The organism is Streptomyces sp. NBC_01264 (assembly GCF_026340675.1).
Lineage (GTDB): Bacteria > Actinomycetota > Actinomycetes > Streptomycetales > Streptomycetaceae > Streptomyces.
In genome coordinates, this window is record NZ_JAPEOX010000001.1 from 4104527 (window position 1) to 4161619 (window position 57093).

The following is a 57093-nucleotide window of genomic DNA, read 5'->3' on the forward strand; positions in this document are numbered from 1 at the left end:
CGCACCAAGGAACTGGCCCTGCTGCGCGCCGTCGGCGCCAACCGCGGCCAGGTCAAGCGCTCGGTCCTGGCCGAGGCCCTGGTCGTCGGCGTGATCTCCTCCGCCATCGGCCTGATCGCCGGTGTCGGGCTCGCCGTCGGCATGCGCTCCGCGATGAACGCCTTCGACGTCAAGATCCCGGCCGGTCCGCTGGTCGTCGCCCCCGTCACCGTCCTCGCCGCGATCGTCATCGGCGTCGTCGTCACGATGGTCGCCGCCTGGCTGCCCGCCCGCCGCACCGCCAAGATCTCCCCGGTCGCCGCCATGGGCAGCGCCCACCTGCCGGCGTCCTCGAAGTCCCTGGTGCTGCGCAACAGCATCGGCGGCGCCGTCACCCTGCTCGGTCTGCTCGCCATCCTCGGCGGCGCGATGACCGGCAAGGACGGCAAGATGCTGATCGGCGCCGGCGCCTTCCTCACGATGATCGGCATCATCGTCCTGCTGCCGGCCCTCTCCCGCCCGGTCATCGCGGCGGTCCGCCCGCTGCTGGAGAAGGTCTTCGGCGTCGCCGGCAAGCTGGCCGCGCAGAACGCGGTCCGCAACCCGCGCCGCACCGCCGTCACCGCCGCCTCGCTGGCCATCGGCCTGACCCTGGTCACCGCCCTGTCCGTGCTCGGCATCACGATGGGCAAGGCCATCGACCGGATGACGACGGACAACCTCAGGGCCGACTACACGGTCTCCATGGGCGAGAGTTTCGGCGGCCTGGACGCCTCCGTGATCCCGGCCCTGGAGAAGGCCCCGGGCGTCAAGGCCGTCTCCCCGCAGCAGGCCGGCGACTTCAAGGTCGGCGACGGCGACACCTACCGCTCCGTCTCCGGGGTCAACCCGGCGACCATCGGGCAGCTCCTCAACTTCGACGTGCTCAGCGGGCAGCTGACCAGCCTGGCCAAGGGCGAGGTGGCCGTCGCTGAGAAGACCGCGAAGTCGGACGGCCTGTCGGTCGGCTCCCCCCTGAAGGTCACCTTCCCGGACAACAAGAAGGCGGACCTGAAGGTCGGCGCGGTCTACAAGGACATGGAGGGCATGCTCTCCCCCTACGTGATCGACTCCCGCGTCCTCGACCAGCACAGCGAGAAGCCGTACCTGCGCGAGGTCCTCGTCAAGATGGACGGCGGCCCCTCCGACAAGGCCGAGCAGTCCCTCGTCGACGCCCTCGGCAAGAACCCGGCGATCACCTTCGCCACCCAGCAGGACATCCGCAACCAGATGGGCGGCATGATCAACACCGCCCTGAACATTATGTACGGCCTGCTCGCCATGGCGCTGATCATCTCCGTCCTCGGCGTCGTCAACACCCTGGCGATGTCCGTGTACGAGCGGACGCAGGAGATCGGCATGCTGCGGGCCATCGGCCTGGACCGCGGCCGGGTCAAGAACATGATCCGGCTGGAAGCCATCGTGATCTCGCTCTTCGGCGCGGTCATCGGTGTCGCCCTCGGCACCTTCATCGCCTGGGCCGTCGGCGAGACCATCAAGGGCTCGATCCCGAACTACGCCCTGGTCATCCCCTTCGACCGGGTCGCGATCTTCATGCTGCTGGCCGGCATCGTCGGCGCCCTGGCGGCCATGTGGCCCGCCCGCAGCGCGGCCCGGCTGAACATGCTGACCGCGATCAAGACGGAGTAGCACCGCACCGGTACACAGCACGCAGGGCCCCGCGACATGCCGTCGCGGGGCCCTGCGGCCGTTTCACCGCCCGTACGGGCGTCCGGCGCCGGTACGGGGCTACGCGGGCCACGCCCGGGCGCGCAGCGGCATCCCGGAGGCCGACCGCCGCCCGGTGCGCACCGCGAGCACCTGGTTGACGCCGAGCCGGTTGTGCTCGAAGGCGAGCGCCGAGGCGGCCATGTACAGCTGCCAGACCCGGGCCCGTCCGGGCGAGGTCAGCTGCTGCGCCTCCTCCCAGTGCTCCTCCAGCCGGGCCACCCAGGCCCGCAGGGTGAGCGCGTAGTGCTCGCGCAGCGCCTCCACGTCGCGGACCTCGAAGCCGGCCCGCTCCAGCTCGCCGACGGTGGTGCCCAGCGGGGACAGCTCGCCGTCGGGGAAGACGTAGGCGTCTATGAAGGCGTCGATCCGGTACGCCTCCTCGTCCGGCTCGGGGCGCCGGGCGATCTGGTGGTTCAGCAGCTTCCCGCCCGGCCGCAGCAGGCCGTACAGGGTGTTGGCGTACGTCCGGTAGCGCTCGGCGCCGACGTGTTCGGCCATCCCGATGGAGGAAATGGCGTCGTACGGGCCGTCCTTGACGTCCCGGTAGTCCTGGACCCGGATCTCCACGAGGTCGGCCAGGCCCTCCTCCGCGACCCGCTTGCGGGCGTAGGCGGCCTGTTCGCGCGAGAGGGTGATCCCGGTGACCTTGGCCCCGTACTCCCGGGCCGCGTGCAGCGCCATCGAGCCCCAACCGCAGCCGACGTCCAGGAGCCGGTCCCCCGGGCCCAGGCCGAGCTTGCGGCAGACCAGGTCCAGCTTGTCCCGCTGGGCGTCCTCCAGGCTCCCGCCGGGGCTCCAGTAGGCGCAGGAGTACACCATCGACGGGCCGAGCACCCGCTCGTAGAAGGTGTTGCCCACGTCGTAGTGGTGGCTGATGGCCCGCCGGTCGCTCCCCTTCGTGTGCCGGGGACCGCCGCGGCGGACGGCCTCCTCGGGCGGCGGGGCGGGCTTGGTCCACGGCCGCGCCAGGCCCACGAGGCTCCGTACGGCTGCCCTGGCGCGCGGATCGCGCAGCAGGGCGGCGGGCCCGGTGTCCTTGGCGGCCGGCTCCGCGGCGGGCTCGCGGTCCCGCTCCCAGAGCACGCCGCCGACCCGGTCCAGCAGCTCGAACAGGTCCCCGTCGACGGTGAGCTCCCCGGCCACCCAGGCGCGGGCCAGGCCGAGCTCGCCCGGCTTCCACAGGATCCGGCGCAGGGCGCGCCGACTGTTCAGGACCAGGATGGGACCGCCGAACGGGCCGGCCTCGCTGCCGTCCCAGGCCCGGATCCGGACGGGGAGCGGGGCTCCCATCAGGGTTTCGGCCAAAGCAGCCAGCCGCGGCGCGGCGTCGTTCATGCGGGACCCTCCAACAAGATCCGACCAGCTCGACACGTTCCGACCGAACGGCCTACCCGGATCCGGCGCCGGATATGCCGAAAGGGCCGCCCGCACCACGGATGGCGGGCAGCCCTTTCGGGTCGCACTGGGTCGTACGGGTCATGCTGTCCTGCTGGTCCTGCTGGTCCTGCGGTAGCCGCCGGTCCTGCCGGTCCTGCCGGTCCCCTACGGGGTCAGGAGGCCTTGGCCTTCTCGGCCGGGGCCGTGACGGCTGCCGGAGCCGGCGCCGGCTTGGCGGCCTCGTAGAACTCCTCGCGGGGGCTCTCCAGGGCACCGAGGGAGACGACCTCGCGCTTGAGGAACATGGCGAGGGTCCAGTCGGCGAAGACGCGGATCTTGCGGTTCCAGGTCGGCATGGCCATGCCGTGGTAGCCACGGTGCATGTACCAGGCGAGCCGGCCCTTGAGCTTGATCTTCATCTTGCCCATGACGATCATCGCGACGCCCTTGTGGAGGCCGAGGCCCGCCACCGCACCCTTGTTGGAGTGCGAGTACTCGGCCTGCGGGAAGCCCCGCATGCCCGAGATGACGTTGTCGCCGAGGACCTTGGCCTGGCGCAGCGCGTGCTGGGCGTTCGGCGGGCACCAGGCGTTCTCCACGCCGGCCTTGCGGGCGGCGAGGTCGGGCACCTGGGCGTTGTCGCCGGCGGTCCAGATGTAGTCCGTGCCCTTGACCTGGAGGGTCGGCTCGGCGTCCACGTGGCCGCGGGGGCCCAGCGGCAGGCCGTAGCGGGCCAGCACCGGGTTGGGCTTGACGCCGGCGGTCCACACGAGGGTGTTGGAGTCGACCTCGAGGCCGTTCTTCAGCACCACGTGGCCGTCCACGCAGGAGTCCATGGAGGTGTTCAGGTAGATCTCGATGCCGCGCGACTCGAGGTGCTCCTTACCCCAGGTGCCGAGCTTGGGCCCGACCTCGGGAAGGATCTTGTCGGCCGCGTCGACCAGGATGAAGCGCATGTCCTCGCGCTTGATCGTGGTGTAGTACTTCGCGGCGTCGCGGGCCATGTCCTCGACCTCGCCGATGGTCTCCGCGCCGGCGAAGCCGCCGCCGACGAAGACGAAGGTGAGGGCCTTGCGGCGGACGTCCTCGTCCGTCGTGGACTCGGCCTTGTCGAGCTGCTCGAGTACGTGGTTGCGCAGGCCGATGCCCTCTTCGACGCCCTTCATGCCGATGCCCTGTTCGGCGAGGCCGGGGATCGGGAAGGTGCGGGAGACGGCGCCGAGCGCGATCACCAGGTAGTCGAAGGGCAGCTCGTACGCCTCGCCGACCAGCGGCGTGACGACGGCGACCTTGCGGTCCTGGTCGATGTTCGTGACCCGGCCGGTGAGGACCTCAGCCTTCGGAAGCACGCGTCGCAGCGGTACGACGACGTGCCGAGGCGAGATGCTGCCTGCGGCCACTTCGGGGAGGAAGGGCTGGTAGGTCATGTACGAGCGCGGGTCGACGACCGTGACGGTCGCCTCGCCGTAACGCATCTTCTTCATGATGCGCTTGGCTGCGTACAGGCCTACGTACCCACCTCCTACAACGAGGATCCTGGGACGCTCCGTGGTGCTCATAGAACGAGTATCCAGCACCCCCAGGGGTGACGCTCGTGAGCCCCTTCACAAGGACCTAGGTACCCTCTGCTACACTCCGCGGCCCACGTGACCGAGGTCATGGCGCGAAGCGGGAACCAGGGTGTAACGGGAGTCGTTGAACACCAGTCCCGACCTGGCCTCCAGGCCCTCAAGCGGAGTAGACCACCGGGTTCGTGGATACCTACGGCCAGAGGTGCGTGACGCCCGGCAATCGCACGAACGCGAGCGAAAAGAAGGCCCAGGAGGCTCCGGACTCGCCCAAAAGGCTCCTCTGGAGCCCTCACAGGCACCTTTTCCTTGTGAAGAACTTCACGAAGTTCATGTGGACGACGGGACCAAAGGCCCCCGAACGGCCCCCCGGGAGCCCTTCTTGACCCTCGACCTGGTCGAGGGCCCAGGGTTCGGGGCGTGGAGAACGAGATGCGCAGTATCGGCGAGACCGCCCTCGACAGCGGCCTGAGCGTGAGTGCCCTGCGGTTCTACGACGGGGCCGGGGTACTGGTGCCCGTACGGGTGGACCCGGCGAGCGGGTACCGCTGGTACGGGCCCGAGCAGGTCGAGGAGGCCCGGCTGCTGGCCCGGCTCCGGCGGACCGGCATGCCCCTGGCGGACATCCGGCTCGTGCTGGCCGGCTGGGCCGGCGCGGACACCGATCTGGTCCGCGGCCTGCTCCGGGCGCACCTGCTCCGACTCGAACAGGGCCTGTCCGATGCCCGCACCGAGCTCTCCACGATCCGAGCCCTACTCGAACGCAGGGAGACCCCCATGAGCGCGAGCACCACCCTTCCGACCACCACCCCCACCCCCACGGCCACCCGGCTCACCCTGTCCGGCCCCGAGCTGGCCGCCGCGCTGGACGCGGTCCGGTTCGCCGTCGGCTCCGACCCCGGGCTTCCGGTGCTCGGCGGCATCCTCTTCGACATCGAGGACGGGGCGCTGCGCGTCGTGGCCACCGACCGGTACCGCCTGGCCGTCGCCCGCGCCGGGGCCGCCGGGCACACCGGCCCCCGCCTGCAGCGCCTCGTACCCGCCCCGCTCGCGGACGCCATGCGGGCGCTGCTGAGCGAGGGCGCCCCGGTGCTGCTCACCGTGGACGGCGACCGCGTGGCTCTGGAGACGGAGACGGCCGACCGCCAGGCCGCCGGCCGCTGCCTGGGCCACGAGTTCCCCGACTACCGCCGCCTCGTCACCCTGCCCGCGGGGCGCCGGGTCCTGGTCGACGTACCGGCCGTCCGCAAGGCGCTGGAGGACGGCCCCGTCCGCCCGGCCGAACGCGAGCAGGACGGCGCGACCGGCGATGTCAGCGTGCTCAGGGTGACCGACGGGGGCGCGCTGTCCCTCGGGGACAGTGGCGCCGACGACCCGGCCGACGTCGGCCTGAACCGCGCGTTCCTGCTGGACGCCCTCGCCGCCGGGGCCCGGGACCAGCTGATCCTGGAACTCGGCGCCCCCAAGGCCCCCGTGGTGATCCGCCGCCCCGACGACGAGGAGTCGTTCTCGCTCCTGATGCCGGTCCGGCTGGACGCGTAGGCGGCCGCGGACATGACGGTGCCCCCGGCGGGATTTCGCCGGGGGCACCGTCGTGTGCGTGTCGGGTCTGGCCTCAGGCGATGGACCAGGCGATGCCGTCGAGGATGTCGTGCTCCGAGACCACGACCTCCGAGGCGCCGACGCGCTCCATGATCGCCAGCAGGACCAGCGCTCCCGCGCCGATCACGTCGACCCGTCCCGGGTGCATCACCGGGATGGCCGCGCGTTCGGCGTGCGTCAGCGTCAGCATCCGCTCGCTGATCTCGCGGACCGTCGCGTACGGGATCCGCGAGTGGTGGATCCGCGCCGAGTCGTACGCCTCCAGGCCCAGCGCGATCGCGGCGACCGTGGTCACCGAGCCGGCCAGGCCCACCAGGGTGCGCGCCTCGGCCAGCGGGACCGTCTCGGAGGCCAGGTCCAGGGCGGCCTCGATGTCGGCCCGTATCGCGGCGATCTGCTCCGCGGTCGGCGGGTCGGTGACGACCCCGTCCACCGCCAGGTGACGCTCGGTCATCCGGACGCAGCCCACGTCGACGGAGCGCGCCGCCCCGACGTGCTCGGTGCCGACCACGAACTCCGTGGAGCCGCCGCCGATGTCCACCACCAGGAAGGGCCGCTCCAGGTCGGTGCGGCCGGCCAGCTCACCGGTGGCGCCGGTGAAGGAGAACTCGGCCTCCTGGTCCCCGCTGATCACCTCGGGCTCGACGCCCAGGATGTCCAGCACGCCGCGGACGAACTCGTCGCGGTTCTCGGCGTCCCGGGAGGCCGAGGTCGCCACGAAGCGCACCCGCTCGGCGCCGAGCTCCTTGATGACCGCCGCGTACTCGCGGCAGGCCGCGAAGGTGCGCGCCAGTGCCTCCGGGGCCAGCCGGCCGGTCTTGTCCACGCCCTGGCCGAGCCGGACGACGGTCATCCGGCGGTCCAGGTCGGTCAGCTCGCCGGTGGCGCGGTCGAGGTCCGCGACGAGGAGCCGGATGGAGTTCGTACCGCAGTCGACGGCCGCGACGCGGGTCACGCGCCCGCCTCCGGAGCATCGGCCTCGGGAGCGTCGGCCTTCTTCTCGCCGCACGGGGTGACGCAGGCGCCCTTGGCCCACCACTCGGGCAGCATCGCCAGCGCCTCGTCGCCGAACGGGTTCACGCCCGGGCCCGCGGCCAGGGAGTGGCCGACCAGCACGTGCAGGCACTTCACCCGGTCCGGCATGCCGCCGGCGCTCGGGAAGCCCTGGAGCACCTCGATGGCGTCGCGGCGGGTGATGTAGTCCTCGTGCGCGGCCCGGTAGGCGTCGGCCAGCTCCGGGTCCACGGCGAGGCGGGCCTGCATCTCCTTCATCACGCCGTTGGCCTCCAGCGTGCCGATCGCACCGGCGGCCCGCGGGCAGGTCAAGTAGTACAGCGTCGGGAAGGGGGTGCCGTCGGGGAGCCGCGGGGCGGTCTCCACCACGTCCGGCTGCCCGCAGGGGCAGCGGTGCGCGATGGCGCGGAGCCCGCGCGGGGGGCGGCCGAGCTGCTGTTCGAACGCCTCGATGTCGGCGGCGGTCGGCTCGGTCCGGTCGGTCTGGGGCGGGGGCGTCTGCATGCCTGGAGGAAGTCTTTTCGTTCTCGTGGATGGGTGGGACTCAGTCGCCCGGGCGGTCGGCCTTGTCGACGCCGTCCCAGACGTTGGAGTACCAGGGCCGGTCGGTGGCGGCCTGTCCGCCGCGGCGCTGCTCGCCCGCTGCGGCTCCGGGGTCGGTCATGATGTAGCTGACCTCACCCGGCCGGACGAAGTGCAGGTGCTTGCGCGCCTGCTGCTCGGCGTACGCGTTGTCCTGCCAGCGGGCCTTCTCGTCGCGCAGCCGTTCCAGCCGGTCCCGCGCGGAGACGGCCTCCTTCTCCTGCTTGGCGATCTCCGAGCGCTGGGAGACGTACTGGCGCATCGGATACGCGAGGGCGACGACCAGGGTACAGAGGACGAGCACGAGGAGGGCGGCCCGGCCGGTGAGCCGGCTGCGGCGGACCTGCCGGCGGGACTGCGAGCGGTACACGTGTGCCGCGGTCCGCTCACCGAGCTGCTTGAGCCTGGTCGCGGTCGAGAACGTGGCGAACCGGTCCCGGTTCCCGGCCATTGATCCGCCTCCCCTATATGCGCCCTATATGCGCACGACGCACTACGTCCCCGCACACGGTACGGGACCGAGTGCGGGGACGTAGGGAGGCTTGCGCCCCTAAGGACCGATCAGGGTGTTCAGCCCTTGAAGCGCGGGAACGCGCTGCGGCCCGCGTACACCGCGGCGTCGTCGAGGATCTCCTCGATGCGCAGCAGCTGGTTGTACTTGGCGACGCGGTCCGAGCGGGCCGGGGCGCCGGTCTTGATCTGGCCGCAGTTCACGGCGACCGCGAGGTCGGCGATGGTGACGTCCTCGGTCTCACCGGAGCGGTGCGACATCATGCACTTGAAACCGTTGCGCTGGGCCATCTCGACGGCGTCCAGGGTCTCGGTCAGCGAACCGATCTGGTTCACCTTGACGAGCAGGGCGTTCGCGGAGCCCTCTTCGATGCCGCGGGCGAGACGCTCGGGGTTGGTGACGAAGAGGTCGTCGCCGACGATCTGGACCTTGGAGCCCAGCTTGTCGGTGAGGACCTTCCAGCCCGCCCAGTCGTCTTCGTACAGCGGGTCCTCGATGGACACGAGCGGGAACGCGGAGACGAGCTCCTCGTAGTACTCGGTCATCTCGGCGGCCGAGCGGGACTGGCCCTCGAACTCGTACTTGCCGTCCTTGTAGAACTCGGACGCGGCGACGTCGAGCGCGAGCGCGATGTCCTTGCCCGGGACGTAGCCGGCCTGCTTGATGGCCTCGACGATGAGGTCGAGCGCGGCGCGGTTCGACTCCAGGTTCGGCGCGAAGCCGCCCTCGTCGCCCAGACCGGTGGAGAGGCCCTTGGTGTGCAGGACCTTCTTGAGGGTGTGGTAGACCTCGGCACCCCAGCGAAGGGCCTCGGAGAAGGACTCCGCACCGATCGGGGCGATCATGAATTCCTGGATGTCGACGTTGGAGTCGGCGTGCGACCCACCGTTCAGGATGTTCATCATCGGAACGGGCAGCAGGTGCGCGTTCGGGCCGCCGAGGTAGCGGAAGAGCGGGAGGTCCGAGGCCTCGGACGCGGCGTGCGCGACGGCGAGGGAGACGCCGAGGATGGCGTTGGCGCCGAGGGAGCCCTTGTTCTCGGTGGCGTCCAGGTCGATCATCGCCTGGTCGATCAGGCGCTGCTCGGTGGCGTCGTAGCCGACGAGCTCCGGGCCGAGCTGCTCGATGACGGCCAGGACGGCCTTCTCGACGCCCTTGCCCATGTAGCGGTTGGGGTCACCGTCGCGGAGCTCTACGGCTTCGAACGCTCCGGTGGAGGCGCCGGACGGAACTGCAGCACGGCCGGTGCTGCCATCGTCGAGGCCAACCTCGACCTCGACCGTGGGGTTGCCTCGGGAGTCCAGGATTTCCCGGGCTACGACGACGTCGATGGACGGCACGAGCATCTCCTTCTGGGATGTGACGCTGGGTGTGCGGTGGCGTGTCAGGCCGTGGGATGGCCTTGCCGCTTAGAGCCTAACCGCCTCCGGGGCCTCGGCCACCCGACCGCCCGGGTCCTGGGACGAAAAAGGGCCTGAATGCCCCTCTTACAGGACATAGGGCCCTTGATCACCGACGTTCCGGAGACCCCGTCAGGCCGGAGGCCCGCACACAGCACCGCCCGGCGCGAAGGGGGTTACGCGCCGGGCGGTGGAATCGCGTGGTGGAGCTACGCGACGGAACTACTGCGTGTCGCCGAAGCGGACGCCATCGTTCTCACAGGTTTCAGCTGAGGTTCAGCTTCTGACCCGGGTAGATCAGGTCGGCGTCCGACACGATCTCCTTGTTGAGCTCGAAGAGCTTCTCCCAGCCACCGGACACGTTGTTCGCGTCGGCGATCGCACCCAGCGTGTCGCCGGACTTGACCTCGTAGGAGCCGTTGCCCGTCTTGGGGGTCTCGGTCTTCGGCGCGGCGGCCGGGCGCTCGGAGCGGGTCGTCGGAGCCTCGACGCGCTTGGTCTCCTTCTTCGGAGCCTCGGTCTTCGGCTTCGGCGCGGCCGGCTTCGGCTGCGTCTTCGGCTTGGAGGGGGTGGTCTGCCCCGACCCGCCGGTGTAGGAGGAGTTCGACAGGCCGACGCCGCAGGACGGCCAGGCGCCCTTGCCCTGGCCCTTGAGGACCTTCTCGGCGATGGCTATCTGCTGCGACTTGGAGGCCTGGTTGGCCTGCGCGGCGTACGCCTTGCCGCCGTACGCGGCCCAGGTGGAGGACGAGAACTGCAGGCCGCCGTAGTAGCCGTTGCCCGTGTTGATGGACCAGTTGCCGCCCGACTCGCACGAGGCGACGCGGTCCCACTCGGCGCCGGTCGCGGCGGAAGCGGTGCCCGCGGCCATCAGCGGCGCGGCCACGGCCACACCGGCGACACCGGCGAGCGTGACGAGACGGACAGACCGCTGAATGGCAGCGCCGCGACGGTGCTTGCCCTTGCCCGAAAGCAGCATGGAGTTCTCCTCACCGACGCCTACGAGGTGAGCTGTCGGGTTCGGGCGAGTGAGTGCCCGGCCGAGCGACCTAGCGCTTGGCTTAACCCCTAGCCGGCGATGTGACCGTCTCTCAACGGCCGCTGCCGGCGCCTACCTTGGTTCCCCCGCTCCTGCCTTCGGCGCTTTACGCGACGAGTGTTCCCTCCGTCCGCCGGCAGGATTCGGCGATGCGGTCGAAGGAGCCCGCGGTGGCGAGCGATTCAGAAGGTAGACAGGTCTCCCCCCGATGTTCAACGAGGAACATCGGGGGGAAACGGTGCCTACTTGCGCTCCCCGGAAGGACGTTTGCGCAGGTGAGGGCGGGGTTTGCGGAACGCTCCGGGCCTGACACGCCAGTTGACCTGAAGAGACACATGTCTCACTTACAGAAAACGGACAATCAGCTGGTTCCGGGCGCCTCAAGTGTCCCTATTAGTGCGTTAGATCCAGGTTCTGGCCGGGCTTGATGAGGTCCGCATCTCCGCCGATGACCTGCTCGTTGGCCTCATAGAGACCCTTCCAGCCGCCCTTCACTCCGTTGGCGTCCGCGATCTCGATCAGGCTGTCGCCCGCCTTCACGGTGTACGTCGCCTCCGACGCGGCATCAGACGCGGCGGGCGCCTCGACCGCGGCCGGGCCGCGGTGCTTGCCGCCGCCGCCGGTCGCGCCGGGGGTCGCCGTCCCATCCGGAGCGGTGGAGGCGCCGGGTGCGCCCGGGGTCGTCGGGGCCGTGGGATCAACCGGGTTGACCGGATTTGCCGGGTTCGCGGAGTTCCCGGGATCGGTCGGGTCGATCGGGTTGGCCGGGTCGAGCGGGGACACGGGGGTCGTCGGGCCCACCGGCGCGGTCGGGTCCGTGGACGGCGGAGCCACCGGCGTGGTGGGGCCGACCGGAGCGGTCGGGTCCGTGGACGGCGGCGTCACCGGGGCCGTGGGGTCCACCGGGCTCGTGGGAGCCGTCGGGTCGCCCGGGAGTCCCGGGGGCGTCTCCAGGTCCGGCGCGGGCATGACGGGCAGTTCGCCGGGCACGCCGATCGGATAGTCGGGCTGCGTCGAGGCCGACGGGGCCTCGGGAGCCGGGCTCTTCGGCGTAGGGGCCCCGAAGTCCGTGGAGGGCTTGCCCGAGCCGGTGTGGGGCACGGAGTCGTCCGGGCGGGACGGGGTCGGGGCGAGGGATCCGGAACCGCCGGGCAGGCCCGGGTCCACCTCGGCCGCGGGCGCGTCCTGCGTCAGACCGGCCCGCACTCCGCACAGCGGCCACGCCTGGGGCCCCTGGGAAGCCAGCACCCGCTCCGCCACGGCGATCTGCTGGGAGCGGCTGGCGAGGTCGGCGCGCTGCGCGAAGTCGAGTCCACCGGCGTTCTTCCACTGCTCCTGGCTGAACTGCAGCCCGCCGTAGGCGCCACCGCCGAAGTTGGCGCTCCAGGTTCCGCCGCTCTCGCACTCGGCGACCTGGTCCCATGTGGAGGTCTCCGCGGCGCTCGCGCCCGTGGCGGCGAGCAGCGGCAGGGCGAGGGCGGTGCCGGTGACTCCGGCGGTGACGACAAGTGCGGGCACTTGTCGGGGGCGTCTGTGGCGGCCGTTCCCGGAACGCATGAGGCTGCACCTTTCGCATAACGGCGGGGTAACGGCAGAACCTAGCGGCCTTCGAACGCCTGTCACAAGTTTGGGCAGCCAACTGACTTCAGGTCAGGCCGGTTTCAGGTGTTTTGGGCGGTGGATTCGGCCGAGAAGCGGACCGGGAGCGTCCGCAGCCCCCGCATGATGAGCCCACCGCGCCAGCGCAGCTCCTCGGGCCCCACAGCCAGTTCCAGATCGGGCAGCCGGGTCAGCAGGGTCGCGAGCGCCGTCTGCCCTTCGAGCCGGGCGAGCGGAGCGCCCAGGCAGTAGTGGATGCCGTGCCCGTATCCGAGGTGCTGGTTGTCCGTCCGGGAGAGGTCCAGCGCGTCCGGGTCGTCGAACCGCTCGGGGTCCCGGTCGGCGGCCGCCAGGACCACCAGTACCGGATCGCCCGCCGCGATCCGCCGGCCGCCGAGCTCGAAGGCCTCGGTGGCGAACCGCCAGGTGGCCAGCTCCACGGGGCCGTCGTAGCGCAGCAGCTCCTCCACGCCGGTCTCCAGCAGTCCGCTCTCGCCGGCGGCGAGGGAGAGCTGGAGGCGTTCGCGCTGCTCCGGGTTCATGAAGAGGGAGTGGACCCCGTTGCCGATGAGATTGACCGTGGTCTCGAACCCCGCGAACAAGAGGATGAAAGCCATCGCGGTGGCCTCGGCCTCCGTCAGGTGGTCACCGTGGTCGCTGGCCCGGATCAGATCGGAGATCAGGTCGTCGCCGAGGTCGTCGCGCTTGCGGTGGATGAGCTCGCCGAGATAGGTGCGCATCTGCTTCACGGACCGGGCCACCCCGCCGCGCGGCCCGCCGCCGTGCCGGATCATCATGCCCGCCCAGTCGCGGAAGTCGTCCTGGTCCTCTCGCGGTACACCGAGCATCTCGCAGATGGCGTAGATGGGGAGCGGGAAGGCGAACTCGTGGATGAGGTCGGCCTCGCCCTTCTCCGCGAACTGGTCGATGAGGTGGTCGGTCAGCTCCTGCACCCTCGGGGTGAACTCGGCGACCCTGCGCGGGGTGAACGCCTTCGACACCAGACGGCGCAGCCGGGTGTGGTCCGGCGGGTCGATGTTGAGGAGATGGGTCATCAGCTCCGCCTTGCGCTCCCCGGGGATCCCGGTGCGGCCCTTGGCGTGCGCGGAGCCCTCGTGGTGGGCCGGGTTCTTGCTGAGCCGCTGGTCGGCGAGGGCCTGGCGGGCGTCGGCGTACCGGGTGACGAGCCAGGCCTCGACCCCGCTGGGGAGCGTGGTGCGGTGCACGGGGGCGTGCTCGCGCAGCCAGGCGTACGCCGGGTACGGGTCGGTCGCGAACTCCCAGTCGAACAGGGTCGGCGGTGGGGCGGATCCGTCCACCGGTCCGTCCGTGGATCCGTCCACGGACTGCTCGGCGGTGGGCTCTTCTGCGGCTGCGGGGGTCTGCTCGTGCACCCGGAGACCGTATCCCGCCCGCCACCCGACACCCCATATGAGCTATTTATCGCGGCTGTCCGTAGATCGGCCGTGGCTTGACCTCACGTTCTCCGGCGTTCCTACTTTCGGTTTTGTGGATGTGAGGATCTTGAAAAGCAGCTTCGCGGTGGTGGAGAGACGGGCCGAGCACGCGGTCAAGTTCTTCTACTCCCACCTCTTCTGGCACAACCCCGGAGTCCGTGATCTCTTCCCGGCCTCCCTCGAAGACATGGAACGGCAGCGGGACCGGCTCTTCGCCGCGCTCACCCATGTGATCGCCCACCTGGAGAACCAGACGCTCGTCCCCTATCTACGCGACCTCGGCCGCGACCACCGCAAGTTCCTGGCGGGCCCCGAGCACTACGCGGCCGTGGGCACCAGCCTGATCGCCGCGCTCGCCGAGGCCTCCGGGTCCGCCTGGCACCCCCAGGCGGAAAAGGCCTGGTCAGAGGCGTATCAGGTGATCGCCGACGCGATGATGGCCGGAGCCGCCGAGAGCGAGGACCCGCCCTGGTGGGACGCGGAAGTCGTACGCCACCTGCTGTACGGGGAGGACATCGGCGTCCTCACGCTCCGCCCGCACGCGCACTTCCCCCATCTCCCCGGCCAGTACACGAGCGTGAGCAGCGACCGGGTGCCGACGACCTGGCGCACGTACTCCCTGGGGAACGCGCCCCGCGCCGACGGCACGCTCGACCTGCACGTCAGCCGGATCGAGGGCGGCCGCCTCAGTACCGCCCTGATCCGTGAGACGCAGCCCGGGGACGTGCTGCGGCTCGGTGCGGCCGGCGGGCAGATGACCTTCCGCCGCGAGGACCGCCCGGTCAGCTTCATCGCCGCCGGCACCGGCTGGGCGCCGGTCCGCGCGATGCTGGAGGACCTGGCGCACCACCCTCCCGATCAGGACGTGCGGCTCTTCGTGGTCGCACGGGACGCCGCGCACCTCTACGACCGCCCGCTCATCGACGCGTACGGGGACTCCCTGGACTGGCTGAGCGTCACCTACATCACCCCCGCCCCCGGCCAGCACCGCAAGCAGGCCACCGACCGGCTCGCGACCGCGCTCAGCAACCGCGGGCTCTGGCCCGACCAGGACGTCTACCTGAGCGGTCCGCCGCAGTTCATCCGGGAGACCTCGTACCTCCTGGAGGAACTCGGCGCGCGCCCCGACCGGATCTTCTACGACTCCGTACCCGCCGGTGGCAGGAACCAGGAGGACGGAGGCCGTCCGATGGGCTTCAGCGAGTGGTTCCTGAACCGGCCCGACCCGCACTGGCACAACCCGTCGGGCCGCGCTCCCCGGGAGTATTGAGAACGCCGCTGCCTGACGCCTCCGCCGCTGAGGGTTATCCGCCGACACCCTCGGCCGCACGGATCGCGTCCCGGTAGGTCCGGGCCGCCGCGCGCAGCGCGGTCTCCGGGTCGGTCCCCGCCGCCTCGGCCTGCGCCGCCAGTTCCAGCAGCTCGTACCCGACGCCCTCTCCGCGGGGCAGTTCCACGGGCACCGCCCCCGCTCGGGCGCGGCCCGCCAGCTTGGCCGCGAGCGCGAGACCGGGCTGGCCGAGCGGGATCCCGTCGGTCACCGACTCCCGCTGCTTCTCCTCCTGCTTGGTGCGCTGCCAGTGCGCGTGCACGTCCTCCGGGGTCTGTGCCGTCGCGTCGCCGAAGACGTGCGGGTGCCGGTGGATCAGCTTCTCGACGAGGGCCCCGGCCACGTCGTCGATGGAGAACGGCTCGCCCTCCTCCCCCTCTTCACCGGGGACGCCCTCCTCCGCGATGCGCGCGTGGAAGACCACCTGGAGCAGGACGTCCCCGAGCTCCTCGCGCAGTTCCTCGCGGTCCCCGGCCTCGATGGCCTCGACCAGCTCGTAGGCCTCTTCGATGGCGTACTTCGCCAGCCCCTCGTGGGTCTGCTCCGAGGTCCAGGGGCATTCGCGCCGGACCCGGTCCATGACCTGGACGAGGTCGAGCAGGCGTGCGCCGGGCAGATCGTACGAGCCCGGCAGCAGCTCCAGGTCCGGTACGGCGACCCGGCCCGAGCCGGCGAAGCGGGCCAGCCCGTCGGTGAGCCGCCGGTCGCCCTCCCCGCTGAGCAGGACGACGACCGTGTGCCCGCCGGCGCACTCCTCGATCAGTGCCTGGGCGTCGGGGCTCTCCAGCGTCACCTCGACGCCCGCCTCGCGGAGGTAGGGGAGCTGGACGTGGCCTGGGTCGGCGCACAGCACCCGGTGCGCGGCGTGCAGGGTCTGCCAGGCCGGCCAGGACAGCATGCCGGGGGCCACCCGGTGGCTCGTGGTCAGCAGCACGATGCGGCCGGTGGGCTCGGAGGACACGTCGTCAGTCACCCTCCGAACCTACCTCCCCCGGGAGGCGGCCTAGGCGCCGGTGGGGGGCTGCTCCGGCCGGGTGACCTGGGTGATCCACGGGGTGGAGTGCTCGCCGAGGGTGACCCGCTGGGGGTCCCAGACGCCGTAGCGCGGGTTGACCTCGATGCCGAGCTGGGCCGCGGCCTTCGCGGCGGGCTCGGCGAGCTTGCCCTCGCCGTACTTGGCGTTCAGCTTCTCGAAGAGCACCTGGTCACGGACCCAGCGCTCGATCTGGTCGGGGGCGACGGCGGCCTTCTGCAAGATCGCCTCCTCGAAGGCCGCGGCCCCGCGGTTGCCCTCGTCGTAGGCCTTGCGGGCGTCCTGGAGCTCCTTGGGGGTGACGGAGATCCCGGCGTCCTTCGCCATCCGGTCGATGATCCGGCTCTGCAGCATCGTGCTGAGCTTGACCCGGTCGAGCTGCGGGACGGCCGCGATGAGCTCGGCCGCATGTTCGGAGCTGTTCTGTGCGGTGCGGACGTCGTTCACCTGGGCCTGGAGCGCGGAGGTGGTGATCCGTTCGCCGCCGATCACGGCCGCGGTGCCGGGGCGGGCTTCGCCCGAGCACGCGGACAGCAGAGGGGCCGCCAGGAGCAGGGCGGCGGAAACGGAGAGCGCTGTGCGACGGTGCAAAGGAGCCTCCAGGGCCGGGAGATTGTGCTTCGGTGCACAAGGGCCGTGCGGTGATCGATGTTATGCAGTCGAGGTGATCAGAGCCACTGGTTCGACCAACGATTCCGGGGGTGTTGGGGTTCGCGTCCCCCTACGGCCATCCTTCGGCCCACCGGGAGTGCCACGGTCGCCCCACCATGTCGACACCGCACCGCTCCCCGCGCCGCCCCTCCCTGCTCGGCTCGGCGCTCGCCGCCCTGGTCACGGTGGTGGCCGTGAGTGCCGGGGACGCCGTGGCGCGCGTCTTCCCGTACGGGCCGCGCCACCGCAGCATCAACGACCTCGGCAATCAGTTCGTGCCGTTCCACGCGCACCTGTGGGACCTGCTGCACGGGCGCGCCGCGGGCGGACTGCTGCTGAACTGGCAGTCCGGGTACGGGACCAGCTTCCTGCCCGACTTCGGGACCTACCTGACCAGCCCGTTCGCGGTCCTGGTGGGGCTGTTCCCGCGCCAGGACATCGACCTCGCGGTGTACGTGGTCACCCTGCCCAAGACGGCGGCCGCCGCGGCGGCGATGGCCTGGCTGCTGCGCACGCAGCGGCGCGGCCCGGCGTGGGCGGCGGGGCTGCTCGGGGCCTCGTACGCGCTGTGCGGCTGGTCGGTGATCGAGGCCTCGTACAACCCGATGTGGATGGACGGGCTGATCGCCTTTCCGCTCCTGTGTCTGACGGGTGAGTGGGCGCTGCGCTCGCGCCGCCCCGCCGTGGCCGTCGTGGTGGTGGCGCTCTGCTGGACGGCGAACTTCTACACCGCCTACATGGCCACGCTGGGCGCGGTCCTGGTGCTGCTGGTGCGGCTGCTCCTCACCCGGGAGGGCGTGGCCGATCGGCTACGGGTCCTCGCGCGGGCGGCGCTGACCACCACGCTCGGCGTCGCCCTGTCGGCTCCGGTGCTCGTGCCCCTCTTCCTCAGCTCGAAGCAGGCCTACCCCGGGTGGTTCAAGCCCTTCGTGCCGACGTCGACCGAGGACCTGCTGGCCCGGCTGCTGCCCGCCACCTACTCCTTCTCCTCCCCCGCCCTGTTCATCGGCACCGGGACCCTGCTGCTCGCGGCGGCCCTGCCCTTCCACCGTGCCGTGGCCGGGCGGGAGCGGCTGGTGTGGACGGGGCTCGTCCTGCTGGTCCTGCTGTCCTTCCAGTGGGTGCCGACGCACCTGGCCTGGCACCTCTTCGCGACGCCCAACGGCAGCCCGTACCGGCAGACCTTCGTGCTGGCCGGGATCGTGGTGATGGCCGCCTGGGCGGGGCTCTCGGCCGGCCCGCCCCGGCCGTGGGCGCTGGCGGGCGGGGCCGGGGTGCTGACGGCCGTACTGCTCGCGGCGACCGGGAGCCGGCTGGCGACCTCGTGGGGGCTCGCCCTCTTCGGCGGCGGCCTGGTCCTGGCGGGGGCCGCCTGGTGGGCGCTGCGCCACCGGCGCCTGGTCCTGCCGGCGGTGGCCGTGCTGGCGCTGGTCCTGCTGGCCCAGGCGGCGGCGACCACCGCCCAGGGGCACCGGGGCAAGCTGGCGGGCCTGGACGACTACCCGGTGTGGGGCGCGGCGCACACCGCGCGGGCCGACGCCCTGGCGGGCGCCGAGGGCTGGCCCGCGTACCGCACGGACGCCGGGCGGCCCGCGCTGACCGGCAACGACCCGATGCTGCTGGGCGGGGAGGGCGGCGCGTACTACAGCAGCCACACCCCGGACCTGTTCACGCGGACCATGGTGGCCCTCGGGGCGGGCTGGACCTCGCGCGGCCGCAACGTACAGAGCCTCGACAACCCGGTGACGGACGCCGTGTTCTCCGTCGGCGCCCGGCTGCGGCCGGACGGCACGGTCGCGCGGGCCGAGGTCCCGCCGCTGGTCACCGTCCGCCCGCAGGGCCCGGAACCGGCGTACGGGGCCTCGCCCTTCGCCAACCAGGAGCTGCTGCTGGGCGCGCGGGTGTACGAGGATCCGCTCTCCCCCGGGGTCTGCCGGACGGGGACCGAGGCCTTCCTGTGGGCCCCGGAGCACAACGGGACGGCCCGCCTCGCGGACGGGGCGGCCTTCCGGCTGAACGCCAACCCGCCGCGCAACAGGGCGGCCCTGCAGCCCATGGGGCCCTCGCACGGCCCGGCCTCGAAGCTGGTCTTCGAGGCCGCGGCTCCCGCGCACTGGCAGCTGTCCTGCCTGGACCGCTCCCTGCTGACCGCGGCCGTGGCCCGGCTGCGCGCCACGGCCGCGGTGTCCGTACGGGTCGGCTCCTCGGGCGTCCGGGCGGAGCTCCCGCCGGGCAGCACAGGCACGGCGGTGCTCTCCGTCCCCGCGATCGCGGGCTGGACCTGCAACGGACGCCCGGCCGCCGCCCGGCTGGGCCTGGTCGCGATCCCGCTGGACGGGCGCACCACCAGCCTCACCTGTACCTTCCGCCCCCCGGGCCTGGTCCCGGGCGCGGTGGCCGCGGGGGTGGCCCTGGTGGTCCTGGCGGCCCTGCTGGGACTGCCCGGGCGGCCCGGGCCGCTCGCGGCGGGCGGGCGGCTCCGGCGTCGGCTTCGGCGGCCCGACCCGGCCGGAGCGCCGGCGGACCTGCCGAGGCCCGCGGCGCCGGCGGACCTGCCCCGGCCCGAGCGTCAGCGGACCTGACCCAGCCAGAGCAGGGTGCGGCGGACCTCCTCGGTGAAGGGGTGGTTCGGGCCGTGCAGGCGTTCCGCGTCGAAGAGGAGGCGGGCCAGGGTGTCGTGGGCCGCCGGGCGGTCGCCGAGGGAGAGCAGCAGGTGCGCTATCCGGCGGCGGACCTCCAGCGGGAGTCCCGGGTCCGGGTTCGCGTAGTGGTTCTCGAAGAGCGGCAGCAGCGCCCGGTACTCGGCGAGGGCGGCCGCCGGTTCGCCGAGCTGCTCCAGGCACTGGGCCGCGTCGTAGCGGAAGCGCAGGGACTGCGGGTCGCCGGCCGGGAACTCCTCCGCGAGCCGCCGCAGTTCGGGCAGGGCGCGGCGGTACTGGCCGTCATCCATCAGGGTGGCCGCGTACTGCTTGCGCAGGGAGCGGACCACCGGTGAGTGCGCGCCGTGCTGCTCGGCCGCCGCCGGGAGGATCCCGCCGAGGATGTCCACGGCCTGGGTGAGCCTGCCCTGGTCGAGGAGCTTCTTGGCCTCCTCCACGGCCGCCGGGACGTCCGGCCTCGGCGGCTGGGGCGGGGTGGCGGGCCGGGGCGGGATCACGGTGGCGCGGTCGGGCCAGGGGGCCTGCGGGCGCAGGAAGGGGCGGGTCGGGTCGAGGGGGCCGGTCGGGGCGCCCGAGCCGTGGTGGGGCAGCAGCGGAGCGAGGGCCGCGTACACCGCCTGCGCGGAGGCGGGCCGGTCCTGCGGGTCCTTGGCCAGCAGCTTCAGCAGCAGGGCTTCCAGCTGCTGCGGGACCTCGGGGCGCAACTGGCGGACCGGCAGCGGGGGTTCGTACAGGTGGCGGTGGAGCACCCCGAGCGCCGTGGAGCCGGCGAAGGGGACGTTGCCGGACAGCAGCTCGTACAGGACCACGCCGAGCGCGTAGAGGTCGGTGTGCGGGCCCACGGCTCCGCCCATGGCCTGCTCGGGGGCCATGTACGCGGGGCTGCCGATGGGCGAACCGGTGCTGGTGAGGCGGGTGGTGTCGGTGTCCATCACGGAGGCGACGCCGAGGTCCAGGACCAGGACGGTCCCGTCGGGGCGGACCATGACGTTGCGCGGCTTCAGGTCCCGGTGGACGATCGGCACCGCGTGCACGGCCGACAGCACCGAGCACAGCTGCGCGATCACCGAGACCGCCCACGGCCACGGATAGGGGTCGTGCTCGGCGAGGTGGTCAGCGAGGTCGGCGCCCTCCACGTACTGCATGACGAGGTACAGCTCGTCGCCGTCGCTGCCCGCGTCGTGCACGGTGACCAGCCCGGGGTGGTCGACCTGGGCCGTGACCCGGCATTCGCGCACGAAGCGGCGGCGCAGTTCCTCGGCCACGGAGCCGGGGCCCGCCACCTTGTCGGGGCGCAGCAGTTTGACCGCGACCCGGCGGTCCAGGCGCCGGTCGTACGCCGTCCAGACCTGGCCCATGCCGCCCTGGCCGAGGATGGTGGCGAGCTGGTAGCGGTCGCCGATGAGCCGGTCCGTCACGGGCGGGGGTCCTCGTCGCGGGGCGGCTGCTGGCGGCGCAGGAGCTCGCTGAGCTCGTCGAGTTCGGCGCGGACCTGCCCGATGCGCGGGGGCGGCGTCGGGGCGGTCCCGGACTCGTGGGTCTGCTGCGGGGCGGGCTGCTGGGGCTGGTGCTGCTGCGGGGGCTGCTGGTGGTGGTGCTGCTGCGGGCCGGTCTGGGCCACCGGCGGGTAGCCGTAGGCGGGCCGGGTCTGCTGCTGGGGCGGCACGTACGAGGAGGCGGGCGGCGGGTACCAGCCGGCCGCCCCGGGCCCGGCCTTGAGCGCCTCGAAGTGCCGGATCTCGGCGACCAGGTAGTAGATGCACACCACGAGGCCGGTCAGGAGGATGCCGAAGGCCCCCGCGTTGCCCTGCCAGCCGCTGGTGTCGGGGGTCGGGTCCGCGCCGATCAGCGCGAGCGAGACGACGAGGGCCGCGACGGAGCCTCCCATCAGCCACCAGTCCCGGGTCTTACGGGTGACCAGCGCGAGCCGCAGCATCGTCCCCCAGGCGAGGAACCCGCAGCTCAGGATGGGCAGCAGCGCGAACAGCACGCGGAGCGCCACCACGCCCCCGGTGCTGGGCTGGTGACCGTGGGGCGGCGGAATGCCGGGGCCGTGCATCGCTGCTCCTGACGGGCCGTGCGGAGAAAAGGTGGAGGATTCCGGGTCAGAGCGTATACAGCGTTCCCGGCCGGGAGTGAGGGGATGCGCTCAACCGTTGTACGGTCGCGGCCTAGGCCGTCATTCCGGCCGGACCGTGCCGTCCGACAGCCCGTCGTACAGCCCCTGTACGAGCTGCTCCCCGAGCCGGGCGGCCAGCCTCAGGGCGTCCTCGAACTCGGCCAGCGCCCGGAACCGCGCCCCGTAGACCTCCTGCTCGGTCCGCGGCAGCCGGGGCAGTTCGAGGCGGCGCACGTCGAGCCGGGTCGTGGTGGAGGCGTGGCTGCTGGCGCGCCGGTTGTTGGCGGTGGCGCGCAGGAAGCCCGCCAGGAACCAGGGGTCCAGTGCGGCCGGATCGGGCCGCAGCAGCTGCAGGCCCCGGCCGAGCGCCGCCCCGGCGGTGGCCGCGTCGACCACGCGGGCCACACGGGCGCCTCCGGTGAGGGGGACGACCACGTCACCGGGCGCGGTCAGCAGCGGCTCCTCCGCGGCGTCGGCCAGGGTGCCGGACGGGCCGGTGCCGGCACTCACGTCGTGCTCGGTCAGGACGGGGAAGCGGCCCGCCCCGCTGCCGGTGCCCGTGTACAGCAGCAGGGCTCCCGCGCGGGCGAGTTCGCCGACGGTGGTCAGCGGCAGCCTGGCCGGCGCGGTGGCGGGCCTCTCCGGGGAGGCGGCGGGCGGGGCCGGCGGGGTGAGCCGGGCCGCGCGGGTCAGCGTCGAGTCCAGCCGGTCCCGTACGGCGGTCAGCTCGGCCACGCCTCCGCCCGCGGCGGGCGGCGGCAGGTGGCGGGCCGGGGTCAGGTCGACATCGTCGTCGAGCAGCTCCACGACGGGCACGACGCGGCGCACGCCCGGGATGTCCGCCGCGTCCGGGGCCGTGCCGCCGCGCTCGTACGCCGTCCAGGCCTCCTCCACCGCGCTGTGCACGGCGGCCCACCCGGACCGCCCGGTACCCGCTCCGGGACCGTCGGCGAGTGCGGCGGTGTCCACGAGGAGCAGCCCGGAGGGGGGCGCCGCGTGCGGGGCGGGCCTGCGCAGCACCCACAGGTGCAGCGGGATCCCGTACGGGGGCGCGGCGCCGGCCGGGAGGGCCACGACGGCCCGCAGCGCGCCCCGGCGCAGCAGGTCGGCGCGGATGCGGCGGCCCGAGCGGCGGGCGGCGGCGGCGGGCGGCATGAGCAGGACGGCGGTGCCGCCCTCGCGCAGGTGGGCCAGGGCGTGCTGGACCCAGGCGAGTTCGGATTCGGCGCGGGCCGGCAGTCCGTACTCCCAGCGCGGGTCGTAGGACAGCTCCTCGTGGCCCCAGTTGCGTTCGTTGAACGGCGGGTGGCAGAGCACGGCGTCGACCGGTTCGGCGGCGGGGCGCGCGAAGGCGTCGGCGCGCAGGCTGTCGGCGGCGGCCGCGCGGACCGGGGCGTCCGACTGGAGGGCGAGGCGCAGGGCGGCCAGCGCGGCGAGCTCGGGCGAACTGTCCTGCGCGTAGCGGGTGGTGGCCCCGGGAACGGCCCGCAGCAGGGTGCCGGTGCCGCAGGCGGGGTCCAGGACGGTCTGGGGGGACGGCCCGGCGAGGGCGGCCATGAGGGTGGCGAGCCCGTCCGGAGTGAGCGTGTACTGACGGGGGTTGACCTCGAGGTGGCGGCCGAGCAGGAACTCGAAGGCCCCCTTGGTGCCGAGTTCGGCGGCGAGTTCGGCGGCGGCCCGCAGGAAGGGCACCGCGGCGGGCGCCGGTGGGGCGGTGGTCCCGAGCGGGTGCACGGGCCCGAACCGCAGGGCGAGCACCCGGTCGAGGGCGGGCGCCAGCAGGGTGGCCATCCGCTCGTCGGAGACGGCCGCGGCCTCCAGCCACTTCCTGGGCCGGTCGCGTACGAGGAGCAGCGCGCTCCCGGCTCTGACGAGCGCGGCCACGGAGCCGCCGGGGTACGCGGCCACGTACTGCCAGACGCGCTCGCGCAGCGGGACCTCGGCCAGCTTGCCCTGGGCCCTGAGCCAGTCGGTGACCTCGGCCAGTGCGAAGGAGGGGCTGGTCTCGGTGCCGCCGACGGGGCGGGGGAAGTCGGCATGCCGGCGGCGCCAGTTGCTCACGGCGGCGCGGCCGACTCCCGCGAGGCGGGCGATCTCGGCGGCGGTGACTTCGGCGGGGGCTTCGGGGGCGGGCGCGTGGGGGGCGGCTGGGGCCTCGGTGGGGGGCTTCTGCTCCGGCATGTGCGCGAGCATACCGCTGCAAAGAGGAGAGACCCATTCACAGTGTGAATTTAACAATCTCCCAGAAACTCGTTGACTCGGTTCACAGGCTCTGCTGTGATGATCTCACCGAACAGGCCGTCAGATCAGGCAGGAGCCACACACATGTCCCAGACCATGCGCACCGGTTGGATCGCCCGCACCACCCGCAACAAGGTCCTGGCGGGCTGCGGCGCGGCCGTCGCCCTCGTGACGCTCAGCGCATGCGGCGGCGGCGACACCGCCGCCGACGAGGGCGCCGACCCGGCAGCCTCGAAGCCGGCGGCGAAGAGCAGCGCCCCGGCCGCCGACGCGGGCAGGGCGAAGTCGGCCGTCAAGGGCAGCGGCACCTTCCAGGTCGGCTCCGACGTCCAGCCCGGCCTCTACCGCTCGGCGGGCAACAAGGCCGACGCCAACTGCTACTGGGAGCGCGCCAAGGACTCCAAGGCCGAGCCGGAGTCGATCATCGACAACGACAACGTCGTGGGCCTCTCGTACGTGGCCATAGCCGCCACCGACAAGATCTTCAAGACCGAGGGCTGCAAGGGCTGGGAGCTCGTGGACCCGCAGGCCACGGGCACCCCGAAGGCCGAGATCTCCGGCAAGGGCGGCATGCTCAAGGTCGGCGTCGACATCGCCCCGGGCACCTACAAGTCCGCCGGCTCCACCGAGGACGGCAGCGGCTGCTACTGGGAGCGCACCAAGGACGCGACCGGCAGCCTCGACACGATCATCGCCAACGAGAACCCCGAGGGCCAGGCCGTCGTGACGATCGCGGCCAAGGACGGCTTCTTCAAGACCGTCGACTGCCAGGACTGGAAGAAGGCCTGACGGGGGCGGTTCAGCGCAGCCGCTCCGGCGGGCGGGTGGGATTGCCCCCGGTCGGCAGCCGCTCCCCCGGGCAGCCGGCCAGCACGCGCTTCATCGCGTCACGCTCGCCGGCCGTGACCCACAGCCCGTACTTCCGCTTGACCGCGATCTGGGCGGCGACGTAGCGGCAGCGGTACCCGCGGTCGGGCGGGAGCCAGGTGGCCGCGTCACCGTCCCCCTTCTCGCGGTTGGCCGCGGCGTCGACCGCCAGGAGGTTCAGCGGATCGTTGGCGAAGGCGATCCGCTTGCCCTTGTCCCAGCCGTCGGCCCCCTTCTGCCAGGCGTCGGAGAGGGCGACGACGTGGTCGATGTCCACGCCGGGGCGGCCCCGCTCGTGCGTGATGCGGGCGCCGGTATAGGGGTCCTTCTCCAGCACCCCGGTCAGCACCTTGCAGCCGTCCTTGAAGGTGGTCCGGGCCAGGTCCCGCTTGAGGATGTCCTCGCGGGTCCCGCAGCCGCTGCCGTCCGTGTCCAGCCAGCCCTTGCCGAACCGCTCGCGCGCGTACCCCGTCTTCGGCGCCCGCCCCTTGACCGCGAGCCCGTCCACCGAGGTCAGGGCCACCGGCCCGTTGGCCGGGAGGGGGGCGTCCACTTCGGCGCAGCCGGAGGCCGCGAGGGCCGGGGCGAGCAGGAGGACGGGAAGCAGCAGGCGGGAGCGCATAGGACAAGATCATAAACTCCATCCGATTACGGGATGTTCCGACCCTCCAACGAGCGAACCACCCCAAACGGGCGTAGCGTCGCAGAAGGGATTAGGGAAGGAGCCCGAGCATGGGGATTTTCGACAGGTTCAAGGCCAAGGGCAAGGACATCTCCGACAACCTCGAACAAGAGGTCAACGAGAAGACCGGCAACAAGTACGCCGACCAAGTCGACAAGGCCCAGCAGCAGATGGAACAGAAGCTCGGCATCGACGACGACCCGAAGAAGTAGCCCCCTCGGGAACGCGAACGGCCGCGGACGGGGACCGGAAGGTCCCCGTCCGCGGCCGTCGCCGTGTCCACGAGCGCCGCGCTCACCAGCGCCTACGGACGCACCGCCCTACGAGCCGAGGATCGTGGCGAGGAACTCCCCGGTCCAGCCGAGCAGTTCCCGTCCGACCAGCGGCTTCCCACCCACCCGGGCGGTCTTCGGCCGCGGCACCAGCACCTGCGAGGCGGTCGGCTTGATCACCGAGCCGGGGTAGAGCCGCTTCAGCCGCAGCTCCTGCGACTCGCGCAACTCCACCGGCCCGAAGCGGATGTTGGGTCCCTGGAGGGTGATGTCACCGACCCCGCAGGCGCGGGCGAGCATCCGCAGTCCGGCCACCAGCAGCAGGTTCTCCACCGGCTCCGGCAGCTTGCCGTAGCGGTCGGTGAGTTCCTCGCGGACCGCCTTGACGTCCTCTTCGGAGTTGGCCGCCGCGATGGACCGGTACGCCTGGAGGCGCAGCCGCTCGCCCGGCGCGTAGTCGTGCGGGACGTGCGCGTCGACCGGCAGCTCGATCTTGACCTCCAGCGGCGGCTCCTCCTCGACCGCTCCGTCGACGGCCGACCGGTAGTCGGCCACGGCCTCGCCGACCATCCGGATGTAGAGGTCGAAGCCGACGCCCGCGATGTGGCCGGACTGCTCGCCGCCGAGCAGGTTGCCCGCGCCGCGGATCTCCAGGTCCTTCATCGCCACGTACATGCCAGCGCCCATCTCGGTGTGCTGGGCGATCGTCGCGAGCCGCTCGTGCGCGGTCTCGGTCAGCGGCTTCTCCGGCGGGTACAGGAAGTACGCGTACCCGCGCTCGCGGCCACGGCCCACGCGGCCGCGCAGCTGGTGCAGCTGGGAGAGGCCGAAGTTGTCGCCGCGCTCGACGATGAGGGTGTTGGCGTTGGAGATGTCGATGCCGGATTCGACGATCGTCGTGGAGACCAGGACGTCGAACTTCTTCTCCCAGAAGTCCACCACGACCTGTTCCAGGGCCTGTTCGGACATCTGGCCGTGCGCCGTCGCGATGCGCGCCTCGGGCACGATCTCGCGGAGCTTGGCGGCCGCCCGGTCGATGGACTCGACCCGGTTGTGGATGTAGAAGCACTGGCCCTCGCGGAGCAGCTCGCGGCGGATCGCGGCGCCGATCTGCTTCTCCTCGTAGGGGCCGACGAAGGTCAGGACCGGGTGGCGCTCCTCGGGCGGGGTGGTGATCGTGGACATCTCGCGGATGCCGGTCACCGCCATCTCCAGGGTGCGCGGGATGGGGGTCGCGGACATGGTCAGCACGTCGACGTTGGCCCGCAGCTTCTTCAGCTGCTCCTTGTGCTCGACGCCGAACCGCTGCTCCTCGTCGACGATGACCAGGCCCAGGTCCTTGAACTTGGTCTCCTGGGAGAACAGCCGGTGCGTGCCGATGACGATGTCGACGGAGCCCTCCTTCAGGCCCTCCAGCGTCGCCTTGGACTCGCTGTCGCTCTGGAAGCGCGACAGCGCCTTCACCTTGACCGGGAACTGCGCGTACCGCTCGGAGAAGGTGCCGAAGTGCTGCTGCACCAGCAGCGTGGTCGGGACGAGGACGGCGACCTGTTTGCCGTCCTGGACCGCCTTGAACGCGGCGCGGACCGCGATCTCGGTCTTTCCGTAGCCCACGTCACCGCAGATGAGGCGGTCCATGGGGACCGACTTCTCCATGTCCTCCTTGACCTCGGCGATGGTGGTGAGCTGGTCGGGGGTCTCCGCGTACGGGAAGGCGTCCTCCAGCTCGCGCTGCCAGGGGGTGTCGGGGCCGAAGGTGTGGCCGGGGGCCGCCATGCGGGCGCTGTAGAGCTTGATGAGGTCGGCGGCGATCTCCTTGACCGCCTTCTTCGCGCGCGCCTTGGTCTTGGTCCAGTCGGCGCCGCCGAGCCGGTGCAGGGTCGGGGCCTCGCCGCCGACGTACTTGGTGACCTGCTCCAGCTGGTCGGTGGGGATGTAGAGGCGGTCGCCGGGCTGGCCGCGCTTGGCCGGCGCGTACTCGACGAGCAGGTACTCGCGGGTGGCGCCCTGCACGGTGCGCTGCACCATCTCGATGTAGCGGCCGACGCCGTGCTGCTCGTGGACGATGTAGTCGCCGACCTCCAGCGTGAGCGGGTCGATCGTCTTGCGGCGCCGGGTCGGCATCCGGCCGAGGTCCTTGGTGGCGGTGCGCTGGCCGGTCAGGTCGGTCTCGGTCAGGACGGCGAGCTTCAGGACCGGGTCGACGAAGCCGTTGTCGAGGGAGCCGCACGAGACGTGGACCAGCGAGGGCTCCAGGACGGCGACGTCCGCCTCCAGGCGGGCCGCGATGCCCTCGCCGCCGAGCACCTCGACGGTACGGGCGGCCGGGCCGTGGCCCTCGGTGAGGTAGACCGTGCGCCAGCCGTCGGCGAGCCAGGCCTTGGTGTCGGCGAGCGCGCGGGCGGTGTCGCCGCGGTAGGCCTCGGGGGCGTGCATGCCGAGCTTGAGCGTGTCTCCGCCGGTCAGCTCCGCCTCGTCGGCGGCGAACGGGGACACCGACCACCACATCATGCCGAGCTCGCGCGCGTGCTCCCGTACGTCGGCGATCCCGCGGAGCGAGGCGGCGCCCACGTCGATGGGGGCCTCGCCACCACCGGCGGTGGCGGCCCAGGAGGCCATCAGGAACTCCTGCGAGGTGGCCACCAGGTCCGAGGCCCGCGTCCGCACCCGCTCCGGGTCGCACACGACGGCCATGGCGCCGGCGGGCAGTACGTCGATCAGCAGCTCCATGTCGTCGACCAGGACCGGGGCCAGGGACTCCATGCCCTCGACGGCGATCCCTTCGGCGATCTTGTGGAGCAGTTCGCCCAGCTCGGGGTGGAGCTCGGCGAGGGCCGCGGCGCGCTCGCGCACCTCGTCGGTGAGCAGCAGTTCCCGGCAGGGCGGGGCCCACAGGCCGTGCTCGGCGATCTCCAGGGAACGCTGGTCGGCGACCTTGAAGTAGCGGATCTCCTCGACCTCGTCGCCCCAGAACTCCACGCGCAGCGGGTGCTCCTCGGTCGGCGGGAACACGTCGAGGATGCCGCCGCGCACCGCGAACTCGCCGCGCTTCTCGACGAGCTCCACGCGGGCGTACGCGGCTGCGGCCAGTGCCTGCGTCACCGCGCCGAGGTCCACGCTCTCGCCCTGGCGCAGGCTCACCGGGACCAGGTCCCCGAGCCCCTTGACCTGCGGCTGGAGCACGGAACGGATCGGCGCGACGACCACGGAGACCGGGCCGGCCGCGGGGTCGTCCTTGCTCGGGTGCGCGAGGCGGCGCAGTACGGCGATCCGGCGGCCCACGGTGTCGCTGCGCGGGCTCAGCCGTTCGTGCGGCAGCGTCTCCCAGGAGGGGTACTCCGCCACCTCGTCCGGGTTGAGCATCGAGCGCAGGGCCGCGGCCAGGTCCTCCGCCTCCCGCCCGGTGGCGGTCACCGCGAGCACGGTGCGCCCGGTACGGGCTGCCAGTGCGGCGATGGCGAAGGGCCGCGCGGCGGCCGGGCCGACGAGGTCCACGTGCATGCGGTTGCCGTCCCCGGCCGCGGTGACCGCTTCGGCGAGTGCGGGGTCCCGGGTGACGGCGTCGAGCAGTCCGTGCAGGCTCATGAAGGCGGCTTTCCGTCCGGTGAGGTGCGGCACGTCCCCGCGAGGCGGCAACGCGAAGGACCCGACACGTCGAACGGGCCGGGGGTTCCCACCCTACGACGCGGGTCCGACACCCGCGCGTGGGATCGGGGTCCCTCGTGGGGGTGACGGAGCTGGCGCGGACCGGTCCGGCCTCAGGACGCTTGGCACGATGGCTGGTCCACCTCTGTCCCGTGCCCTGGAGTACACGAGGGAAGCGGCCCGGCAGTACACCGTCCACGAAAAGAAGACCCACTTCTCCAAGATCCTGGAGATCGTCGCCACCGGCAAAGAGGTCATCATCAGCAAGGCCGGAGAGCCGGAGGCCAAGGTCGTCCCGCTCGCGGGGAAGGTCCGGCGGACCGACCGGGGGTCGGTCACCGAGCCCGTCGTCCTCCGCGAAGACTTCGACGACATGTCCGACGATTCCGGCTTCGCCGAGGCCTTCGGACTGCTCCCTACCCCTGGCATCGAGGCTGCGGAATCCGGGCGGGGCGGCTGCCCGCCCACCACAAGGACCCCTTAGATCGGACACTGGTAGCCCAGGCCCAGACGGAGGGACTCACCTCGTCACCCGGGACAAGCACATCCCGCTCTACGACGTGCCCGTCATGAGCGTTTGAATCCTCCCCTCCCTGAAGGGAGGGGATTCCTCACTCTCCAGGGCTGATCGGGGATTTCTAGCTCACGCTGCCGGGCCAGGCAGTGCCTGGCCCGGTCTTCCGCGATCAGCACTAGCCGGGTTGAGACCAGCCCGGACCAGCATCACGCGGGCGGAGTTCTTGTCCCTGGGGGACACCGCTCTGCACGCGGTGCAGGCATACGTTCGTTCCGATACCTCTTCGACCCGGGCTTGCCCTTCGCCGGCTTACGGCGCGCCATCATCCGCTGATAGCGGGCGAGCCCAGCAACCGCCTTCCTGCCGTGCTCGGCGTGCCGGAGGTCGTGGTCGTCGCTGGTGGTGGTCGCCGTCTCCCTCACACCCCAGTCGATCCCGATCACCGCCCCCGTCTGCGGGAGCGGCTGGGCTTCGGTCGGGACGACGAACGAGCAGTACCAGTGCCCGAGACTGTCCTGATACACGCGCACGCTGGACGGGCCGGTGGGAAGGTGCCGCGACCACACCACCGTCAGGGCGATCCCGCCCGCCAGATACAAGCGGCCGTCCCTCAACCGGAAACCGCGCTTGGTGTAGTTGAGAGACGGCAGCGCTTCCCGCTTCTTCTTCCACTTCGGCATCCCGGCCCGCTGCCGCACCGGCAACCGGTCCTCAATATCCTTCTGCGCCTTGGCCCGGGACTTCCCGAAATCCCGGATCAACTCTGCTGCGGAACGCTGGATCCCTCACGGAGCCAGGTGTTCGTCTTACGGCCCTCGGTCAGCATCTTGTCGAGCTGCCCCGGACCACACATCTGCTTGTCCGCGCCTCCGGGTCGGTGCTTGTTCCACAGGTGCGTCTGCTTCGACTTCGCGCAGCACTCGTTCCAGATCCACCGGCACCGGTCCCACTCACCCATCAGGGCGGCGAGCGCGGTAGACGACACACGGACGCGGAAGGTCCATCGGGCATGCCCGGCATCCCCCACGATCGGTGTCGTCGTCATTCCAGCAACCTAGCCCCGCCCACTGACAACAACCGAAAGCACAGGTCAGACCAGATGCGAACCGACCTCCGGCGCTCCGCGCCTCCACCCCAAGGACCCATTCCTCCACGGCCTGAAGGCCGGAGCCTCCTGGGAGAAACCCGGTGAACGACCCCGGCCCCGCCTCACCCGAACGGGTGAGGCGGGGCCGGGGCTCCCCCGTACGACCGGCCGGCGACTACTCGCTGGCGATCGCGTTCAGGACGTTCATCCGGCCCGCCCGGAAGGCCGGGACCAGGGCGGCCAGCAGGCCGACCAGGGCGGAGCCGGCGAACACGCCGAGGATGGTGGGCCACGGGATCTCGAGGATCTTCATGCCCTCCAGTGCGAGGAGCTGGTGGGCGGTGGCGCCCCAGCCCATGCCCAGGCCGAGGCCCAGGAGGGCGCCGAAGAGGGCGATGACCACCGACTCCAGGCGGATCATGCGGCGCAGCTGGCGGCGGGAGAGGCCGATGGCGCGCATCAGGCCGATCTCGCGGGTCCGCTCGACCACCGAGAGGGCCAGGGTGTTCACGACGCCCAGGACCGCGACGATGATCGCGAGGGCGAGGAGGGCGTAGACCACGTTCAGCAGCTGGCCGACCTGGTCCTTCAGCGCCTGCTTGTAGTCCGTCTGGTTGAGCACCTGGTACTGCGGGTACTCGGCCAGCGCCGACTTGACCGCCGCGTAGGCGGCGTCGTCCTGGCCGTCCTTCGCGGTGGCCAGCACCATGAAGGGCCGGGGCATCTTGTCGGCCGGCAGGTTCGCCTGGGCGACGGCCGTGCTGACGTACTTCATGCCCTTGTCGAGGTTGCCCTCGTCGCTGGTGATCGCCGCGACCTTGAGCTTGGCGGTCTTGCCGCCCGTGAAGGCGACCGTCATCTCGTCACCGAGCTTGACCTGGTGCTTGGTCGCGTACTCGGAGCCCACCGACATCGAGCCCGGCTTGTACGCGTCCGCGTGCTCGCCGGCCGTCGTCTTGCGGCGGACGTCCTGGGCGTACGTGGGGTCCTGGACCCCGATCCCGTCCGACTCGGTGGTGCCGTCGGGGGCGGTGATCTTGGCGTCGACCTCCCGGTAGGCGGTGACGTGCGCCAGGCCCGGCGTGGCCCGCAGCGCCTCCTCGGCCTGCGGTACGACCGGCTGCCCGGTCTGGGACTGGACGATGAAGTCCGCGCCGACCGACTTGTCGAGCTCGTCGGTGGCCGAGGCCACCATCGAGGAGCCGACCACCGACAGGCAGGCGACCAGCGCGAGGCCGATCATCAGCGCGGCGGCGGTGGCGCCGGTGCGGCGCGGGTTGCGCAGCGCGTTGCGCTCGGCGAGGCGGCCTATGGAGCCGAAGGGCCGCAGCACCGGGGCGGACAGGGCCCGGACCACGACGCCCGCGAGGAGCGGGCCGATCACGATGAAGCCGATGAGGGTGAACAGGACGCCCAGCCCCAGCCACTGCGCTCCGGTGCCCGCGGCGTCGGCGGTGCCGGCCAGGTACAGGGCCGCGGCGCCTATGCCGGTGAGGCCCAGGCCCAGGGCGGCGCGGATCCGGCCGGCCTTCTTGTCGCCGGGGGTGCCGGACTCACGCAGGGCGGCCATCGGGGAGACCTTGCCGGCCCGGCGGGCCGGGATGAAGGCGGAGACGACGGTGACGACGACACCGAGGACGATCCCGGTGACCGGGGTGGTCCAGGCGATGGTCAGGTCCTCGGTGGACAGGCTCATGCCCATCTGGCTCATGAGCTGCATCAGGCCGACGGCCAGGCCGACGCCAGCGGCGACGCCGAGGACCGAGCCGACCACGCCGAGCAGCAGGGCCTCGATGACCACCGACTTGAGCACCTGGCCGCTGTCGGCGCCGATGGCCCGCATCAGGCCGATCTCACGGGTGCGCTGGGCGACCAGCATCGAGAAGGTGTTGAAGATCAGGAAGATCCCGACGAGGAAGGCGATCGCGGCGAAGCCGAGCATCACCCACTTCATGATGTCGAGGAAGTCCATGCTCTTCTTGTTGGCGTCCGCGGCTTCCTTCGCGGTCTGCAGCTTGTAGGTGTCGGCGCCGACGGCGGCGGCCACGTTCGCCTTGAGCTGCGCGTCGCTCACCCCGTCCTTGGCGGTGACGTTCAGGTGGGTGAAGGTGTCCGGGGCGCCGAGCAGCTTCTGCTGCGCGGTGGCGGTGTCGAAGTAGACGACGGTCGCGCCCGGGTTGGTCACAGTGAAGGCGGCGATGCCGGTGATCTTGGAGCGGATGTCGCCGGTGACGGCGATGGTGCGGATGTCGTCGCCCAGCCCCAGGTGGTGCTTCTTCGCGGTGTCGCTGTCGATCATCACGTCGGTGGGGCCTCGCGGGGCCTGCCCCTCGATGATCTTCATCGACTTCAGTTCGTTCTCGGTCCAGTTGCCCGCGAAGGTCGGAGCTCCGGTGGTCGAACCGAGGTTCTCGTTCTTCGAGTTGACGACGGTGACCGCCATCGAGGAGACGCCGCCCTCGACGGACTTGACGCCCTCGGCCTTCTTCACCTGCGCGACGAGGGAGGCGGGCAGCGCCTGCGGCTTGCCGGTGTCGGGGGTCTCCCCGCCGCTCTCGGCCTCCTTCGGGGTGACCGTGACATTGGAGTTGGTGACCGCGAACAGCTTGTCGAAGGTGGTGTTCATGGTGTCCGTGAACACCAGCGTCCCGCAGACGAAGGCGACGGACAGCAGGACGGCCACGGCGGAGAGCGCCATGCGTCCCTTGTGCGCGAAGAAATTGCGCCGCGCGGTCTTCATGACGGTCATGACGTCCGCCCGCGCGCGTCGAAGTCCTTCATGCGGTCCAGGACCTGGTCGGCGGTGGGCGTGTGCATCTCGTCCACGATCCGGCCGTCCGCGAGGAAGATGACGCGGTCCGCGTAGGAGGCGGCGACCGGGTCGTGCGTGACCATGACGATGGTCTGGCCGAGCTCGTTCACCGAACGGCGCAGGAAGCCCAGGACCTCCGCGCCGGCCCGGGAGTCGAGGTTTCCGGTCGGCTCGTCGCCGAAGATGATCTGGGGCCGCGAGGCCAGGGCGCGGGCAACCGCCACACGCTGCTGCTGGCCGCCGGAGAGCTCGGTCGGACGGTGCTTGAGGCGGCCCGCCAGGCCCACGGTCTCCACGACCCGGTTCAGCCACTCCGCGTCGGCCTTGCGGCCGGCGATGTCCATGGGGAGCGTGATGTTCTCCAGGGCGTTGAGCGTCGGCAGCAGGTTGAAGGCCTGGAAGATGAAGCCGATCCGGTCGCGGCGCAGCTGCGTGAGCTTCTTGTCCTTCAGCCCGGTGATCTCGGTGTCGTCCAGGAAGATCTGGCCGCTCGTCACCGTGTCCAGACCGGCCAGGCAGTGCATCAGCGTGGACTTGCCGGAGCCCGAGGGCCCCATGATCGCGGTGAACTGGCCGCGGTGGATGTCCACGTCCACCGCGTCGAGGGCGACGACCCGCGTCTCGCCGGAGCCGTAGGCCTTGACGACCTTCCGTGCCCGCGCCGCGACGGCCTCATGCCCTCCAGTACCCCCGTGCCTGGTTTCGGTCATAGCCGTTGTCACGGTGTTTCCCCTCGTCCTGATCCCTGTGATGCGCTTCATCGGAAGTCTGCTGGGCGGGGGTGCCGCGGCGCGCTGGTGCCAATCGCCGTATCCATAGGGGTGCTAGCCCTACCCCCCCCCCCCCCCCCCCCGGACTCCCGCCCTGTAGAAACCAGTTAAGGACGCCCCCGCTCTTTCCTCCTCCTCCCCTGGGACGAAGCGTCCCTGGATCCTTGTGAGGACCAACCCCTAGGGGATCTCGCCCGTTGGGACGAGGCGCCCTGAGGGGATACCGCCCCGTAATGCCGCAGTGAGAAGGTGTCTTCGCAGGTACGCACGGGGGGGGAAGGGTTTTTCATGGGCTCAGGGGAGAGCACGGGCGCGAGTACCGGCGACAGTGCCGGAGGCATAGCCGGGGGCGGCCCCGGCGGATCCGGAGGCCAAGCCTCCGCCACGTCCGGGACCCCGGCTCCGCAGGCGGAGTCCCCGCCCGGGCGGCCCCGTACGGCCGTCGTCGCCGCCCTGATGCTGACCATGGGCCTCGTCGCCCTCGACGCCGCCATCGTCGCCACCGCCGTCCCGCAGATCGTCGGCGACCTCGGCGGCTTCGCCGTCTTCTCGTGGATCTTCTCGGGCTACGTCCTGGCCGGAACGGTCACCCTGCCCGTCTACGGCAAGCTCTCCGACACCTACGGCCGCAAGCCCGTCCTGCTCCTCGGCATCAGCCTCTTCCTGCTCGGCTCGCTGCTGTGCGCGGCCGCCTGGAACATGGCCGCCCTCATCGCCTTCCGGATCCTGCAGGGCCTGGGCGGCGGTGCCCTGCAGGGCACCGTCCAGACCCTGGCCGCCGACCTCTACCCGCTCAAGGACCGGCCGCGCATCCAGGCCCGGATGTCCGCAGTCTGGGCCACCTCGGCGCTGGCCGGCCCGGCGCTCGGCGGGCTGATCGCCACGTACACCGACTGGCGCTGGATCTTCCTGCTCAACCTGCCGCTGGCCGCCGCCGCCCTGCTGATCATCAGCCGCCACCTGATCGAGCCCACCCTGCCCCCCGGCCGCACCGGCCCCGTCGACTGGGCGGGAGCCGTCGCCGTCTTCGCCTGCGGGGGGCTGCTGCTCTTCGCGCTGGTGCAGGGCGGAGTCGCCTGGCCCTGGCTGTCGGCGCCCTCGCTGGGGCTGTTCGCGGCCGCTGTCGTACTGGGCGTGCTCGTCGTCCGGATCGAACGCCGGGCCGAGCAGCCCATCCTGCCCGGCTGGGTGTGGCGCCGGCGCACCATCGCCGCCGTGAACCTGGCCATGGCCGGGCTCGGACTGCTGATGGTCGCCCCGATGGTGTTCATGCCGACGTACGCCCAGACCGTCCTGGGCCTCGGCCCGACCGGCGCCGGTCTGGTCACCTCCGCGATGACCCTGAGCTGGCCGATCAGCGCCGCCCTCGCCCAGCACGTCTACCGGCGCATCGGCTTCCGCAACACCGCCGCCACCGGGGTCGCCCTGGCCGCCGCCGTCCTCGGCGCCTTCACCCTGCTCCCCTACCCCCCGCCGGTCTGGCAGCCCGTACTGATCATGCTGCTGCTGGGCGGGGCCCTCGGCCTCTTCCAGCTCCCGCTGATCGTCGGGGTCCAGTCCACGGTGGGCTGGGAGGAGCGCGGAACCACCACCGCCTCGGTTCTGTTCTGCCGCAACGTCGGCCAGAGCGTCGGAGCCGCGCTGCTGGGGGCCGTGGCCAACGCCACCATCGCCGGCCGGCTGGCTCAGGCCCCGGTGGCGGGACTCCCCTCGAACCTGGACGACGTCTCCAAGGCCCTGACCCACCCCGACCTCCTCGCCCCCGAGGCCGCGGAGTACCTGCGCCGGGCGGTGGCCGCCGCCGGGGACCACATCTTCCTCGGCGCGACCCTCGCTGCGGCCGCGTCGGCGCTGGTGCTGCTGCTGGTGGCACCGCGGCGGTTCCCGGTCCTGCCGGAGCAGCGGGAGGGCTGAGGAGCCCGGGGCGACTTGTCATGCCCGGGCCGATTCGGTAACCCTCTGCGGAGACGCCGTACTTCCGGGGGGACCACACATGACGTCCGCACTCTTCGCACTCGCCTTACTCGCCGTGCTGGCGGGCCCCGTCCTCCTACGCCTGATCCGCCACCCCGGCTTCGTCACCGGCCGCGACGGGCGCCTCTCCACCTCGATCACCCTGGCCCTGGCCTGGACGGTCATCCTCCTCTGGCTGCTCCTGGCCACCCTCGGCTACGGACTCACCGCGGGCGGCGGAGTCGACTGGTTCCAGGGCCCCGAGGGCCCCCTGTCCTCCCTGACGACCGTCTACCTCCCCCTGCTCGGAGGCCCGTACGCCGCCCTGATCGCGGCGAAGGCGGTGGTCGGCATGCGGGTGGAGCGGGGCTCCTTGGCCAAACCGGCGCCGAGGGGCACCGAGCGGCGCCCCGTGCACGACCTGATCTCGAACGACGGCGGGCGGACCGATCTGGTCGACCTGCAGTACGTCGCCCTGAGCGCGGTCACGATGCTGTACGTGGTGGCGTTCTTCCTGTCGGACGTAGGCGGCGGGCTGCCGAAGCTGCCGGCCGAGATGTGGGCGCTGACGGGGGCGCCGGCCGGCGCGTACCTCCTGAACAAGGTGGCCTTGCGAGGCAATCCGGTCATCACCGGGGTCTCCGTCTCGGACGGCGTCCTGACGGTCGAAGGCGGCGGCTTCGGAGACGCCCCCCGCATCGAACTGGACGGCACCCCGCTCCCGACCAAGGTCACCCCGACGGGCGCCCTGACGGCTCCCCTCCCGACTCCGCCCCCCTCCACCTTCACGGTGGTGGTCACCACCCACGGCCTCCGCAGCGACCCGTCCCCCTACAACCCCCCGTCCTGACACCCCCTGCGCGGCCGCGCCGTCCCTGCGGGGCCGGGTCCCCTACCCACCCTTCCACCGTTCCCCGGGCCAGCCCGGACCCCGGTCCTCAAACGCCGGACGGCTGAAAAGACCCGGGGCCGGTGCCAGCCCGCACGCAGGCCAACCCCAGCCCCGCCGGCGCTTGAGGCGCAGGGGCCCGGGGACTGGTCCCCGGCAACGGCGCCGCAGGCTAGCCCTCCGCCGGAGCCCGCCCCGTCAGCGCCGCAAGGCTGGAGCGGACATGGTTCATGTGCGCCCGCATCTCGTCCTGGGACTCGCCGTGTTCCCGAAGGATCCGCTCCGTCTCCCGCCCGACCCGCTCCTCCCGCACCCGCGCCTCCGCGATCAGCTCCGCCGCCTTCGCCTCCGCGTCCTCCTGCCCGTGCCGGGCCGTCTCCTGGGTCTGCGCGAAGGCCCGCTTCGCCTCCCCCAGCCGGGACTCCGCGTACCGCTCCAGCTCCGCGTGCCGCGACTCCAGCTCCGCCTCCCGCGCCGCCAGCTCCCGCTCCGCCGCGTCCCACCGCTCCGTGTGTTCCTGCTCGCGCTCCGCGAGCAGCGTCTCCGCCCGGCGGGCCGCGTCCGCCAGCGTCGCCTGCGCCTCCGCGCGCCACGCCGCCGCGTCGTCCCGCGCCTCCGTCCGCGCGTCGTCCGCCTCGCGCCCCGCCCGCAGCAGCGCCTGCCGGGCCCGGACCTCGGTCTGCTCGCGCACCGCCTCCGCGTCGCCGCGCGCCAGCTCCGTCACCCGGTCCGCGTGCGCCTCGGCGGCGCCCGCCGCCGCGAGCGCGTCCGCCCGCGCGTCACCCCGTAGGGTCTCGGACTCCTCCTCGGCCAGCAGCAGGATCCGGCGGGCGCGCTCGCCGAGCTCGTCGTACGTCTGCGGGGCCAGTCCGGAGACCGCGACGCGCAGCCGCTCCGCCTCCGCCTCCATGTCCCGGGCCAGCACGGTCAGGCGGGCCACCCGCTCCCAGGCGTCGTCCCGGCTGCCCGAAAGCCGGGCGAGGTACCGGTCCACCTCTTCCGCCCGGTAGCCGCGGCCGCGCACGGTCGTAAAGGGTGCACTCATCCTGGAAGCGCCTCTCTCGCGGGGGTTCCCGCCAAGGATGCGTCATTTGCTCCCAGAAGCCCGAATGGCCGGGCCGAGACCCTGTTCGAGGGTCACGACCCGGCCATCCCTGCCGGATCAGCGGAAACCGGTCAGATCAGAGGAGACCGTCCCACATCTGCTCCAGCAGCACCGACCACCAGTTCTCCGGCGACGCGAGCGCCGCGCTGTCCAGCCCCGCCAGATTCGCCTGGAAATCGACGGTCCAGCGGCCCGCCTGCTCCGGCGTCAGATGCTGGCGCAGCCGCCACATGTGACCCAGCATCGCCAGGGACCGTACGAACTGCGGCAGCGAGGAGTTGACGAACTGCGGGGGCACCGGAGCGCCCCCCGGACCGGCCTCCACCGGGACCGCCACTATGTGCGCCGTCCCGTACTGCACGCACAGCGCCTTGCCGAAGTCGCTGCCCACCACCAGGTACGAGCCCGCGTCCGAGGCCGGCTGCACCTGCCGCTGCGCCGCCATTTCGGCCAGTGTCGGCAGCGGGGCACCCGGTACGGCCTGGGCCCAGAAGAACGGCCCGAAGTCGACGGGCAGACCCGACCACATCAGCGTCTGCGCCACGATCTCCGGCACGCCCTGCCGGGACACCGCGCGCTGCTCGAAGCGGAACACCCCCTGCGGCCCGAACGCCCCCGCCAGTTCCTGCGCGATCGCGTCCAGCGGGATCGCCGGCTGCAGGGGCACCTGCGGCAGCGGTGCGCGCAGCGGCGCGGGGCGCGCCGGGCCGTCCGCCACCTGGTGCAGTTCGCCCTGGTGGGTCAGCAGGTGCCGGATGCCCTGCTGCCGGCCCGCGTGGTCCGTCCCGTACGGGGCCACGTTCGTGATCCGGACCTGCGGCCAGGTCTCCCGGATCATGCGCGCGCAGTAGCCGCCGGGCAGCTCGCACGAGGCCAGCTCCGTGTGCAGCTCCAGCACCTGCTGCGGAGGCACGTTCATCGCCCGCAGCTCGTACAGGATCTGCCACTCCGGGTGCGGGGTGCCGGGCGCGGAACGGCGGATGAGCTGCTGCTCGGAGCCGTCGGGCGCGCGGTAGCGCAGCACGGCCTGGTAGCCGGGTCCGACCGTGGGCACCCCGGGAGCGGAGGCCTGCGGCGCGGGTGTCTGCGGCCCGCGTACGGGTGCCTGCGGCGCGGGACCGGGTGGCGCGGGCGGCTGCCCGGTCACGGCCGGACCCGCCAGCATCGTCGCGGCATGGTCTAGCCCGCCACCGGGGGCTCCGGGCGCGCCCGGAGCTCCGGGCGGACCGGGCGGCGCGGGCTGCTGCGGGCCGCCGGGGCCCGCCAGCATCGTGGCGGCGTACGAGGGCGACTCCGCACCCCCGCCCGGCGCACCGGGCGGACCCGGCGGAGTCACGGGCGAGCCGGTCCCGGACCGGTTGACCCGGGCCTTGCTCGTGGGCGCGTCGGCGATGTCCCCACCCGCACCCGCACCCGCACCGGGACCCGAACCCGAACCGGACCGCGGCCCGGGACCGGCCGCCGGATCCAGCGCCGGCACGACGGCGGTCTTCGGCAGTTCACTGCCCCTGGGCATCAGGGTCGTGCGCGCCTCGGGGCCCGGCCCCGAGGACGCCGGGGAGTCGTCCTGGTCCGACCCGGACAGCGGCGGCGCGAACACCGTCGCCGGCAGCGGTACGGACACGGAGTCCGCGCCGGGGTTCACGTCGGTCCCGGCCCAGGGCGTGGCCCCGGTCGGGATCTCGGCGGGCACGCCGTCGTTGGCGGTCGGCTCGTAGGGGACCTCTCCCCCGCGCCGCAAGGGCACGGGCTCCGGCACGGGCTCCGCGGAGGAGGCCACCGAAGCGGCCGGGGCCGCCGGAGTCACCGACGCAGCCGGAGCCGGAGCCGCCGGGATCCCCGCCCGGTCCGCCGCCTCCTGGAGCCACTCCGGCGGACTGAGCATGAACGAGGTCTGCTCCGAGTCGATGCGCGGCACCGGCACCGAAGCCTCGGCCTGCGCGGCCGACGCCCCGTACTCCTCCTCGTAGCGGCGGATCACCTCGCCCACCGGCAGGCCGGGCCAGAGCGTCACCTCCCCGCTGTCCCGCGCGATGACCAGCCGCTGCCGGCCGCCCCCCGACACCGGGCCCGCGGGACGGTCCTCCGCCCACACCACGAAACCGAGTCCGAACTCCCGTACGCGCACCTCGCGGTGCTGGTACGCGGGCACGTCCCCGTTGATCCATTCCTCGGCGCGTTCCTGCGCCTGCGCAAACGTCACCATCGCGCCGTCACCCCTCCACCGGTGCCGCTGCCGGACCGGCACCCGGAACCGAACGCTCTGCCGAACCCACGCCCGCGCCCGTACCCGTCACGGGAACCGAGCGCGCGAATCCGCCGTCCACCATCAGACCGGCCACCGTTTCCAGTTCCGGCGGATTGCCCGCCAGCCGTTCCAGGAAGGCGTCGAAATCCGTACCGCACGGCAGCAGCAGCCGCTCCACGCGTTCCTGCACCGACCAGCCGTCCTGGTCGCGCGCATCGTCGTACGGGGAGAACCAGACCGAGCCGATCCCCTCCCCGCGCACCTTCACCGCGAGCAGCCCGCCCTGCACGAAGGCCACGCACAGGTAGTCCTTCGTCAGGTGGTCCCGCAGGCACTTGTTGACGTAGACGAGGTCGTTGACCGCCGCCTCCTCGCGCACCGTGAAGAACGGCTGGTCCACCAGCAGTCCCAGCTCCACGTCGAGCCCCGTGCCCACCGGCGCGCAGCCGCCCGCCGCCTTCAGGAAGGAGCGGTAGGCCTCCGGGAGCCGGTAGCCGAGGTCCTCCTCGACGCCCTGGACCTGCTGCTCGGTCACCGAGACCACCGACTTGGGCAGCCCCAGGTGCGCCGGGCGCACCTCCTGCAACGCCCGCGTCCCGCGCTTGCCGTGGTCGACCGCGGCCGTCGCCAGACCGGCGTGGTGCCTCAGCAGCGACTTCACCTCGACCGGGACCAGTTCCATGCGGCGCGTACCGGACACGTGGTGCCAGGTCCAGCCGTGCGGGGTCGACACGGGGCCGACCGTGTCCCACAGTTCGTGGCCGGTCGCCCGCATGGCCGCGTTCGCGGACACGCAGTCCGTCAGGCGCAGCTCGTCCACGCCGAAGCCCTCCGGGGGCTCGGCGATCTCGACGGCCGCGCGCGCGTACAGCGCGAAGTCGGGATGCCCGTTCGCTCCGATGCGGACTCCGTGGGGATGGCGCGCGGCCCGGACGGGGTCCGGGAAATGCACGACCTGCCCCGAATAAGCGGCGTTGGGTGGCGCGGCCTCATGCCCGAGCCGACCTGTCGTCATGGCGGTAGCCCCCTGCTGGATCTGGCTGGTTCACCACAGCCTATGTGCTCCGGCAAGGACGTCACCCGCACGTGCGCGGGGACCCCTCGGGAGGGCCGGGAAGTTCCGAATTGATACGAATATTCGACCCCGCTTCCACATGCCAGGGGACATTTGACAGGCTGTCCCCACGGCACGGGGGCGTGCGCACAGCGGTAGGCACCGCGGCCACGGGAGGGAAAGCGCAACCATGCAGAACACGGCACCACGTACAGAAGCGGCCGACGCCCACTCAGGGGGCGCGGGAGCCAGGGGATCCGCGGACCCCGCGGACCCGGCGGCCGTCCCGGCGCAGCCCGGTGCGGCCGGGACGGCCGACCAGGGCCCCGGCGATCCCCGCCTGCGCTGGGGTGGCGGCGTGGACGGCCGGCCCGCCGTGCCCACGCTCCGCTTCCGCCGCGACGGGATCCTGCCCACCGTGGCCGCCGCCCTCTCCGTACGCGGCGAAACCCTCACCGGCACCGCCGGCAAGGCCGACCTGCCCCCCGTACTGCACGCCCTCGTACAGGACTTCCTCGACACCCTCACGAGCGGCCAGCGCGAACGTTTCACCGGCCGGTGTCCGGAGGCGATCCTGCTCTCCCGGCACCTCGCCGGCGTCGAGGGCGCCCGCAGCAAGCGCGCCTCGCGCAAGCCCCTCACTCCGAGCGAGGCCCGCCGCTCCCTCAAGCACTCCAAGATCACCGCCCGCCGCATCCGCGAGGACGGCGACCCGCTCCACGGCAGCTACGCACCTCCCTGCCGCTCCTGCGAGGCCCTCCTCGCCCACTTCGGCGTACGCCCCGTCGACCTCTCCCACCCCGAGTAGCCGCCATGACCACGACTTCCGCCTCGTACGCCCGCTCCTCGGCCACCCGCTTCCCCGTCGCCGTGGACTCCGCCCTGCGCACCGCGGGCTGGGAGCCGGGCCGCTGGGACATCAAGCAGGCCGAGTACTGGGCCGACGCCCTGCGCGACCACACCACCCCGGCCGGGCACCGGCACACCGTCTTCCCGGCCGCGGTCGAGGCGTGGGCGGAGTTCGGGAACCTCACCGTCACCGCCCCGGGCCCGGGCCGCCAGATCGCACCCACCGCGATACGCCTGGACCCCCTGACGGGCCTGCACCTCGCCCGCACCTTCGCGGACCTCGGCCGCGCCCTGTCCACCCAGCTCTGCCCGCTGGGCGTCGAGGCCGACGGGACGTCCCACCTCGCCCTGGACCGCGAGGGCCGCGTCTACTGCGTGGACCACACCGGCGACTGGTACCTCGGCGCGACCCTCGACGAGGCCCTCACCCTCCTCCTCACCGGCCTCCAGCCGACCCGCCTGACGACGGGCTAACCCAGCTCCGGAAGCCGCTCCCCTTCCCCCGGGTAGCGGCCCTCCTCCAGCCGGAAGAGGTACGCCCGCAGATCGGCGGCGAGCCCGCCCTGCAGGTACTCGCGGAACTCCAGGGCCCCCGCCGCGGCGTCCCGGTCGGCGGGGTGGACGCTGTTCATGTACTCCGCCAGCGTGAGCGACAGGTGCTCCTCGACCCGGCCCCGCCCGGCCCACCAGCGGCGCACCGTCTCCGGGGTCCACCAGCGGTCCCCGTCGTACGCGTACTCCTGAAAGGGCTCCTCGTCCGCCGCGTTCACCACGTCGCGCACCTCTTCCGGGCTCCGCGGCTGCCGGAACACGTACTCGAGGGTGCCTTCGGTGCTCGCCGCGTACATCACGTTGCCGGGTGCGTTCAGCCGCCCGGTCCAGCACGTGTCCGTCTCGCCCGTGTAGAAGGGCCCCGGCACGTTCAGCCAGAGCCGCTTCTCCCACCGCCCCTGGAACAGCTTGCGGTCCTCGTCCGTCAGCTCCGCCACCGGATCCCAGCCCACCGTCATCCCCATGTCCCCCCTGCCCTGTCCGCCGCGCCTCACAGCTGCGGCAGCCGCTCCCCGGCCTCCGGATACCGGCCTTCCTCCAGCCGGAAAAGATACGCCCGCAGATCGACGGCGAGGCCGCCTTCCAGATACGCCCGGAACTCCCGCACTCCGGCGGCGACCTCCTCGTCGGCGACGCAGCCGCCCGGCCCGAAGTCCGCCAGCGACTCCTCCAGCGGATCGCGCGGCTGCCGGAACACGTACTCCGTGCAGTACGCGCTGTCCGCCGCGTACAGCACATGGTCCGGAGCTTCCAGCCGCCCGGTCCAGCAGTTGTCCGTCATCCCCGTCCAGAACGGCCCCGGCACGTTCAGCCACAGCCGCTCCGGGCGCTTCGCGTGCCTCTCGAAACTCCTCCGCTCCTCGTCCGTCAGCTCCGCCACCGGATCCCAGGCCATCCCCCGCGCCCCCGTCCCCCGCTAAGGCCGTCCGCTCGGCAGGACCGCCGAGACCTTGAAGCCGCCCTCGTCCGTCGGCCCGGACACGAACACCCCGCCCAGTCCGAGCACCCGTTCGCGCATCCCGACCAGGCCGTTCCCGCCGCTCGGCAGGCCCGGTTCGGCCGCCTTGCCGTCGCAGGGGCCGTTCTCCACCTGCATGGCCACCTCGCCCTCCCGGTGCGCCAGCCGTACGACGACCCTGGCTCCCGCGGCGTGCTTGTGGCAGTTGGTCAGCGCCTCCTGCACCACCCGGTAGGCGGTTTGCTCCACCTCCGCCACGTACACGGAGTACTCGCCGCGCACGTCCAGCTCCACCGCCATCCCGGCCGCCCGCGACTGTCCGACCAGCACCTCCAGCTCCCCCAGCGTCGGCCCGTCGTCGAAGCTCCCGATCAGTGCCACCGGCGCGGCCAGGGCCCGCCTCGGCGCCTCCGCCCGCAGCACGCCGAGCATCTCGCGCAGCTCCGTCAGCGCCTGCCGTCCCATGTCCCCGACCAGCGCCGCGTTCTTCGCCGCCTTCACCGGGTCCTTGGCGGCGATCGCCTGGAGCGCCGCCGCGTGCACCACCATGAGCGACACCCGGTGCGCCACGACGTCGTGCATCTCCCGCGCGATCCGGGTCCGCTCCTCCGTACGGGCCCACTCGGCCCGTTCCTCCGCCCGGTCCGCGAGCAGCGACAGCTCCCGCTCCAGCGAGTCCGCCCGCTCCTGCAGGCTCTCCATCAGCCGCCTGCGGGCCGCCGTGTACAGCCCGAACAGCACCGGCGGCACGGTCAGCGCCACCGCCACGAACACGGACAAGGTGATGGCGAAGGTGCGGGTGACGTCGGGGTCGTTCCAGATCCGCATGTACATCGCCACGAAGGTCGCGGCCAGCGACATCGACGTCAGGGTCACGGTGATCCGCCGGGGCACCTCCGAGGCGGCCAGCGTGTACAGCCCGACCACCCCGAGCAGGAACCCCATCGCCGCCGGCGACACCGCGATGCCGACCAGCACCACGAGGATCGGCCAGCGCCGCCGCAGGACCAGCACGGGCCCGATCAGCAGTCCGAACAGCACCCCGGCGAAGACCGGGATCCCCGCCTCGTGGGCGAACGGAACGCCCAGCACCGCGCACTCGACGGCGGACACCGCCCCGAGCCCCACGTCCAGCTGGGCCGACCTGCGCCGATCCCACCAAAGAGGCCCGTCCCGCCCGGCCCCCGCCTCTCCCTGCTCTTCCCCCGTACTGGTCATGCCGTTCAGCCTACGCAGCGGCCCCGGTCCGGAGGCGACCGGAAATCCCGCTGAGGGGCACGGATTTGTACCGTCGCATTCAGGGCGCCTGGTGCGGCATAGTAGGTCCCGTCGACTCGACCACCAGGGCGTAATGTCTGGTTTAGCCGACCAATCCCCTGTGGTGTAATTGGCAGCACTGAGGCTTTTGGTGCCTTATGTTCGGGTTCGAGTCCTGACAGGGGAGCTCCACGGTCCGGGTCCTGACGTTCGCAGTCGGGACCCACCCTCGTTTAGGGCCCTAAACCCACCGGTATCCTTCACGGGTCCACCACCCGAAGCCGAAGGGCACACCCGTGAGCGCCAACCGCCCGGCAGCCGTCGTCGTACTCGCAGCGGGTGAAGGCACCCGCATGAAGTCGGCCACACCCAAGGTTCTGCACGAGATCGGCGGGCGCTCGCTCGTCGGTCACGTCGTCGCCGCCTCCCGCGAACTGGACCCCACCCACCTCGTCGTCGTCGTCGGGCACGCCCGCGAGCAGGTCACCGCGCACCTCGCCTCGATCGACGCCGACGTCCGCACCGCGGTCCAGTACGAGCAGAACGGCACCGGGCACGCCGTCCGGATGGCCCTCGAAGAGCTCGGCAGCGACCAGCCCGCCGGCACCGTGGTCGTCGTCTGCGGTGACACCCCGCTGCTGACCGGCGAGACCCTGGCCGCACTGACGGCCACGCACGAGGCCGACGGCAACGCCGTCACCGTGCTGACCGCCGAGGTCCCCGACTCCACCGGGTACGGCCGGATCATCCGCGGCGCCGACGGGGCGGTCACCGCCATCGTCGAGCACAAGGACGCCACCGACGCCCAGCGCGCGATCCGTGAGATCAACTCCGGGGTCTTCGCCTTCGACGGCACCCTCCTCGCCGACGCCCTCGGCAAGGTCCGCACCGACAACAGCCAGGGCGAGGAGTACCTCACCGACGTGCTCGGCATCCTGCGCGAGGCCGGCCACCGCGTCGGCGCGGCCGTGGGCGCGGACCACCGGCAGATCCTCGGGATCAACAACCGGGTCCAGCTCGCCGAGGCCCGCGCCCTGCTGAACGCCCGCCTGCTGGAGAGCGCCATGCTCGCCGGCGTGACGATCGTCGACCCGGCGAGCACGCTCGTCGACGTGACGGTGACTTTCGGCCAGGACGCGATCGTGCACCCCGGCACCCAGCTGCTCGGCACCACGCACATCGCCGAGCAGGCCGAGGTCGGCCCCAACACCCGCCTGAAGGACACGCACGTCGGCGCCGGCGCCCGGGTGGACAACACCGTGGCGGACACCGCCGTCGTCGGCCCCTCGGCGAGCGTCGGCCCCTTCGCGTACCTGCGTCCGGGCACCAACCTGGGCGCGAAGGCCAAGGCCGGCACCTACGTGGAGATGAAGAACGCCACGATCGGCGAGGGCACCAAGGTCCCCCACCTGTCCTACGTCGGCGACGCGACGATCGGCGAGTACACGAACATCGGCGCCGCCAGCGTGTTCGTGAACTACGACGGTGAGCACAAGCACCACACGACCGTCGGCTCACACTGCAAGACGGGTTCGGACAACATGTTTGTGGCTCCCGTCACCATCGGGGACGGCGCCTACACGGCCGCCGGCTCCGTGATCACGAAGGACGTGCCGCCCGGCGCCCTGGCCGTGGCCCGTGGCCAGCAGCGGAATATCGAGGGCTGGGTGGCCCGCAAGCGTCCGGGAAGCGCCGCCGCGACAGCGGCTCAGTCGGCGGTCCGCGAGGACTCCGACGAACGCTGAGGTGAACTGACCGGAAACGGCTACGCCCGATACGGCGTACCGTGATACGTGAACGCAATTCGGCTGGCTCACCGTGTGCGGGACGGACGCACATGGGGGCGAGCAGCTTTCCCACGTCTGAGGAGACAGTGCTGTGACCGGGATCAAGACGACCGGCGAGAAGAAGCTGATGCTCTTCTCCGGCCGCGCCCACCCCGAGCTGGCCGAGGAGGTCGCGCACCAGCTCGGTGTCGGCCTCGTGCCGACCAAGGCTTTCGACTTCGCGAACGGCGAGATCTACGTCCGCTTCCAGGAGTCGGCGCGTGGCGCGGACTGCTTCCTGATCCAGAGCCACACGGCTCCGATCAACAAGTGGATCATGGAGCAGCTGATCATGATCGACGCGCTCAAGCGCGCGTCGGCACGCTCCATCACCGTGATCGTCCCGTCCTACGGGTACGCCCGCCAGGACAAGAAGCACAAGGGCCGCGAGCCGATCTCGGCCCGCCTGGTCGCGGACCTGCTGAAGACCGCGGGTGCGGACCGCATCCTCACGGTCGATCTGCACACCGACCAGATCCAGGGCTTCTTCGACGGCCCGGTCGACCACCTTTCGGCCCTGTCGGTCCTCGCGGACTACGTCGGCGCCAAGGTCGACCGCTCCAAGCTGACGATCGTCTCCCCGGACGCCGGCCGCGTACGCGTCGCCGACCGCTGGTGCGACCGCCTGGACGCCCCCCTGGCGATCGTGCACAAGCGCCGCGACAAGGACGTCGCCAACCAGGTGACCGTCCACGAGGTGGTCGGTGAGGTCAAGGGCCGCGTCTGCGTCCTGGTCGACGACATGATCGACACGGGTGGCACCATCTGCGCCGCCGCCGACGCGCTCTTCGCGCACGGCGCGGAGGACGTCATCGTGACGGCCACGCACGGCATCCTGTCGGGCCCGGCCGCCGATCGCCTGAAGAACTCCAAGGTCAGCGAGTTCGTGTTCACGAACACCCTGCCGGACCCGTCCGACCTGGAGCTCGACAAGATCACGGTGCTCTCCATCGCCCCGATGATCGCCCGCGCCGTGCGCGAGGTCTTCGAGGACGGCTCGGTCACCAGCCTGTTCGAAGAGCAGCAGTAGCAGTCCCAGCAGAGATCGTTTTGGGTACGGCCTCCCTCCCCGGGTACACTCCTCGAGTTGCTCGGCGAGGGAGGCCGTACCTGTTTTCCACAGGTTGCGGATGCTCCGTTATCGACGCGCTCTTCGTAGCAGGCCGTGTTCCGGCCGGGTGACTGTCGTCCATTTCCGTCACCCCACGAGGAGTGAGCATGTCCGAGATCAAGCTTGCCGCGAAGGTCCGCGAGAACTTCGGCAAGGGCTCTGCCCGCCAGGCCCGCCGTGACGCCCTGACCCCCGCGGTCATCTACGGCCACGGCACCGACCCGAAGCACGTCAACGTGGACGCCCACGCGCTCCAGCTGGCGCTGCGCACCCCGAACGTCCTGCTCTCCCTGGACATCGAGGGCGCCGGCACCGAGCTGGTCATCCCGAAGGCCGTTCAGAAGCACCCGCTGAAGCGCTCGATCTCCCACGTCGACTTCCTGATCGTCAAGAAGGGCGAGAAGGTCACCGTCGACGTCGCGATCGTCACCGAGGGCGAGCTGGCCCCGGGCGGCAACATGCTGGAGACCCTCCAGAACACCATCTCCGTCGAGGCCGAGGCCACCCACATCCCGACCGAGGTCACCGTCTCGATCGCGGGCCTGGAGGCCGGTGCCACCATCACCGCCTCCGACCTCGTCCTGCCGGCCGGCACCACCCTGGCCGTCGACGGCGACATCGCCGTCCTGCAGGTCATCGGCGCGGGCACCGAGGAGCCGGCCGCCGAGAGCACCGAGGCCTGAGCCTCACCGCTCACCTTCAGCACTTGCTGAACGACCGCCGTCCGGCTCCACTGGAGCGGGACGGCGGTCGTCTTCGTATAAGGAGCTTTTGATGTCGGACGACGCGGCGCCCTGGCTGATCGTGGGTCTCGGGAACCCGGGTGCGGAGTACGAGGGCAACCGCCACAACATCGGTTTCATGGTCGCCGACCTGCTGGCGGAGCGGATGCGCGGCAAGTTCAAGGCGCACAAGGCCCGCGCCCAGGTGGTCGAGGGCCGCATCGGCCCGCCGGGACCGCTGAACCGGCGCGTGGTGCTGGCCAAGCCCATGTCGTTCATGAACCTGTCCGGCGGCCCGGTGACGGCGCTGCGGGACTTCTACAAGGTGCCGCTGGACCGGATCGTCGCGGTCCACGACGAGCTGGACATCGACTACCCGACGCTGCGGCTGAAGCTGGGCGGCGGGGACAACGGCCACAACGGCCTCAAGTCGATGACCAAGTCGATGGGCCCCGACTACCACCGGGTGCGCTGCGGCATCGGCCGCCCGCCGGGCCGGATGCAGGTCGCCGACTTCGTGCTGAAGGACTTCTCCTCCACGGAGCGCAAGGAGCTGGACTGGTTCGTCGACCGTTCGGCGGACGCCGTGGAATGCCTGATCCAGGAGGGCCTGGAGCGCGCGCAGTCCACGTATAACAGCTGACACGCCAACAGCTGACACGGCCACAGCTGGTACGGGCAGAGGGCCCGCGCACCTTCCGGTGTGCGGGCCCTCTGTCGTAGGTCGTACGAAACCTCAGCCGGTGTTGCGCAGGCCGGCCGCGACGCCGTTGACGGTGAGGAGCAGGGCCCGGGACAGGATCGGGTCCGCCTCCTCGCCGCGCTCGGCGGCCGCCCGCTGGCGGGCCAGCAGGGAGACCTGGAGGTAGGAGATCGGGTCCAGGTAGGCGTCGCGGACCGAGAAGGTCTGCTGGAGGACCGGGTTGGAGTCGAGGAGCTTCTCGCCGCCGGTGATCCGCAGGACCTCGCGGACGGTCAGCTCGTGCTCGGCCTCGATGCGGGCGAACACGTGCTTGAGCTCGTCGGGCACCAGGGTGTCGACGTAGTGGCGGGCGATCCGCAGGTCCGTCTTGGCCAGCGTCATCTCGACGTTGGACAGGAAGTTGCGGAAGAAGTGCCAGCGCTCGCCCATCTCGGTCAGGGCGTCGCCCTGGCCCGCCTCGCGCAGGGCCTTGAGGCCCGAGCCGACCCCGTACCAGCCGGGGACGATCTGGCGGGACTGGGTCCAGCCGAACACCCACGGGATGGCGCGCAGGCCGTCGAGGCCGGCGCCGGAGTCGGGGCGGCGCGAGGGGCGCGAGCCCAGGTGCAGGTCGGCGAGCTGGTCCACGGGGGTGGCCTTGAAGAAGTACGCCGGCAGGTCCGGGTCCTCGACGAGCGCGCGGTACGCGTCGTGCGCGGCGTCCGAGACGGTGTCCATGGCCGCGTCCCAGCGGGCCAGGTCCTCGTCGGACTGGCGCGGGGCGGTGTGCAGGGCGGAGGCCTGGAGGGTGGCCGCGACGGTCAGCTCCAGGTTCTCGCGGGCCAGCGAGGGGACGAGGTACTTGTCGGAGATGACCTCGCCCTGCTCGGTGACCTTGATCTCGCCCTCCAGGGTGCCCCAGGGCTGTGCGAGGATCGCGTCGTGCGAGGGGCCGCCGCCACGGCCGACGGTGCCGCCGCGGCCGTGGAAGAGGCGCAGGCGGACGCCGTAGCGGTGGGCCACGTCGCGCAGCCGACGCTGGGCGCGGTGGATCTCCCACTGGGAGGTGGTGATGCCCCCGAACTTGGAGGAGTCGGAGTAGCCCAGCATGACCTCCTGGACGTCGCCGCGCAGCGAGACCAGGCGCCGGTAGGAGGGGTCGGCCAGCATCTCGTCGAGGATGACGTCGGCGGCCTTGAGCTCGTCGGTGGTCTCCAGGAGCGGGACGATGCCGATCTTGGCCCAGCCGCCGTGCAGGTCGATGAGACCGGCCTCGCGGGCGAGGACGGCGGCGGCGAAGACGTCGTCGGCGCCCTGGCACATCGAGATGATGTACGACTCGATGACCTCGGGGCCGAACTTCTCGAAGGCGTCCTTGATGGCGCCGAACACGCCGAGCGTCTTCTGGCCGGCCGCGTCGAGCGGGGCCGGGGTGGGCGCCAGCGGGCGGCGCGAGCGCAGCTCCTTGGCCAGGAGGCGGCCGCGGTAGTCGCGGGGCATGTCCGCGTAGCGCCAGGACTCCTCGCCGAGCCGGTCGAAGAGCTGACCCAGCGCGTGGTGGTGGGCGTCCGCGTGCTCGCGCACGTCCATCGTGGCGAGCTGGAGGCCGAAGGCGGCCAGCGTGCGGATGGTGCGGTCCATGCGGCCGTCGGCGAAGAGCGCGCCGCGGTGCTCGCGCAGGGAGGTCTGGATGAGGGTGAGGTCGGTGAGCAGCTCGGCGGTGCCGAGGTAGTCGCGGCCTTCCTCGTGCGGGATGCCCTTGGCGAGGCGCTCGCGGGTGTTGAGGAGCTTCTGCCGGATGCAGGTGGCCTTGAGGCGGTACGGCTCCTCGGCGTTCAGCCGCTTGTAGCGCGGGCTGATCTCCGGGAGGCGCTCCAGGTCGGCCTGGAGGGAGGTGAGGAGCTCCTCGGTGGCGCCGGTGTAGCGGATGGAGTTCGACAGCAGTCCGCGCAGGAAGTCGATGAGTTCCAGGGCGTCGGTGATGCCGTGCTCGTGCTGGAGGATCAGCACGTCCCGGGTCACGTCGGGCGTGACGTTGGGGTTGCCGTCGCGGTCGCCGCCGATCCAGGTGCCGAAGGTGAGCGGGCGGGTGCCGGCCGGGATCTCGATGCCGACGCGCTGGAGCTCGGCGGCGAGGTCCTCGAGGACGTCGCCGACGGCGCCGGCGTGCAGCTCGTCGAGGTAGTAGATCGCGTTGCGGGCCTCGTCGGCGGGCTCGGGGCGGACCACGCGCAGTTCGTCGGTCTGCCAGACGAGGTCGATGTTCTCCGCGAGGCGCAGGTCGTGGCGGCGGCGTTCGCCGGCTCCCGAGACGGGCTCCTCCAGGAGGGCCGCGATGCGGCGCAGCTTGTTCAGGACGCTGCGGCGGGCCGCCTCGGTGGGGTGCGCGGTGAAGACGGGGCGGACGTTGAGGTTCTTGACCGTCTCGCGCAGGTGCTCGGGGTCCGCGTCCTTGAGCATGTCGGCCGTGCGGGCCAGCAGGCCCCCCTCGGCGGCGCGGTGGGCGCGCAGCTCCTTGCCGCGGTGCACCTGCTCGGTGACGTTGGCGAGGTGGAAGTAGGTGGAGAAGGCGCGCACCAGCTTGGCTGCGGTCTCCAGGTCGGTGTCGCCGAGCAGCTCGGCGGCGGCGATGCCGTCGGTGCGCGTGAGGGCTCGGACGCGTTCGACCAGGTCGAGGAGGTCCTGGCCCTCCTGACGTACGAGGGTCTCGCCGAGGAGGTCGCCGAGGCGGCGGATGTCCGCGCGCAGCTCGGCGTTGGCCGCTCCGGCGGGGGACGTCGCGGGGGCGGTGGTCGAGTGGGCCTGGTCGGCACTGCTCACAGGTGCGGCTCCTTGCAGTGTTTCGAGCGCTACTGGGAGGTGGGTTCCGGTTGCGCGCGGTGGTGCCCGACCGGACCTTCGTCCGGCGGTGCCACCGCTCCTGATGCGCAGCTCGGGCTGCCCGTGCGGACCGCGCTGTCCGACGACACCAGGATAGGTGGCCCGTACCGGTGACCAGGCCCCTGTGTCACCAGGCGGGACGACGGCCCTGCCGCCGGGGCCGAAGGACCCGGTCGCGGGCGCGCTCCTCTTGCCGGGCGGGGGACCTTTGCCATACTTACGTTGCCGTAGGTTACGCACCCGTAGGGACGCGTGGCCGGGCGGCGCGCCTGCCGACTCCCTCACCCCACAGGGGACACACCTATGACCATCAGTCCCGACGTGATCGAGGACGCCTCGCCGTCTTCCGGCACGTCCGTGCCGTCCGCGACCCTCGGCGGTGAGAACAAGCGGTCCGTCGAGCAGATCGCGCTGCTGCTGTTCATCACCGTCCCCTTCCTCTCCCTGCTGGTGGCCCTTCCGCTTGCGTGGGGCTGGGGGGTGAGCTGGCTGGACGTGGGCCTGATGGTGTTCATGTACTTCCTCACCTGCCACGGCATCACCATCGGCTTCCACCGCTACTTCACGCACGGTTCCTTCAAGGCGAAGCGGCCGCTGCGCATCGCCCTGGCGGTCATGGGATCGATGGCGGTCGAGGGACCGCTGGTGCGCTGGGTGGCCGACCACCGCAAGCACCACAAGTACTCCGACCACGAGGGCGACCCGCATTCGCCGTGGCGCTTCGGCGAGACGGTGCCGGCCCTGATGAAGGGCCTGTGGTGGGCGCACATCGGGTGGCTCTTCGACGAGGAGCAGACCGACCAGCAGAAGTACGCCCCGGACCTGATCAAGGACCCGGCGATCCGGCGCATCTCGCGCGACTTCATCTTCTGGACGATGTTCTCGCTGGCGCTGCCTCCGCTGGTGGGCGGTCTGGTGACCATGTCGTGGTGGGGCGCCTTCACCGCGTTCTTCTGGGGCTCCCTGGTCCGGGTCGCGCTGCTGCACCACGTGACGTGGTCGATCAACTCCATCTGTCACGCGGTGGGCAAGCGCCCGTTCAAGTCGCGCGACCGCTCCGGCAACGTGTGGTGGCTGGCGGTGCTGTCCTGCGGCGAGTCCTGGCACAACCTGCACCACGCCGACCCGACCTCGGCCCGGCACGGTGTGCTGCGCGGCCAGGTCGACTCCAGTGCGCGGCTGATCCGCTGGTTCGAGCAGCTGGGCTGGGCGTCCGACGTCCGCTGGCCGTCCGAGGCCCGGATCGACGCCCGGCGCAAGGAAGAAGCGTCGAACGCGGCATGATGGGGGGCGTGGGAAACGACGGCAGCAGTTCCAGCAGCGAGAAGCCCAGGCGCACCCGCCGGGTCCGGATGACGGGCGCCGAACGGCGTCAGCAACTGCTGGACATCGGCCGCACCCTGTTCGCCGAGAAGGGATTCGAGGGCACGTCGGTGGAGGAGATCGCGGCGAAGGCCGGAGTCTCCAAGCCGGTGGTCTACGAGCACTTCGGCGGCAAGGAGGGCCTCTACGCGGTCGTCGTGGACCGCGAGATGCGCCAGCTGCTGGACGGGGTGACGGGCGCGCTGACGGCCGGACATCCGCGGGAGCTCCTGGAGCAGGCGGCGTTCGCGCTCCTGGACTACATCGAGAACTACACCGACGGTTTCCGGATCCTGGTCCGTGACTCCCCCGTCGCCCAGTCGACGGGCACCTTCGCCTCGCTTATCAGCGATATCGCCACCCAGGTCGAGGACATCCTGGGCCTGGAGTTCAAGGCCCGGGGCTTCGACCCGAAGCTGGCCCCGCTGTACGCGCAGGCACTGGTCGGGATGGTCGCGCTGACCGGGCAGTGGTGGCTGGAGACGCGTCAGCCGAAGAAGGCCGAGGTGGCGGCGCACCTGGTGAACCTGTCCTGGCACGGCCTGGAGAACCTGGAGGCGAAGCCGCGGCTGGTGGGCCACCGCAAGAAGTGAGCCCCGTACCGCGCGCGCGGACGACGGCGCCCCGTCACCGGAGATCCGGTGGCGGGGCGCCGTCGTGTGGGGCGTCAGCCGTTCTGCGGGCTGCGCTTTACGGGCTGTGCTTTACAGGCTGTGCTTTACAGGCCGTGCTCTACAGGCTGTGCTTCTCCAAGAACTCGATCCGGTTGCCGACCGGATCCTCCGAGTAGAAGCGGCGGTGTCCCGGCAGGTTGTCGTCCCAGACGACCGTGGCGCCGCGGGCCTCCAGTCTGTCCGCGTAGGCCTCGATGCCCTCGACGCGGAGTCCCGGGTGCGCCTTGCGGGCGGGGTGGAAGTCCTCCTCGATGCCCAGATGGAGCTGGACCGGCCCGGCGGCGAACCAGCAGCCGCCGCGCGCCGCGAGCACCGGCGGCTTGGGGATCTCGGTCATCCCGAGCACTTCGGTGTAGTAGGCGCGCAGCCGGGGCTCCGAGCCGGGCGGTGCGGCGAGCTGGACGTGGTCGACTCCGGCGAGCATGGTCAGGCCTCCCTGCGGGCGATGGCGAAGATCCTGCGGAACGGGAACACGGTGCCGCGGGGGCCCGTGGGGTACGCCGCCCGGAGCAGGGTGCGGTACTCGGCGAGGAAGGCCTCGACGGCCTCCTCGTCATCGGCCAGCGCGGTGAGCACGGGCCGCAGTGCGGTGCCCTTGACCCAGTCCAGTACGGGGTCGGGGCCCTGGAGCAGCTGGTGGTAGGTGGTCTCCCACACGTCGGCGGAGCAGCCGAGCTCGGTGAACCGCTCCAGGTATCCGGAGGGTTCGAGGATGTGGATGTAGCGCGCTCCGTGTCCGGCGAGCCGGGCCCGCCAGCGCGGGTTGTCGCACAGGTCGGCGAGGATCCGGTGGCTGGGGGCGGTGAAGTTGCCGGGGATCTGGAAGGCGAAGGTGCCGCCGGGGCGCAGTCCGTTGATCCAGGGGGCGAAGGATCCGGCGTGGCCGGGGACCCACTGGAAGGCGGCGTTGGAGACGATCAGGTCGTACGGCTCCTCGGGGAGCCAGTCGGCCAGGTTTCCGTGGCGGAATTCGAGCTTGCCCCCGCCGCCCGTGGGTCCGGCGTATTCGGCGCCGGCGCGGTGGAGCATCTCCGGGGACAGGTCGAAGCCGGTGATGTGGGCTTCGGGCCAGCGGTCCGCGAGGAGCGCGGTGACGTTGCCCGGGCCGCAGCCGAGGTCGGCGATGCGGGCCGTCCGGGAGGGGAGCTCGGGTATGCGGGCCAGGAGATCGAGGAAGGGCCTGGCCCGGTGACCGGCGTGCCGGAGGTATTGCTGCGGGTCCCAGGTGGGGGCGCTGGGTGCGGTCGGCGCGGCGGGCGCGTCCCCCGTGGGGCCGGTGGTCGACCCCGGAATCCTGGCCGGCGCGGTATCGGAATGCATGTTCGAGCCTCCCTGCTGGCGGTGCGGTTGGAATCGGAAGCAGCTCCGGCCCCCTCCATGCCCCATGGTGGCGGAAAATATATCTCGATGTCAAGATACTCTAGATCGAGATACTCGATTTAAAGAGACTTCACGTCGACAGACCCTTTACACTGATCCGCATGGAGGACGAGGTCGACCGACTGGTCGCGGCATGGCGGCGGGAGCGCCCTGACCTCGACGTGGAACCGCTCGAGGTGCTCAGCCGCGTCAGCAGGCTCGCGCGGCACCTCGACCGTGCCCGCCGACTGGCCTTTTCCGAGCACGGCCTGGAGCCCTGGGAGTTCGACGTCCTGACCTCGCTGCGGCGGGCCGGCGCGCCCTACCAGCTCTCCCCCGGCCAGTTGCTGACGCAGACCCTGGTGACCTCGGGGACCATGACCAACCGCATCGACCGGCTCGCCAAGAAGGGCCTCGTCGAGCGGCTGCCGGACCCCAACGACCGCCGCGGGGTCCTGGTGCGCCTCAGCCCCGAGGGCCGTGACCGCGCCGACCAGGCGCTCGCCGGGCTACTGGCCCAGGAACGGGCGATCCTGGCCCAGCTCTCGCGGACGCAGCGCGGCGATCTCGCCGGCCTGCTACGCCAGTTGACCGCTCCGTTCGACAACATCCCCGGCTAGTCCCTGCCCCGGCAGTCCGGGCAGATCGGCGGGCCGTACGCCGGCCCGCCGGGCCAGCGCGACCGCCGCGAGGGTGGAGTGCACGCCCAGCTTGCCCAGCACGTTCTGCATGTGGGTGCGGACGGTGTGCGGGGAGAGGAACAGCCGCGCGGCCACGTCCTTGCGGCCCAGCCCTGCCACCATGCAGCGCAGCACCTCGTGCTCCCTGGGCGTGAGGGACTCCACCAGCCGTTCGCTGTCGGTACGGTGCTTGCGCGCCGCGGTCAGTTCGCGGAGCACTCCGGTGAGCAGCGCGGGCGGCAGGTGCGTCTCCTCGCGCAGGACTCCGCGGATGACGGCCAGGAGCCGCGAGAGCGAGCAGTCCTTGGCCACCCAGCCCGAGGCGCCCGCCTGAAGTGCGAGGGCGGC

Annotated in this window: 46 protein-coding genes, 1 tRNA gene, 1 pseudogene and 1 riboswitch (2 of these 49 only partly in view); of the genes and pseudogenes, 19 read left to right on the top strand and 29 right to left on the bottom strand. The window is 71.9% G+C overall.

Annotation, left to right across the window (positions count from 1 at the left end; genetic code table 11):
• A protein-coding gene (locus OG435_RS18895) for an ABC transporter permease (RefSeq protein ID WP_266878118.1) crosses the window boundary here: on the top strand, window positions 1–1668 show its 3' portion. It extends 885 nt beyond the left edge of the window; 1668 of the gene's 2553 nt are visible here — the last part of the coding sequence; its start codon lies off the left edge, out of view; it ends in the stop codon at window positions 1666–1668.
• Between the two features lie 99 nt (window positions 1669–1767).
• Here OG435_RS18895 and OG435_RS18900 read toward each other — a convergent pair whose 3' ends face one another.
• Both OG435_RS18900 and OG435_RS18905 read right to left on the bottom strand, forming a co-directional pair.
• Window positions 1768–3084, bottom strand: coding sequence for an SAM-dependent methyltransferase (locus tag OG435_RS18900; RefSeq protein ID WP_266878120.1), 1317 nt, complete (start codon window positions 3082–3084; stop codon window positions 1768–1770).
• Between the two features lie 215 nt (window positions 3085–3299).
• Window positions 3300–4685 (bottom strand): NAD(P)/FAD-dependent oxidoreductase, encoded by a 1386-nt coding sequence (locus OG435_RS18905; protein WP_266878122.1) that lies wholly within the window; start codon window positions 4683–4685, stop codon window positions 3300–3302.
• A gap of 441 nt (window positions 4686–5126) precedes the next feature.
• Here OG435_RS18905 and OG435_RS18910 point away from each other — a divergent pair, with 441 nt between their 5' ends.
• Complete coding sequence (locus OG435_RS18910; RefSeq protein WP_266878124.1) at window positions 5127–6236, top strand: MerR family transcriptional regulator; 1110 nt, start codon at window positions 5127–5129, stop codon at window positions 6234–6236.
• Window positions 6237–6309: 73 nt separating this feature from the next.
• Here OG435_RS18910 and OG435_RS18915 read toward each other — a convergent pair whose 3' ends face one another.
• The 7 genes from OG435_RS18915 to OG435_RS18945 form a co-directional block, all read right to left on the bottom strand.
• The gene (locus OG435_RS18915; RefSeq protein WP_266878126.1) at window positions 6310–7251 is read right to left on the bottom strand and encodes a Ppx/GppA phosphatase family protein; all 942 of its coding nucleotides are present in this window, start codon (window positions 7249–7251) and stop codon (window positions 6310–6312) included.
• Window positions 7248–7814, bottom strand: coding sequence for a DUF501 domain-containing protein (locus OG435_RS18920; RefSeq protein ID WP_266878128.1), 567 nt, complete (start codon window positions 7812–7814; stop codon window positions 7248–7250). Before OG435_RS18920 ends, OG435_RS18915 begins: the two co-directional genes overlap by 4 nt.
• Before the next feature lie 40 nt (window positions 7815–7854).
• The gene (locus OG435_RS18925; protein ID WP_266878130.1) at window positions 7855–8343 is read right to left on the bottom strand and encodes an FtsB family cell division protein; all 489 of its coding nucleotides are present in this window, start codon (window positions 8341–8343) and stop codon (window positions 7855–7857) included.
• Window positions 8344–8462: 119 nt separating this feature from the next.
• Complete coding sequence (gene eno / locus OG435_RS18930; protein WP_266878132.1) at window positions 8463–9749, bottom strand: phosphopyruvate hydratase; 1287 nt, start codon at window positions 9747–9749, stop codon at window positions 8463–8465.
• Window positions 9750–10068: 319 nt separating this feature from the next.
• On the bottom strand, window positions 10069–10782 hold the full coding sequence (locus OG435_RS18935) for a transglycosylase family protein (RefSeq protein WP_266878134.1): 714 nt from the start codon (window positions 10780–10782) through the stop codon (window positions 10069–10071).
• Window positions 10783–10784: 2 nt separating this feature from the next.
• Window positions 10785–10956, bottom strand: a riboswitch (cyclic di-AMP (ydaO/yuaA leader).
• Between the two features lie 279 nt (window positions 10957–11235).
• Window positions 11236–12360 (bottom strand): transglycosylase family protein, encoded by a 1125-nt coding sequence (locus tag OG435_RS18940; protein ID WP_323187845.1) that lies wholly within the window; start codon window positions 12358–12360, stop codon window positions 11236–11238.
• 143 nt (window positions 12361–12503) lie between these two features.
• Window positions 12504–13784 (bottom strand): cytochrome P450 family protein, encoded by a 1281-nt coding sequence (locus OG435_RS18945; RefSeq protein WP_266881870.1) that lies wholly within the window; start codon window positions 13782–13784, stop codon window positions 12504–12506.
• 199 nt (window positions 13785–13983) lie between these two features.
• Here OG435_RS18945 and OG435_RS18950 point away from each other — a divergent pair, with 199 nt between their 5' ends.
• The gene (locus OG435_RS18950; RefSeq protein WP_323187846.1) at window positions 13984–15168 is read left to right on the top strand and encodes a globin domain-containing protein; all 1185 of its coding nucleotides are present in this window, start codon (window positions 13984–13986) and stop codon (window positions 15166–15168) included.
• A gap of 34 nt (window positions 15169–15202) precedes the next feature.
• On the opposite strand, the gene OG435_RS18955 is transcribed toward OG435_RS18950, so the two are convergent.
• A complete protein-coding gene (locus OG435_RS18955) occupies window positions 15203–16201 on the bottom strand; it encodes a nucleoside triphosphate pyrophosphohydrolase (RefSeq protein ID WP_430625653.1) in 999 nt (332 codons plus the stop codon).
• Window positions 16202–16231: 30 nt separating this feature from the next.
• Window positions 16232–16852 carry a SurA N-terminal domain-containing protein gene (locus tag OG435_RS18960; RefSeq protein ID WP_266878138.1) on the bottom strand — a complete coding sequence of 207 codons (621 nt, stop codon included), beginning with the start codon at window positions 16850–16852 and terminating at the stop codon, window positions 16232–16234.
• A gap of 176 nt (window positions 16853–17028) precedes the next feature.
• On the opposite strand from OG435_RS18960, the gene OG435_RS18965 reads away from it, so the two are divergent.
• Window positions 17029–19494, top strand: coding sequence for a YfhO family protein (locus OG435_RS18965; protein WP_266878140.1), 2466 nt, complete (start codon window positions 17029–17031; stop codon window positions 19492–19494).
• On the opposite strand, the gene OG435_RS18970 is transcribed toward OG435_RS18965, so the two are convergent.
• The 3 genes from OG435_RS18970 to OG435_RS18980 form a co-directional block, all read right to left on the bottom strand.
• The gene (locus tag OG435_RS18970) at window positions 19482–20990 is read right to left on the bottom strand and encodes a serine/threonine-protein kinase (RefSeq protein ID WP_266878141.1); all 1509 of its coding nucleotides are present in this window, start codon (window positions 20988–20990) and stop codon (window positions 19482–19484) included. The two genes, OG435_RS18965 and OG435_RS18970, sit on opposite strands and share 13 nt — an antisense overlap.
• Window positions 20987–21631: a hypothetical protein gene (locus OG435_RS18975; RefSeq protein WP_266878143.1), complete on the bottom strand. Its 645-nt coding sequence runs from the start codon at window positions 21629–21631 to the stop codon at window positions 20987–20989. Before OG435_RS18975 ends, OG435_RS18970 begins: the two co-directional genes overlap by 4 nt.
• A gap of 120 nt (window positions 21632–21751) precedes the next feature.
• Window positions 21752–23872 (bottom strand): N-6 DNA methylase, encoded by a 2121-nt coding sequence (locus tag OG435_RS18980; protein ID WP_266878145.1) that lies wholly within the window; start codon window positions 23870–23872, stop codon window positions 21752–21754.
• 144 nt (window positions 23873–24016) lie between these two features.
• On the opposite strand from OG435_RS18980, the gene OG435_RS18985 reads away from it, so the two are divergent.
• The gene (locus OG435_RS18985) at window positions 24017–24721 is read left to right on the top strand and encodes a hypothetical protein (RefSeq protein ID WP_266878147.1); all 705 of its coding nucleotides are present in this window, start codon (window positions 24017–24019) and stop codon (window positions 24719–24721) included.
• 10 nt (window positions 24722–24731) lie between these two features.
• On the opposite strand, the gene OG435_RS18990 is transcribed toward OG435_RS18985, so the two are convergent.
• Complete coding sequence (locus OG435_RS18990; RefSeq protein ID WP_266878149.1) at window positions 24732–25421, bottom strand: HNH endonuclease family protein; 690 nt, start codon at window positions 25419–25421, stop codon at window positions 24732–24734.
• Window positions 25422–25531: 110 nt separating this feature from the next.
• On the opposite strand from OG435_RS18990, the gene OG435_RS18995 reads away from it, so the two are divergent.
• Window positions 25532–25693 (top strand): Rv0909 family putative TA system antitoxin, encoded by a 162-nt coding sequence (locus tag OG435_RS18995; protein ID WP_266878151.1) that lies wholly within the window; start codon window positions 25532–25534, stop codon window positions 25691–25693.
• A 108-nt stretch (window positions 25694–25801) separates the two neighbouring features.
• Here OG435_RS18995 and mfd read toward each other — a convergent pair whose 3' ends face one another.
• The gene (gene mfd, locus OG435_RS19000; protein ID WP_266878152.1) at window positions 25802–29338 is read right to left on the bottom strand and encodes a transcription-repair coupling factor; all 3537 of its coding nucleotides are present in this window, start codon (window positions 29336–29338) and stop codon (window positions 25802–25804) included.
• A gap of 190 nt (window positions 29339–29528) precedes the next feature.
• Here mfd and OG435_RS19005 point away from each other — a divergent pair, with 190 nt between their 5' ends.
• Window positions 29529–29882, top strand: coding sequence for a type II toxin-antitoxin system Phd/YefM family antitoxin (locus OG435_RS19005; protein WP_266878154.1), 354 nt, complete (start codon window positions 29529–29531; stop codon window positions 29880–29882).
• 159 nt (window positions 29883–30041) lie between these two features.
• Here OG435_RS19005 and OG435_RS19015 read toward each other — a convergent pair.
• From OG435_RS19015 to OG435_RS19025, 3 genes and pseudogenes are all read right to left on the bottom strand, one after another.
• Window positions 30042–30960: pseudogene (locus tag OG435_RS19015) on the bottom strand (RNA-guided endonuclease InsQ/TnpB family protein).
• Window positions 30961–31177: 217 nt separating this feature from the next.
• Window positions 31178–33751 carry an ABC transporter permease gene (locus OG435_RS19020; protein ID WP_266878155.1) on the bottom strand — a complete coding sequence of 858 codons (2574 nt, stop codon included), beginning with the start codon at window positions 33749–33751 and terminating at the stop codon, window positions 31178–31180.
• Window positions 33748–34524 (bottom strand): ABC transporter ATP-binding protein, encoded by a 777-nt coding sequence (locus tag OG435_RS19025; protein WP_382756123.1) that lies wholly within the window; start codon window positions 34522–34524, stop codon window positions 33748–33750. The genes OG435_RS19020 and OG435_RS19025 overlap by 4 nt, the downstream gene beginning before the upstream one ends.
• Window positions 34525–34872: 348 nt before the next feature.
• Between OG435_RS19025 and OG435_RS19030 the strand changes: the two genes are divergently transcribed.
• Both OG435_RS19030 and OG435_RS19035 read left to right on the top strand, forming a co-directional pair.
• Window positions 34873–36498 (top strand): MFS transporter, encoded by a 1626-nt coding sequence (locus tag OG435_RS19030; RefSeq protein ID WP_266878157.1) that lies wholly within the window; start codon window positions 34873–34875, stop codon window positions 36496–36498.
• Window positions 36499–36577: 79 nt separating this feature from the next.
• Window positions 36578–37387, top strand: coding sequence for a hypothetical protein (locus OG435_RS19035; RefSeq protein ID WP_266878158.1), 810 nt, complete (start codon window positions 36578–36580; stop codon window positions 37385–37387).
• Between the two features lie 211 nt (window positions 37388–37598).
• Here the strand turns inward: OG435_RS19035 and OG435_RS19040 are convergent, their stop codons facing one another.
• The 3 genes from OG435_RS19040 to OG435_RS19050 all read right to left on the bottom strand — a co-directional run bounded on the left by OG435_RS19040 (window position 37599) and on the right by OG435_RS19050 (window position 41794).
• On the bottom strand, window positions 37599–38471 hold the full coding sequence (locus tag OG435_RS19040; RefSeq protein WP_266878160.1) for a DivIVA domain-containing protein: 873 nt from the start codon (window positions 38469–38471) through the stop codon (window positions 37599–37601).
• A gap of 136 nt (window positions 38472–38607) precedes the next feature.
• A complete protein-coding gene (locus OG435_RS19045; protein ID WP_266878161.1) occupies window positions 38608–40737 on the bottom strand; it encodes an SUKH-4 family immunity protein in 2130 nt (709 codons plus the stop codon).
• Between the two features lie 7 nt (window positions 40738–40744).
• On the bottom strand, window positions 40745–41794 hold the full coding sequence (locus tag OG435_RS19050) for an SMI1/KNR4 family protein (RefSeq protein WP_266878162.1): 1050 nt from the start codon (window positions 41792–41794) through the stop codon (window positions 40745–40747).
• Between the two features lie 229 nt (window positions 41795–42023).
• On the opposite strand from OG435_RS19050, the gene OG435_RS19055 reads away from it, so the two are divergent.
• Both OG435_RS19055 and OG435_RS19060 read left to right on the top strand, forming a co-directional pair.
• Window positions 42024–42641 (top strand): YwqJ-related putative deaminase, encoded by a 618-nt coding sequence (locus OG435_RS19055; RefSeq protein WP_266878163.1) that lies wholly within the window; start codon window positions 42024–42026, stop codon window positions 42639–42641.
• A 5-nt stretch (window positions 42642–42646) separates the two neighbouring features.
• A complete protein-coding gene (locus OG435_RS19060) occupies window positions 42647–43156 on the top strand; it encodes an SUKH-3 domain-containing protein (protein ID WP_266878164.1) in 510 nt (169 codons plus the stop codon).
• On the opposite strand, the gene OG435_RS19065 is transcribed toward OG435_RS19060, so the two are convergent.
• From OG435_RS19065 to OG435_RS19075, 3 genes are read right to left on the bottom strand one after another with little or no spacing between them, the layout of a single operon-like run.
• On the bottom strand, window positions 43153–43698 hold the full coding sequence (locus OG435_RS19065; RefSeq protein WP_266878165.1) for a hypothetical protein: 546 nt from the start codon (window positions 43696–43698) through the stop codon (window positions 43153–43155). The two genes, OG435_RS19060 and OG435_RS19065, sit on opposite strands and share 4 nt — an antisense overlap.
• A 26-nt stretch (window positions 43699–43724) precedes the next feature.
• The gene (locus OG435_RS19070; protein WP_266878166.1) at window positions 43725–44129 is read right to left on the bottom strand and encodes a ferredoxin; all 405 of its coding nucleotides are present in this window, start codon (window positions 44127–44129) and stop codon (window positions 43725–43727) included.
• Window positions 44130–44150: 21 nt separating this feature from the next.
• Window positions 44151–45410: a sensor histidine kinase gene (locus OG435_RS19075; protein ID WP_266878167.1), complete on the bottom strand. Its 1260-nt coding sequence runs from the start codon at window positions 45408–45410 to the stop codon at window positions 44151–44153.
• A gap of 154 nt (window positions 45411–45564) precedes the next feature.
• On the opposite strand from OG435_RS19075, the gene OG435_RS19080 reads away from it, so the two are divergent.
• From OG435_RS19080 to pth, 5 genes are all read left to right on the top strand, one after another.
• A tRNA-Gln gene (locus OG435_RS19080) sits at window positions 45565–45636 on the top strand.
• A gap of 109 nt (window positions 45637–45745) precedes the next feature.
• Complete coding sequence (glmU, locus tag OG435_RS19085; protein ID WP_266878168.1) at window positions 45746–47194, top strand: bifunctional UDP-N-acetylglucosamine diphosphorylase/glucosamine-1-phosphate N-acetyltransferase GlmU; 1449 nt, start codon at window positions 45746–45748, stop codon at window positions 47192–47194.
• A gap of 133 nt (window positions 47195–47327) precedes the next feature.
• On the top strand, window positions 47328–48305 hold the full coding sequence (locus OG435_RS19090; protein WP_112451977.1) for a ribose-phosphate diphosphokinase: 978 nt from the start codon (window positions 47328–47330) through the stop codon (window positions 48303–48305).
• Between the two features lie 188 nt (window positions 48306–48493).
• Window positions 48494–49069 (top strand): 50S ribosomal protein L25/general stress protein Ctc, encoded by a 576-nt coding sequence (locus OG435_RS19095; RefSeq protein ID WP_266878172.1) that lies wholly within the window; start codon window positions 48494–48496, stop codon window positions 49067–49069.
• Between the two features lie 91 nt (window positions 49070–49160).
• Entirely contained in the window at window positions 49161–49751 is a 591-nt protein-coding gene (pth, locus tag OG435_RS19100) for an aminoacyl-tRNA hydrolase (RefSeq protein WP_266878173.1), read from the top strand.
• Window positions 49752–49844: 93 nt separating this feature from the next.
• Here the strand turns inward: pth and ppc are convergent, their stop codons facing one another.
• Window positions 49845–52610 carry a phosphoenolpyruvate carboxylase gene (ppc, locus tag OG435_RS19105; protein WP_430625654.1) on the bottom strand — a complete coding sequence of 922 codons (2766 nt, stop codon included), beginning with the start codon at window positions 52608–52610 and terminating at the stop codon, window positions 49845–49847.
• Window positions 52611–52973: 363 nt separating this feature from the next.
• On the opposite strand from ppc, the gene OG435_RS19110 reads away from it, so the two are divergent.
• Window positions 52974–53954: an acyl-CoA desaturase gene (locus OG435_RS19110; RefSeq protein ID WP_266878175.1), complete on the top strand. Its 981-nt coding sequence runs from the start codon at window positions 52974–52976 to the stop codon at window positions 53952–53954.
• Window positions 53954–54625, top strand: a complete 672-nt coding sequence (locus OG435_RS19115) for a TetR/AcrR family transcriptional regulator (RefSeq protein ID WP_266881878.1) — start codon at window positions 53954–53956, stop codon at window positions 54623–54625. The genes OG435_RS19110 and OG435_RS19115 overlap by 1 nt, the downstream gene beginning before the upstream one ends.
• 139 nt (window positions 54626–54764) lie before the next feature.
• Here OG435_RS19115 and OG435_RS19120 read toward each other — a convergent pair whose 3' ends face one another.
• Window positions 54765–55130, bottom strand: a complete 366-nt coding sequence (locus tag OG435_RS19120) for a VOC family protein (protein ID WP_266878177.1) — start codon at window positions 55128–55130, stop codon at window positions 54765–54767.
• 2 nt (window positions 55131–55132) lie between these two features.
• Window positions 55133–56026, bottom strand: a complete 894-nt coding sequence (locus OG435_RS19125; protein WP_266878179.1) for a trans-aconitate 2-methyltransferase — start codon at window positions 56024–56026, stop codon at window positions 55133–55135.
• Between the two features lie 161 nt (window positions 56027–56187).
• Here OG435_RS19125 and OG435_RS19130 point away from each other — a divergent pair, with 161 nt between their 5' ends.
• Complete coding sequence (locus OG435_RS19130; protein WP_243335294.1) at window positions 56188–56685, top strand: MarR family winged helix-turn-helix transcriptional regulator; 498 nt, start codon at window positions 56188–56190, stop codon at window positions 56683–56685.
• Here OG435_RS19130 and OG435_RS19135 read toward each other — a convergent pair.
• A protein-coding gene (locus OG435_RS19135) for a LuxR C-terminal-related transcriptional regulator (RefSeq protein ID WP_266878182.1) crosses the window boundary here: on the bottom strand, window positions 56644–57093 show its 3' portion. It continues 336 nt past the right edge of the window; 450 of the gene's 786 nt are visible here — the last part of the coding sequence; the start codon falls outside the window, past its right edge; it ends in the stop codon at window positions 56644–56646. The two genes, OG435_RS19130 and OG435_RS19135, sit on opposite strands and share 42 nt — an antisense overlap.

Excerpts from the sequence above, each read along its gene's own strand:
- pth (WP_266878173.1), top strand. The coding sequence starts at position 49,161 with ATGTCGGACGACGCGGCGCCCTGGCTGATCGTGGGTCTCGGGAACCCG.
- OG435_RS18965 (WP_266878140.1), top strand. The coding sequence starts at position 17,029 with ATGTCGACACCGCACCGCTCCCCGCGCCGCCCCTCCCTGCTCGGCTCG.
- OG435_RS18975 (WP_266878143.1), bottom strand. The coding sequence starts at position 21,631 with ATGCACGGCCCCGGCATTCCGCCGCCCCACGGTCACCAGCCCAGCACC.
- OG435_RS19070 (WP_266878166.1), bottom strand. The coding sequence starts at position 44,129 with ATGGCCTGGGATCCGGTGGCGGAGCTGACGGACGAGGAGCGGAGGAGT.
- OG435_RS19075 (WP_266878167.1), bottom strand. The coding sequence starts at position 45,410 with ATGACCAGTACGGGGGAAGAGCAGGGAGAGGCGGGGGCCGGGCGGGAC.
- OG435_RS19060 (WP_266878164.1), top strand. The coding sequence starts at position 42,647 with ATGACCACGACTTCCGCCTCGTACGCCCGCTCCTCGGCCACCCGCTTC.
- OG435_RS18925 (WP_266878130.1), bottom strand. The coding sequence starts at position 8,343 with ATGGCCGGGAACCGGGACCGGTTCGCCACGTTCTCGACCGCGACCAGG.
- OG435_RS19030 (WP_266878157.1), top strand. The coding sequence starts at position 34,873 with ATGGGCTCAGGGGAGAGCACGGGCGCGAGTACCGGCGACAGTGCCGGA.
- OG435_RS18990 (WP_266878149.1), bottom strand. The coding sequence starts at position 25,421 with ATGCGCTCCCGCCTGCTGCTTCCCGTCCTCCTGCTCGCCCCGGCCCTC.
- OG435_RS19055 (WP_266878163.1), top strand. The coding sequence starts at position 42,024 with ATGCAGAACACGGCACCACGTACAGAAGCGGCCGACGCCCACTCAGGG.
- OG435_RS19120 (WP_266878177.1), bottom strand. The coding sequence starts at position 55,130 with ATGCTCGCCGGAGTCGACCACGTCCAGCTCGCCGCACCGCCCGGCTCG.
- OG435_RS19115 (WP_266881878.1), top strand. The coding sequence starts at position 53,954 with ATGGGGGGCGTGGGAAACGACGGCAGCAGTTCCAGCAGCGAGAAGCCC.
- OG435_RS19040 (WP_266878160.1), bottom strand. The coding sequence starts at position 38,471 with ATGAGTGCACCCTTTACGACCGTGCGCGGCCGCGGCTACCGGGCGGAA.
- OG435_RS18985 (WP_266878147.1), top strand. The coding sequence starts at position 24,017 with ATGTCCCAGACCATGCGCACCGGTTGGATCGCCCGCACCACCCGCAAC.
- OG435_RS19045 (WP_266878161.1), bottom strand. The coding sequence starts at position 40,737 with ATGGTGACGTTTGCGCAGGCGCAGGAACGCGCCGAGGAATGGATCAAC.
- OG435_RS19005 (WP_266878154.1), top strand. The coding sequence starts at position 29,529 with ATGGCTGGTCCACCTCTGTCCCGTGCCCTGGAGTACACGAGGGAAGCG.
- OG435_RS19065 (WP_266878165.1), bottom strand. The coding sequence starts at position 43,698 with ATGGGGATGACGGTGGGCTGGGATCCGGTGGCGGAGCTGACGGACGAG.
- OG435_RS18920 (WP_266878128.1), bottom strand. The coding sequence starts at position 7,814 with ATGCAGACGCCCCCGCCCCAGACCGACCGGACCGAGCCGACCGCCGCC.
- OG435_RS18900 (WP_266878120.1), bottom strand. The coding sequence starts at position 3,084 with ATGAACGACGCCGCGCCGCGGCTGGCTGCTTTGGCCGAAACCCTGATG.
- OG435_RS18905 (WP_266878122.1), bottom strand. The coding sequence starts at position 4,685 with ATGAGCACCACGGAGCGTCCCAGGATCCTCGTTGTAGGAGGTGGGTAC.
- OG435_RS19095 (WP_266878172.1), top strand. The coding sequence starts at position 48,494 with ATGTCCGAGATCAAGCTTGCCGCGAAGGTCCGCGAGAACTTCGGCAAG.
- OG435_RS19050 (WP_266878162.1), bottom strand. The coding sequence starts at position 41,794 with ATGACGACAGGTCGGCTCGGGCATGAGGCCGCGCCACCCAACGCCGCT.
- OG435_RS19025 (WP_382756123.1), bottom strand. The coding sequence starts at position 34,524 with ATGACCGAAACCAGGCACGGGGGTACTGGAGGGCATGAGGCCGTCGCG.
- eno (WP_266878132.1), bottom strand. The coding sequence starts at position 9,749 with ATGCTCGTGCCGTCCATCGACGTCGTCGTAGCCCGGGAAATCCTGGAC.
- OG435_RS19130 (WP_243335294.1), top strand. The coding sequence starts at position 56,188 with ATGGAGGACGAGGTCGACCGACTGGTCGCGGCATGGCGGCGGGAGCGC.
- OG435_RS18980 (WP_266878145.1), bottom strand. The coding sequence starts at position 23,872 with ATGCCGGAGCAGAAGCCCCCCACCGAGGCCCCAGCCGCCCCCCACGCG.
- OG435_RS19110 (WP_266878175.1), top strand. The coding sequence starts at position 52,974 with ATGACCATCAGTCCCGACGTGATCGAGGACGCCTCGCCGTCTTCCGGC.
- OG435_RS18935 (WP_266878134.1), bottom strand. The coding sequence starts at position 10,782 with ATGCTGCTTTCGGGCAAGGGCAAGCACCGTCGCGGCGCTGCCATTCAG.
- OG435_RS19035 (WP_266878158.1), top strand. The coding sequence starts at position 36,578 with ATGACGTCCGCACTCTTCGCACTCGCCTTACTCGCCGTGCTGGCGGGC.
- OG435_RS18910 (WP_266878124.1), top strand. The coding sequence starts at position 5,127 with ATGCGCAGTATCGGCGAGACCGCCCTCGACAGCGGCCTGAGCGTGAGT.
- OG435_RS19020 (WP_266878155.1), bottom strand. The coding sequence starts at position 33,751 with ATGACCGTCATGAAGACCGCGCGGCGCAATTTCTTCGCGCACAAGGGA.
- OG435_RS19125 (WP_266878179.1), bottom strand. The coding sequence starts at position 56,026 with ATGCATTCCGATACCGCGCCGGCCAGGATTCCGGGGTCGACCACCGGC.
- mfd (WP_266878152.1), bottom strand. The coding sequence starts at position 29,338 with ATGAGCCTGCACGGACTGCTCGACGCCGTCACCCGGGACCCCGCACTC.
- OG435_RS18995 (WP_266878151.1), top strand. The coding sequence starts at position 25,532 with ATGGGGATTTTCGACAGGTTCAAGGCCAAGGGCAAGGACATCTCCGAC.